Source organism: Paenibacillus tyrphae, assembly GCF_024158745.1.
Classification (GTDB): domain Bacteria; phylum Bacillota; class Bacilli; order Paenibacillales; family NBRC-103111; genus Paenibacillus_G; species Paenibacillus_G tyrfis_A.
Genome location: NZ_JAMZAW010000011.1, coordinates 115,343 through 172,249 on the forward strand (window position 1 = coordinate 115,343; position 56,907 = coordinate 172,249).

General features: G+C 54.3%; 60 protein-coding genes and 1 other RNA gene (2 of these 61 only partly in view). 54 read left to right on the forward strand and 7 right to left on the reverse strand.

Annotated features, from left to right (window positions below):
- A protein-coding gene (locus tag NI000_RS17735) for a stalk domain-containing protein (protein WP_253412814.1) crosses the window boundary here: on the forward strand, positions 1-218 show its 3' end. The gene continues 1,954 nt to the left of window position 1, outside the view; 218 of the gene's 2,172 nt are visible here — the last part of the coding sequence; its start codon lies beyond the left edge, outside the window; its stop codon occupies positions 216-218.
- A gap of 86 nt (positions 219-304) precedes the next feature.
- On the opposite strand, the gene NI000_RS17740 is transcribed toward NI000_RS17735, so the two are convergent.
- A complete protein-coding gene (locus tag NI000_RS17740; protein ID WP_253412815.1) occupies positions 305-2,215 on the reverse strand; it encodes an FAD-dependent oxidoreductase in 1,911 nt (636 codons plus the stop codon).
- Between the two features lie 344 nt (positions 2,216-2,559).
- Here NI000_RS17740 and NI000_RS17745 point away from each other — a divergent pair, with 344 nt between their 5' ends.
- From NI000_RS17745 to rnpB, 24 genes are all read left to right on the forward strand, one after another.
- Entirely contained in the window at positions 2,560-2,904 is a 345-nt protein-coding gene (locus tag NI000_RS17745; protein ID WP_054975963.1) for a histidine triad nucleotide-binding protein, read from the forward strand.
- A 129-nt stretch (positions 2,905-3,033) separates the two neighbouring features.
- Positions 3,034-3,207: a 30S ribosomal protein S21 gene (gene rpsU, locus NI000_RS17750; RefSeq protein WP_010491812.1), complete on the forward strand. Its 174-nt coding sequence runs from the start codon at positions 3,034-3,036 to the stop codon at positions 3,205-3,207.
- Positions 3,208-3,219: 12 nt separating this feature from the next.
- Positions 3,220-3,663, forward strand: coding sequence for a GatB/YqeY domain-containing protein (locus NI000_RS17755; RefSeq protein WP_010491814.1), 444 nt, complete (start codon positions 3,220-3,222; stop codon positions 3,661-3,663).
- A 129-nt stretch (positions 3,664-3,792) separates the two neighbouring features.
- Positions 3,793-5,190 (forward strand): NfeD family protein, encoded by a 1,398-nt coding sequence (locus NI000_RS17760; protein ID WP_253412816.1) that lies wholly within the window; start codon positions 3,793-3,795, stop codon positions 5,188-5,190.
- Between the two features lie 57 nt (positions 5,191-5,247).
- Positions 5,248-6,240, forward strand: a complete 993-nt coding sequence (floA, locus tag NI000_RS17765; RefSeq protein WP_253412817.1) for a flotillin-like protein FloA — start codon at positions 5,248-5,250, stop codon at positions 6,238-6,240.
- Between the two features lie 34 nt (positions 6,241-6,274).
- Complete coding sequence (locus NI000_RS17770) at positions 6,275-6,778, forward strand: hypothetical protein (RefSeq protein ID WP_253412818.1); 504 nt, start codon at positions 6,275-6,277, stop codon at positions 6,776-6,778.
- Between the two features lie 172 nt (positions 6,779-6,950).
- Positions 6,951-7,229, forward strand: a complete 279-nt coding sequence (gene yqfC / locus NI000_RS17775) for a sporulation protein YqfC (RefSeq protein WP_025853488.1) — start codon at positions 6,951-6,953, stop codon at positions 7,227-7,229.
- Between the two features lie 21 nt (positions 7,230-7,250).
- Positions 7,251-8,432, forward strand: coding sequence for a sporulation protein YqfD (yqfD, locus tag NI000_RS17780; protein ID WP_253412819.1), 1,182 nt, complete (start codon positions 7,251-7,253; stop codon positions 8,430-8,432).
- Positions 8,433-8,693: 261 nt separating this feature from the next.
- Positions 8,694-9,656 (forward strand): PhoH family protein, encoded by a 963-nt coding sequence (locus NI000_RS17785; protein WP_253412820.1) that lies wholly within the window; start codon positions 8,694-8,696, stop codon positions 9,654-9,656.
- A 20-nt stretch (positions 9,657-9,676) separates the two neighbouring features.
- The gene (locus tag NI000_RS17790) at positions 9,677-11,962 is read left to right on the forward strand and encodes an HD family phosphohydrolase (protein ID WP_253412821.1); all 2,286 of its coding nucleotides are present in this window, start codon (positions 9,677-9,679) and stop codon (positions 11,960-11,962) included.
- Positions 11,959-12,516, forward strand: a complete 558-nt coding sequence (gene ybeY, locus NI000_RS17795; RefSeq protein ID WP_253412822.1) for an rRNA maturation RNase YbeY — start codon at positions 11,959-11,961, stop codon at positions 12,514-12,516. Before NI000_RS17790 ends, ybeY begins: the two co-directional genes overlap by 4 nt.
- Positions 12,513-13,211, forward strand: a complete 699-nt coding sequence (locus NI000_RS17800) for a diacylglycerol kinase family protein (RefSeq protein WP_253412823.1) — start codon at positions 12,513-12,515, stop codon at positions 13,209-13,211. The genes ybeY and NI000_RS17800 overlap by 4 nt, the downstream gene beginning before the upstream one ends.
- A gap of 21 nt (positions 13,212-13,232) precedes the next feature.
- The gene (locus tag NI000_RS17805) at positions 13,233-13,649 is read left to right on the forward strand and encodes a cytidine deaminase (protein ID WP_054977231.1); all 417 of its coding nucleotides are present in this window, start codon (positions 13,233-13,235) and stop codon (positions 13,647-13,649) included.
- The gene (gene era / locus NI000_RS17810; RefSeq protein ID WP_253412824.1) at positions 13,649-14,563 is read left to right on the forward strand and encodes a GTPase Era; all 915 of its coding nucleotides are present in this window, start codon (positions 13,649-13,651) and stop codon (positions 14,561-14,563) included. Before NI000_RS17805 ends, era begins: the two co-directional genes overlap by 1 nt.
- 161 nt (positions 14,564-14,724) lie before the next feature.
- Positions 14,725-14,868 carry a YqzL family protein gene (locus NI000_RS17815; RefSeq protein ID WP_082420751.1) on the forward strand — a complete coding sequence of 48 codons (144 nt, stop codon included), beginning with the start codon at positions 14,725-14,727 and terminating at the stop codon, positions 14,866-14,868.
- Between the two features lie 52 nt (positions 14,869-14,920).
- Entirely contained in the window at positions 14,921-15,667 is a 747-nt protein-coding gene (gene recO, locus NI000_RS17820) for a DNA repair protein RecO (RefSeq protein WP_036677193.1), read from the forward strand.
- A 393-nt stretch (positions 15,668-16,060) separates the two neighbouring features.
- Entirely contained in the window at positions 16,061-16,873 is an 813-nt protein-coding gene (locus NI000_RS17825; RefSeq protein ID WP_088832940.1) for a pyruvate, water dikinase regulatory protein, read from the forward strand.
- Positions 16,874-16,973: 100 nt separating this feature from the next.
- Positions 16,974-17,435, forward strand: coding sequence for a YaiI/YqxD family protein (locus NI000_RS17830; RefSeq protein ID WP_253412825.1), 462 nt, complete (start codon positions 16,974-16,976; stop codon positions 17,433-17,435).
- 40 nt (positions 17,436-17,475) lie between these two features.
- A complete protein-coding gene (dnaG, locus tag NI000_RS17835; protein ID WP_253412826.1) occupies positions 17,476-19,311 on the forward strand; it encodes a DNA primase in 1,836 nt (611 codons plus the stop codon).
- Positions 19,312-19,362: 51 nt separating this feature from the next.
- Positions 19,363-20,481 carry an RNA polymerase sigma factor RpoD gene (gene rpoD / locus NI000_RS17840; RefSeq protein WP_253412827.1) on the forward strand — a complete coding sequence of 373 codons (1,119 nt, stop codon included), beginning with the start codon at positions 19,363-19,365 and terminating at the stop codon, positions 20,479-20,481.
- Positions 20,482-20,621: 140 nt separating this feature from the next.
- Positions 20,622-21,458 carry a hypothetical protein gene (locus NI000_RS17845; RefSeq protein ID WP_253412828.1) on the forward strand — a complete coding sequence of 279 codons (837 nt, stop codon included), beginning with the start codon at positions 20,622-20,624 and terminating at the stop codon, positions 21,456-21,458.
- Between the two features lies 1 nt (position 21,459).
- Positions 21,460-22,224 carry a tRNA (adenine(22)-N(1))-methyltransferase gene (locus NI000_RS17850; protein ID WP_253412829.1) on the forward strand — a complete coding sequence of 255 codons (765 nt, stop codon included), beginning with the start codon at positions 21,460-21,462 and terminating at the stop codon, positions 22,222-22,224.
- Complete coding sequence (locus NI000_RS17855; RefSeq protein ID WP_253412830.1) at positions 22,200-23,315, forward strand: Nif3-like dinuclear metal center hexameric protein; 1,116 nt, start codon at positions 22,200-22,202, stop codon at positions 23,313-23,315. Before NI000_RS17850 ends, NI000_RS17855 begins: the two co-directional genes overlap by 25 nt.
- Positions 23,316-23,385: 70 nt before the next feature.
- Positions 23,386-23,805: RNase P RNA component class A (rnpB, locus tag NI000_RS17860), an RNA gene on the forward strand.
- 70 nt (positions 23,806-23,875) lie between these two features.
- Here rnpB and NI000_RS17865 read toward each other — a convergent pair.
- Positions 23,876-25,744 carry a S8 family peptidase gene (locus NI000_RS17865; protein ID WP_253412831.1) on the reverse strand — a complete coding sequence of 623 codons (1,869 nt, stop codon included), beginning with the start codon at positions 25,742-25,744 and terminating at the stop codon, positions 23,876-23,878.
- A 219-nt stretch (positions 25,745-25,963) separates the two neighbouring features.
- Here NI000_RS17865 and NI000_RS17870 point away from each other — a divergent pair, with 219 nt between their 5' ends.
- The 13 genes from NI000_RS17870 (at position 25,964) to NI000_RS17930 (ending at position 36,286) form a co-directional block, all read left to right on the forward strand.
- Positions 25,964-26,464 carry a YpuI family protein gene (locus NI000_RS17870; RefSeq protein WP_253412832.1) on the forward strand — a complete coding sequence of 167 codons (501 nt, stop codon included), beginning with the start codon at positions 25,964-25,966 and terminating at the stop codon, positions 26,462-26,464.
- A 101-nt stretch (positions 26,465-26,565) separates the two neighbouring features.
- Positions 26,566-27,696, forward strand: a complete 1,131-nt coding sequence (locus NI000_RS17875; RefSeq protein WP_253412833.1) for a glycoside hydrolase family 15 protein — start codon at positions 26,566-26,568, stop codon at positions 27,694-27,696.
- A gap of 48 nt (positions 27,697-27,744) precedes the next feature.
- Positions 27,745-27,954, forward strand: a complete 210-nt coding sequence (locus NI000_RS17880) for a DUF1540 domain-containing protein (protein ID WP_253412834.1) — start codon at positions 27,745-27,747, stop codon at positions 27,952-27,954.
- A 59-nt stretch (positions 27,955-28,013) separates the two neighbouring features.
- A complete protein-coding gene (locus NI000_RS17885) occupies positions 28,014-28,433 on the forward strand; it encodes a hypothetical protein (RefSeq protein WP_253412835.1) in 420 nt (139 codons plus the stop codon).
- A gap of 121 nt (positions 28,434-28,554) precedes the next feature.
- The gene (locus tag NI000_RS17890; RefSeq protein WP_253412836.1) at positions 28,555-29,280 is read left to right on the forward strand and encodes a lytic transglycosylase domain-containing protein; all 726 of its coding nucleotides are present in this window, start codon (positions 28,555-28,557) and stop codon (positions 29,278-29,280) included.
- 101 nt (positions 29,281-29,381) lie between these two features.
- Entirely contained in the window at positions 29,382-30,548 is a 1,167-nt protein-coding gene (locus NI000_RS17895; RefSeq protein WP_253412837.1) for a cysteine desulfurase family protein, read from the forward strand.
- 3 nt (positions 30,549-30,551) lie between these two features.
- A complete protein-coding gene (gene thiI, locus NI000_RS17900) occupies positions 30,552-31,766 on the forward strand; it encodes a tRNA uracil 4-sulfurtransferase ThiI (RefSeq protein WP_253412838.1) in 1,215 nt (404 codons plus the stop codon).
- Positions 31,767-31,830: 64 nt separating this feature from the next.
- On the forward strand, positions 31,831-32,499 hold the full coding sequence (locus NI000_RS17905) for a TerC family protein (RefSeq protein WP_253412839.1): 669 nt from the start codon (positions 31,831-31,833) through the stop codon (positions 32,497-32,499).
- A gap of 225 nt (positions 32,500-32,724) precedes the next feature.
- Positions 32,725-34,566 carry a translational GTPase TypA gene (typA, locus tag NI000_RS17910; protein ID WP_054971868.1) on the forward strand — a complete coding sequence of 614 codons (1,842 nt, stop codon included), beginning with the start codon at positions 32,725-32,727 and terminating at the stop codon, positions 34,564-34,566.
- 78 nt (positions 34,567-34,644) lie between these two features.
- A complete protein-coding gene (locus NI000_RS17915; protein ID WP_036677256.1) occupies positions 34,645-34,917 on the forward strand; it encodes a YlaH-like family protein in 273 nt (90 codons plus the stop codon).
- A 29-nt stretch (positions 34,918-34,946) separates the two neighbouring features.
- Positions 34,947-35,411, forward strand: coding sequence for a hypothetical protein (locus tag NI000_RS17920; protein WP_253412840.1), 465 nt, complete (start codon positions 34,947-34,949; stop codon positions 35,409-35,411).
- A 6-nt stretch (positions 35,412-35,417) separates the two neighbouring features.
- Entirely contained in the window at positions 35,418-35,693 is a 276-nt protein-coding gene (locus NI000_RS17925; RefSeq protein ID WP_253412841.1) for a hypothetical protein, read from the forward strand.
- Positions 35,694-35,833: 140 nt separating this feature from the next.
- Complete coding sequence (locus tag NI000_RS17930; protein ID WP_253412842.1) at positions 35,834-36,286, forward strand: pyridoxamine 5'-phosphate oxidase family protein; 453 nt, start codon at positions 35,834-35,836, stop codon at positions 36,284-36,286.
- Between the two features lie 71 nt (positions 36,287-36,357).
- Here the strand turns inward: NI000_RS17930 and NI000_RS17935 are convergent, their stop codons facing one another.
- Positions 36,358-36,885 (reverse strand): YhcN/YlaJ family sporulation lipoprotein, encoded by a 528-nt coding sequence (locus tag NI000_RS17935; protein WP_253412843.1) that lies wholly within the window; start codon positions 36,883-36,885, stop codon positions 36,358-36,360.
- A gap of 106 nt (positions 36,886-36,991) precedes the next feature.
- Between NI000_RS17935 and NI000_RS17940 the strand changes: the two genes are divergently transcribed.
- Positions 36,992-38,326: a PhoH family protein gene (locus tag NI000_RS17940; RefSeq protein ID WP_253412844.1), complete on the forward strand. Its 1,335-nt coding sequence runs from the start codon at positions 36,992-36,994 to the stop codon at positions 38,324-38,326.
- Positions 38,327-38,402: 76 nt separating this feature from the next.
- Here NI000_RS17940 and NI000_RS17945 read toward each other — a convergent pair whose 3' ends face one another.
- The 3 genes from NI000_RS17945 to NI000_RS17955 form a co-directional block, all read right to left on the reverse strand.
- Positions 38,403-38,957 carry a hypothetical protein gene (locus NI000_RS17945; RefSeq protein WP_253412845.1) on the reverse strand — a complete coding sequence of 185 codons (555 nt, stop codon included), beginning with the start codon at positions 38,955-38,957 and terminating at the stop codon, positions 38,403-38,405.
- A gap of 42 nt (positions 38,958-38,999) precedes the next feature.
- Positions 39,000-40,115, reverse strand: a complete 1,116-nt coding sequence (locus NI000_RS17950) for a hypothetical protein (RefSeq protein ID WP_253412846.1) — start codon at positions 40,113-40,115, stop codon at positions 39,000-39,002.
- A gap of 97 nt (positions 40,116-40,212) precedes the next feature.
- Positions 40,213-41,157: a hypothetical protein gene (locus NI000_RS17955; protein WP_253412847.1), complete on the reverse strand. Its 945-nt coding sequence runs from the start codon at positions 41,155-41,157 to the stop codon at positions 40,213-40,215.
- A gap of 89 nt (positions 41,158-41,246) precedes the next feature.
- Between NI000_RS17955 and NI000_RS17960 the strand changes: the two genes are divergently transcribed.
- Positions 41,247-42,374 (forward strand): class I SAM-dependent methyltransferase, encoded by a 1,128-nt coding sequence (locus NI000_RS17960; protein ID WP_253412848.1) that lies wholly within the window; start codon positions 41,247-41,249, stop codon positions 42,372-42,374.
- 59 nt (positions 42,375-42,433) lie between these two features.
- Here NI000_RS17960 and NI000_RS17965 read toward each other — a convergent pair whose 3' ends face one another.
- Positions 42,434-42,664, reverse strand: a complete 231-nt coding sequence (locus NI000_RS17965; protein ID WP_010491888.1) for a DUF2626 domain-containing protein — start codon at positions 42,662-42,664, stop codon at positions 42,434-42,436.
- Between the two features lie 300 nt (positions 42,665-42,964).
- Here NI000_RS17965 and NI000_RS17970 point away from each other — a divergent pair, with 300 nt between their 5' ends.
- The 14 genes from NI000_RS17970 to rsmH form a co-directional block, all read left to right on the forward strand.
- Positions 42,965-43,615, forward strand: coding sequence for an RsfA family transcriptional regulator (locus NI000_RS17970; protein ID WP_253412849.1), 651 nt, complete (start codon positions 42,965-42,967; stop codon positions 43,613-43,615).
- Between the two features lie 135 nt (positions 43,616-43,750).
- Entirely contained in the window at positions 43,751-44,734 is a 984-nt protein-coding gene (locus NI000_RS17975) for a ketopantoate reductase family protein (protein ID WP_253412850.1), read from the forward strand.
- Positions 44,735-44,761: 27 nt separating this feature from the next.
- A complete protein-coding gene (locus NI000_RS17980; protein ID WP_253412851.1) occupies positions 44,762-45,166 on the forward strand; it encodes a DUF3397 domain-containing protein in 405 nt (134 codons plus the stop codon).
- A gap of 13 nt (positions 45,167-45,179) precedes the next feature.
- On the forward strand, positions 45,180-45,353 hold the full coding sequence (locus NI000_RS17985) for a hypothetical protein (RefSeq protein ID WP_253412852.1): 174 nt from the start codon (positions 45,180-45,182) through the stop codon (positions 45,351-45,353).
- Between the two features lie 293 nt (positions 45,354-45,646).
- Positions 45,647-47,311, forward strand: a complete 1,665-nt coding sequence (locus NI000_RS17990) for a peptide ABC transporter substrate-binding protein (protein ID WP_253412853.1) — start codon at positions 45,647-45,649, stop codon at positions 47,309-47,311.
- 247 nt (positions 47,312-47,558) lie between these two features.
- Entirely contained in the window at positions 47,559-48,494 is a 936-nt protein-coding gene (locus NI000_RS17995) for an ABC transporter permease (protein WP_253412854.1), read from the forward strand.
- Positions 48,494-49,408 (forward strand): ABC transporter permease, encoded by a 915-nt coding sequence (locus NI000_RS18000; RefSeq protein WP_253412855.1) that lies wholly within the window; start codon positions 48,494-48,496, stop codon positions 49,406-49,408. The genes NI000_RS17995 and NI000_RS18000 overlap by 1 nt, the downstream gene beginning before the upstream one ends.
- A gap of 16 nt (positions 49,409-49,424) precedes the next feature.
- Positions 49,425-50,450, forward strand: coding sequence for an ABC transporter ATP-binding protein (locus tag NI000_RS18005; RefSeq protein WP_253412856.1), 1,026 nt, complete (start codon positions 49,425-49,427; stop codon positions 50,448-50,450).
- Positions 50,447-51,403 carry an ABC transporter ATP-binding protein gene (locus NI000_RS18010; protein ID WP_253412857.1) on the forward strand — a complete coding sequence of 319 codons (957 nt, stop codon included), beginning with the start codon at positions 50,447-50,449 and terminating at the stop codon, positions 51,401-51,403. The genes NI000_RS18005 and NI000_RS18010 overlap by 4 nt, the downstream gene beginning before the upstream one ends.
- A 167-nt stretch (positions 51,404-51,570) precedes the next feature.
- Positions 51,571-53,208 (forward strand): bacillithiol biosynthesis cysteine-adding enzyme BshC, encoded by a 1,638-nt coding sequence (gene bshC, locus NI000_RS18015; protein WP_253412858.1) that lies wholly within the window; start codon positions 51,571-51,573, stop codon positions 53,206-53,208.
- 37 nt (positions 53,209-53,245) lie between these two features.
- Positions 53,246-54,511 (forward strand): adenosylhomocysteinase, encoded by a 1,266-nt coding sequence (locus tag NI000_RS18020; RefSeq protein WP_253412859.1) that lies wholly within the window; start codon positions 53,246-53,248, stop codon positions 54,509-54,511.
- Between the two features lie 161 nt (positions 54,512-54,672).
- Entirely contained in the window at positions 54,673-55,776 is a 1,104-nt protein-coding gene (locus NI000_RS18025) for a DUF4349 domain-containing protein (RefSeq protein WP_253412860.1), read from the forward strand.
- Between the two features lie 117 nt (positions 55,777-55,893).
- Positions 55,894-56,331: a division/cell wall cluster transcriptional repressor MraZ gene (gene mraZ, locus NI000_RS18030; RefSeq protein WP_010491914.1), complete on the forward strand. Its 438-nt coding sequence runs from the start codon at positions 55,894-55,896 to the stop codon at positions 56,329-56,331.
- Between the two features lie 35 nt (positions 56,332-56,366).
- A protein-coding gene (gene rsmH, locus NI000_RS18035) for a 16S rRNA (cytosine(1402)-N(4))-methyltransferase RsmH (protein WP_253412861.1) crosses the window boundary here: on the forward strand, positions 56,367-56,907 show its 5' portion. It continues 416 nt past the right edge of the window; the window shows 541 of its 957 coding nt (coding positions 1-541); the start codon lies at positions 56,367-56,369; its stop codon lies off the right edge, out of view.

Below are 56,907 nucleotides of genomic sequence, written 5' to 3' on the forward strand. Positions count from 1 at the left end.
CGGTGCGAATCGGCACCGGATCGGGGACAGAGAGCGGAACGGCATTGCGGGAGCTTCCGGTCTCGCTTACCGCGGTGAAGTCCTCGTCCACCGTCACTGCGCTCTCAGCGGAGCGTAAGTCGCCGTCCGACACCAAACCCGGGCCGCTTCAGGCGGTCGGCGCATGGTTTGGCTGGGTGGGGCAACAGCTAAGCAAACTTTGGAATGATCTGATATGAAAATAAAAAAAAGCTCGAACGGTCGGTTCCGCCTTTCACGGAACCGAGCCCATTCGAGCTTTTTTATTTTCACGCCTATAACCCGATTATGCTCGTTGAAGCTGCGGACTTTCCTCCAAGATCGCCTTGGCTGCCAGCCGCGCGCTGGAGAAGGCGCGTTCCGCAAGCTCGCCTTTGCCTTGACAGCCGTCGCCGCAGAAGTAAAACGGCACGTTCTCGATCCGGTTCGGCAGTAGCCGGTTGCTTGCGATATTTTTGACGCTCGACACCATTGCTTTTTTCGAAACGCGCTTCACTTCCGTCGCTTCGCGCCAGCCCGGATAATGCTGATCGAACAACGCTTCCATCTGTTCGGTCTTTTTGTCTAAATATGCCTTGCGCTCGTCCTCGCCCTCGAAGTTGTCGTTCAGGTACGCGATGCCCTGCAGCAGCTGCCCGCCTTCCGGAACGAGCGTATGGTCTGTCGCCGAGACGTCGCTGATGAACAGCTTGTTGTCCATGTCGCTGATGTAGCTGAACGGGCGGGCCACAACACGGTTCATGCCGATGTCGTACACCATGACCTCCGTCGCCGTATTGTCCTCGTAAGGGGCCATGAACGGCTCCCACGGCGTGTCCTTGAGCAGCTTACAGACCTGCTGTACCGGCATGGCGAAAATAACGCGGTCGAATTCGAGCTCGCGGGTTTTCGTCTGCAGCCAAAACTTGCGGTCCGCGTAACGAATGCCGTCTACGCCTTCGCGCAGCGCAATTTCCCAGCGGGAGGTCAGGTCGATTTTTTGCTTGAGCTGGTTCGTAATGACGGCCCAGCTGCCGAGCACGTAGTTAACCGGGCGGCCCGACAAAAAGAGGTTGTGATAATAGTCGCTGATCACCGCGCCGGACACCTTCCGCGCCTCTTCCGGCGTGATGAAGAAGTTCGAACAGACGAGATGCTCCCACAGCTCTTTCACGTCTTCGTCCGCGTCCGACTGTGCCAAGTAATCGCCCAGCGTATCGTAATTGCGCACGTTGTGAATGTTGGCGATGATCGCCGTAATTTCCCCGACGAAGCGCACCTTTTGGAGCGGATTCAGCAGCTCCGTCCGCATCAGGTTGACGAAATCGAGCGGAGCCGGCGTCAGTTGTTCGTTTTTGTAATACATGACCCTCCGTTTGTCCACCTGCTTCGAGCTGAACGATAGTCCCAGCTCGCGCTCCATATCGCCGATGGTATGGCGGTCGATGCCGTAAATCGCGTGCGCGCCGTAATTCAGCGTAAAGCCCGCTTTTTCATAAGTAAACGCACGTCCGCCCAATTGCGGACTGCGCTCGAACAGGACGCCTTCGATTCCTTGTTGCTCCGATAAATAAGCGGCTGCGGTCAGTCCCGCAAGCCCTCCTCCGATGATAGCAACCTTCATGTTGTGTTCTCCTTTCCGTTCTGCTTCCAGTAGAATCGGTTCCGCTTCCTTGTTATGGCGAAGCCCTGTCCAAACCCAAGCGAGCTGCTCCCGCATCCGCTCGGTCAAATTTGTCTCTTCCTCAATCGCGCACCACAGCATGACCGTGCCGAAATAAGCGGTGGTCAGCATTTTGGCTTTGCCCGGCTCGGGCAGCCAGCGCAGCAAGCTTTCATATAGCGTTCGTTTCAGCTCTTCCATAGCCGCCTTCAGGCCTTCGTTTTGCATCGACAGGGCGATCCAGCTGCGGATCAGCCGACGGTAAGCGCCCAGCGCTTCGGCCAAATCCAGCATCAGCCGGTTGACGTGGCTTTCGAGCGACCGTACCTGCGAAGGCGTGCGGCTGCACCAAGCTCGAATGAGCTCCGTTTGTTTTCTTGGGATTTCCCGAAGAATTTCGTCTTTACCCTCAAAATAATGGTAGAACGTTCCTTTGGACGTCCGGGTCGCCGCGATGATGTCGTCCACCGACACATGCTCGTACCCGCGTTCCACAAACAGCTTCAGGGCGACATCCATCAGGTAGTCGCGTTTTTTTCGCGTCGACGCTCTCATGAAGCGGTCCACCCTAAACCCCCCTTGGTTTAGTACCGTTTGCCATGCATTGAATCGTTCCGTTTAGTATTATAGATAATATTAGACCGATAGTCTATAAATGAATCCCTGTTTTCGGGCATAAATCGATGCTTATTTTCGTTAAAATAGATCACATTTTGAGAACGATCAGGTCACAATGGACGGAGCCGCGCAAAAAAAGAACGTTTTATTGTGAAAACAAGCCGAATGATGCCAAAAATCGGGTCCTTGTCTTTTTGCCGCGGCCAGTTTTCTTTTTGCCAAGTTTTCGGGTATAGTGGAAGGAGACAAGCTTGAACCTGATATGGGAAGGAGGCGAGAACGTGGACTGCATTTTTTGCAAAATCGTCGAAGGGTCGATTCCTTCGAAAAAAGTGTTCGAGAACGAGCATGTCGTTGCCTTTCACGACATTCATCCGGCCGCTCCCGTACATATTTTAATCATTCCCAAAAAACATATCGCGTCGATGAACGACGTCGGAGCGGACGACTGGCATCTGCTTGGAGAAATCCACAGCGCGGCGCAGCAAATCGCCAAAGAACAGGGCGTTGCCGAATCTGGCTACCGTCTGATCAACAACTGCGGCAAGCACAGCGGGCAGGAGGTATTCCATATTCATTATCACCTGCTTGGCGGAGAAAAACTGGGGCCGCTCAACGCCCGCTAAACCCGGTGCGGCTCATTTTTGAAGTTTTGTTCCGGATAGGTTGACACCCAGTTTCCTTATCACCTATAATGAAGTTTGATGAATGTCTTTTTTCGTCTTGGACGGTCTGTTCGGAGGGAGGGAAAACTGGTGTCAGAAACTCGAGTTCGCAAGAACGAAACTATAGATGCTGCACTTCGTCGCTTTAAGCGTTCCATCGCCAAAGATGGCGTTTTGGCGGAGGTCAAAAAACGCAAGCATTATGAGAAGCCAAGCGTGAAACGCAAGAAGAAGTCAGAGGCTGCTCGCAAGAGAAAGTTCTAGGAGGCTTAATCGATGAGCTTAAGCGACAGACTAAACGATGACATGAAGCTTGCGATGAAGAGTCAAGACAAGTTTAAACTCTCCGTAATCCGTATGGTTCGTGCAGCTATCAAGAATCTTGAGATAGATCAGCGTAAAACCTTAGATGAACAAGAAGTACTTGACGTCTTGAATCGCGAGATCAAACAGCGCAAAGATTCCCTCCAAGAATTTGAAAAGGCCGGTCGTGACGATTTGGCGGAAAACCTGAAGGCCGAGGTCGCCATACTGATGGAGTACATGCCGCAGCAATTCACCGATGAAGAAGTAAAAGCCATTGTACAGCAGACCATCCAAGAAGTGGGGGCTTCTTCCAAAGCGGACATGGGCAAAGTCATGGGCGCATTAATGCCAAAGGTTAAAGGACGAGCAGACGGCAAGGTCGTCAATCAGTTCGTCCAACAGTTATTGTCTTAACAACAGCGGGAAACACTCCTACTTATTGGAGTGTTTTTCTTTTTGTTTGCAGTTTTGTGAATCAAACTCGCCGCTCTTGCGTAGTACCTCTTGGAAGCATTGCAAATCGCGCGAAAAGGAGGTCATCTTGTGCATTCACTCGAGAATAAGCGCTTAGCGCTGCTTTTTCGGCTTCCGCTTGTCTTTTTTCTCGCAGCGGCGCTTCTGCTGTCCGCTCTAGCCGGATTTCTGCCTGCGGAACCCGCGAACGCCGAATCGACGTCCTCGCCGCCAAAAGCTGCCCCGGTCGTCGTGATTCCGGTGCATCAGACGGTGGAGAATGGGCTGCAGACCTTTTTGCAGCGGGCGCTGCAGGAGGCGCAATCAATGGGCGCCTATTATGTCGTGCTGGACGTCGATACGCTTGGCGGCCGCGTCGATTCGGCGCAGGAAATCGGTCAATTGATCAAAAACAGCCCGGTTCCGACGATTGCTTACGTGCACGGCAAAGCCATCTCGGCAGGCAGCTACATTGCGCTTAATGCCGGCAAAATCGCCATGGAGCCGGGAAGCTCGCTTGGCGCGGCAGCTGTGGTGGACGGGGCCGGGAATGAAATCGAAAGCGTCAAAGTGGTATCGTACTGGTCCGGCCAGATGAAGGCCGCCGCGGAGCTGCGCGGACGGAAGACGCAAATCGCCGAAGCGATGGTCGACAAAAACGTTGGCGTATCCATGCCGGAGATCGGCCGAACGGTGCCTAAGGGCGAAATTTTGACGCTCACGGCGGAGGAAGCGCTTAAAGTCGGTTATGCGGAGAAAATGGCCGGAAGCCTGCAGGAGGTCGTACAGTTCATCGGCGGAGAGGAGCATCCGCTGGTCACGCTGGAGCCCAGCCTGGCGGAATCGTTCGCCCGGTACGTGACCCAGCCTTGGGTATCGACGCTGCTGCTTATCATCGGGATTGCCGGTATCGCGATCGAGCTGTTCGTCCCCGGCTTCGGGCTGCCGGGAATCGTCGGCGTACTCGGCTTCGGACTATACTTTTTCGGACACTATATTGCCGGATTCGCGGGGTTCGAGGAGATCGCTCTGTTTATCGCGGGCATTTTGCTGCTGTTGATCGAGGTGTTTGTGTCCAGCTTCGGGATTTTAGGCTTTCTGGGCGCTGCCTGCTTGATCAGCGGCGTCGTGCTTGCCGCCTACAACACGAAAGCGGCCGCGATGAACCTGGGTATTGCTTTCGTCATTGCGGTCGTCGTCGTCGCCGTTGTCGTGAAATATTTTAAGCATCGCGGCGTCTGGAACCGGTTTGTATTGCGGGAAAAGCTCACCGAAGACAAAGGCTACGTTTCCGCGTCGTCCCGCAGCGATCTGCTTGGCCGGTCAGGCAAGGCGGTTACGCCGCTCAGGCCGGCCGGGACCGCGCTGTTTGGCGACGAGCGCGTCGATGTCGTGACGGTGGGGGATTTTGTCGAATCAGGCCGAACCGTCAAGGTCACGCATGTCGAAGGCGTCCGGGTCGTCGTGCAGGAGGTCAAGGAAGCCTAGGCTGAACGAGCTTTGCCGTTACGTCGATGGACTTACAACAAAGGAGGAGTTTGTACAATGGATACATCCCTTATTTCAATTTTCTTGCTGGCGGCGGTCGTGATCATCGCGCTGTCCGTATTTTTCACATTTGTCCCGGTCATGCTGTGGATTTCCGCGCTGGCGTCCGGGGTACGGATCGGTATCATTACGCTTGTGGCGATGCGGTTGCGCCGGGTCATTCCGAGCCGGATCGTCAATCCGATGATCAAGGCGACCAAAGCCGGATTGGATTTAACCATTAACCAACTGGAGAGCCACTTCTTGGCGGGCGGTAACGTCGACCGCGTAGTCAATGCGTTGATCGCGGCACACCGCGCCAACATTCACTTGGAATTCGAGCGTGCGGCGGCGATCGATCTGGCCGGCCGCGACGTGCTTCAGGCCGTGCAGATGAGCGTCAACCCGCGAGTGATCGAGACGCCGGTCGTCTCCGCCGTGGCCAAAGACGGGATCGAAGTGAAGGTTATTGCACGGGTGACGGTACGCACCAACCTCGACCGGCTGGTCGGGGGCGCGGGAGAAGAAACGATCATCGCCCGTGTCGGCGAAGGGATCGTCACCACGGTAGGTTCCAGCGGCTCGCACAAGGACGTGCTTGAAAACCCGGATATGATTTCTCGCACGGTACTGGGCAAAGGGCTTGATGCCGGTACGGCGTTTGAGATTTTGTCCATCGATATTGCGGATGTGGACGTAGGCAAAAACATCGGGGCGCACCTGCAAACGGAGCAAGCGGAAGCCGACAAGCGGATTGCGCAGGCGAAAGCGGAGGAGCGCCGCGCGATGGCCGTCGCCCAAGAGCAGGAGATGAAGGCGAAGGTCGTAGAGATGAAAGCGAAGGTTGTCGAAGCCGAATCCGAAGTGCCGCTCGCGATGGCGGAAGCGCTGCGCGAGGGCAAGCTCGGCGTCATGGATTACATGAACCTCAAGAACATCGACGCGGATACCCAAATGCGCTCCACCCTCGGCAAAATGAACGATCCGGGCAAAGACGGGGACAATGCCTGATAGCCTTCAGCCGGGCAGAAAGGCGGGATAACCGATGCGCACCATAGTGGATCTGATATTGAGCAACTGGTTTGTTGTGGTTATTTTGTATATCGTGCTAAGCGGTATCGTGAGAAAATTAAGGACCGGCGGCAAGAGCGGACGAGGCGTACCGCAGCCGCAGGGGAGAGCGCCGAAAGGCGGCATGCCGCCCTTCGGCGGCGACGGTTCCGGCTGGCCCGGCTCGGCGAAGCCGATGCCCAAGGCGCAGCCGGTTCAAGCGCGACCGGCAGCTTTGGGCGGCGACCGGCCGCAGCCTGCCGAAATGGACCGCCGCAGGTCGCAGCCGGCGCCCCTGCCCGACGCTAATGCTGCTGCTGCACCGGCGCCTGAGCAGCCATCTACGGCCGCTGCAGCGCTTCCTTCTGCCGATCCGCGGGGATCGGGCGAAAGCGTAGCCTCCGCGTTCGGCAGCCTGACCCCGCAGGATGCGGCGCGCGGTGTGTTGTGGGCCGAGATTCTCGGCCCTCCGCGGGCCAAACGCCCCTTCCGGCGTTAATCGTTCATACGAAGCGTCTTCCTTTCGATCCCGGTTTCCGGGATTCGCGGGAAGGCGCTTTTTGCTTTGCCGCACGAGAGGAGCAGGTTGCGTTCCGGGGCATATTTTCCAATTCCCGGCATAAGGTGTAAATAGCCGTGTTATGCTTTTTGGACTGCGGAGGAGGTTGCCTATGCGAAAGCTGACCCGCCGATTCAATCAATTTACCGCTAAATTACTCGACCTGCCGCAGGATGTCGTGATGGACTTGCCCCGTATGACAATGATCGGGAACCGGCAGCTTTATATCGAAAATCACCGCGGCGTGTTGCATTTTTCCAACGAAGTGCTCAAGCTGGCGCTGACCGCAGGGCGGGTGGAGGTATACGGCTCGGAGCTTGTTATCCGCGCCATCTTGACGGAAGAAGTGTTCATCGAAGGCATGATCCGCGATATCAAATATATTCCGTAGCCCGGAAAGGAGAAGTCGATCGTGAAATCTTCGTATATCCACCGCCTGCGCGGCTTTGTTCGGATTGAAGTGAAAGGCGGGCAGATCGAGAAGCTGCTGAACCGTATGACGGAGAGGAAGATGGCCGTCTGGGATATCCGTTATACGGCGGAAAACAAAGCCGAGCTGTCGATCACGATCCGTGACTTTTTCCGGCTTCGCCCGCTTTTGAAGGAGACAGGCTCACGCACCCGGATTCGCCAGAAACAGGGACTTCCTTTTTGGATAGACAAGCTGGAGAAACGCAAATTTTTTGCTCTGGGCGTGCTTGCTTTTGTTATCGGAATCTATGTGCTGTCCTCGCTCGTGTGGCAGGTTCGCGTCGAAGGCAACGAGAAACTCGGCAAGGAGCAGATCCTGCAAGCCGCGAAACAGCAAGGCATTTACAAGCTGCAGTGGAAATTCCGCTTGAAAGACCCGGCCGAGCTGTCCAGGGCGCTGCAGCGGGAGCTGCCGGGCACCGCTTGGGTCGGTGTGGAGGTAAGCGGGACGCACGTTGTTATCAAGGTCGTCGAATCGACCGTGCCCGACAAACCGCCGCTGCTTAGCCCAAGGCATCTGGTTGCTTCCAAGAGCGCAATGGTCACCGAAATTTTCGCCGAAAAGGGAAGGCCGCTCGTTAAGCCGAATACATATGTGCGCAAAGGGGACATATTGATATCGGGAATCATCGGCGTCGAGACGAACCAGCAAACCGTTGTCGCCGCGGGGAAGGTTAAGGGAATAGTGTGGTACAAGCCGACCGTCGAAGTACCGCTTACGCTCCAGTACAAAACCTATACCGGCGAAACGAAAAACCGCTCGTACCTCGTCCTGGGGAGCCGCGGCCTCCAGCTAAGCGGCTACGGGAAAATTCCGTTCGAGCAGTATGAAACCGTCCCCGAACGGAAAACGCTCGGCTGGCGTGGCTACACGCTCCCGATCGGCTGGCTCAGCGAAAAGCTGCTGGAGGTACAAATCATAGAGCAGGCCGTTGACCCGAAGGAAGCTTCGGAGCTCGGCATCGAGCAGGCCAAAGCGCAAATTTTGTCGGCGGCGGGCAGCGAATCACGTGTCGTTTCGGAAAAAATTTTGCATGAAAAGGCGGAGAATGGTAAAGTTTATATGGAAGTACTTTTGGAAGTGGAAGAACCGATCGCAATCGAACAACCGATCGTCCCATAAAAGACTACTGACGGAGCGGTTTACGGCCGGAAGGTTTTTTTAGCAGTCGTGTCTTGGCCTTGGGCGGAGAGCGATATAACTGCCGGAGAGTTTACGTGCCGCCTTTGAATTCGGATTCTACCCGATCATCTATTATTCATAGAATCCGAGTTCAACAGCGGCCGCAGGCAGTTATAGTCGACTCGGAGCCCAAGGCCCGCACACATAGGATGCTAAACCGCCTTCCCGCCGAAAACCCGGAGGAGAGATTAAGCCCTGTACATGGATCAACAGACCACTGTAAAAGTCACACTCAAAAATACGGCCGAAGCCCTCGCGCTCTTCGGGCCGCAGGACAAATTCCTGCACCTGATCGAGCAGCATACGCAGGCCGCCATCTTTACCCGGGAGGAAGAGATCGTCATCCAGGGACAGGCGGCCGATACGGCGCGCCTCGAGCAGCTGTTCACCGTGCTGCTGGAGCTGGTTCGCAACCAATACGTGCTGACGGAGCGGGATATTCATTACGCGATCGACCTGGCCAAAGACATGAAGGCCGATCAATTGCTCGATCTGTTCAAAGGCGAAATCGCCCTTACCCACAAAGGCAAGCCGATTCGCATCAAGACAATCGGGCAGAAGCAGTACGTTAACGAGATCAAGAAGAAAGATATCGTCTTCGGGATCGGACCGGCCGGTACGGGCAAAACGTACATCGCCGTCGTGCTTGCCGTCTCCGCGCTCAAGGAAGGCAAAGTGAAGCGGATCGTATTGACGAGACCCGCGGTCGAAGCGGGCGAGAGCCTCGGCTTTCTGCCCGGCGACCTGCAGGAAAAGGTTGACCCCTATTTGCGTCCATTGTATGATGCTCTTAACGACGTGCTCGGGCCGGAGCAGGTGCTCAAATCGCTGGAGCGCGGCCTCATCGAGATCGCTCCGCTCGCCTATATGCGCGGCCGGACGCTCGACGATTCGTTCATTATTTTGGACGAAGCGCAAAATACGACGCCGGAGCAGATGAAGATGTTTTTGACGCGTCTCGGATTCGGATCGAAGATGGTCATTACCGGCGACGTGACGCAGATCGACCTCCCGCGGGGCAAATCGTCGGGGCTGGTGGAGGCGCAGCGCATCCTGGGAAACATTGAAGAGCTCGGATTTATCCGGTTTGCCGAACAGGACGTTGTCAGACATTCATTGGTGCAAAAAATCATCATGGCCTATAATGAGGACAAAGAAGGCTGAGGAAGGGCTGACCTTTCGTCATGAACAACCGCGTTTCCATTCAAGGCAAATTTCAATACCGGCTTGCCGGCTGGAGATACAGCGCCATCGTGCGCTTTCTTCTGTTTTTAGCGCTTGCTGCCGTGTTTTACGTCGCTATGCTGCACCGGATTGTGCCGCAGACGTATGACATCCAGTTGGGAAGCGTTACGGAAAAAGATATTCTAGCCCCCAGGGCGATTGCGAACGAAGTAGCGACGGAAAAAGCGAAGGAAGAAGCGGCCGCACGGGTGCAGCCGGTCTATAAGATCGCCCCGCTGCGCAACGAAGTGGCGGTCGAAGCGATTTTTGAAAAGCTGCAGCAGATCAACAGCGATGCGGAGGTTTCCGTCGCCGACAAAGTCAATATTTACAAAACGGTTATTCCGACGATCATTCAGGACCATTTGGACCGTCAGACCAAGAGCCTTGTGGACGGCGGTCAATACAACGACCTGCTGCTGGCGGAAATGCGCAAAAGCATCCGCGAGCAGCAGTACCGGATTCCGGAGGAATCGTTTTACAAAATACCGCGGCTCACCAAAGAAGATTTGACCGCGATGGAGCCCGTTGCCAGAGAAATCGTCATCAAACTGATGAGCGACCAGATTACAGATGCGCAAACGGCCAGAGTCAAGGTGCCGGAACTGGTGAATTCTTCGACGCTGACCAAGAACAACGCGCGCGAGCTGGTTCAGGAGCTCGTACGTGCGGCGCTTTCGCCGAATAAATTTTACGATCAAAAAGGAACCGAGGAAGCAAAGGGACACGCGCGTGACAACGTCAAGCAAGTGATGATCAACAAAAACGAAGTGCTGGTTCCCAAGGGCGAAAAAGTAACGGAAGAACTGTATCAACGTTTAGCTTCGCTCGATTTGCTGAAAGACGAGGCCAGCTATTGGCCAAATCTCGGACTCTTTTTATTTATCGTCCTATGCTGCCTGTTTTTGTATATGTATGTCAGACAAAGCTCGCTCCCGATCAATCAGAATAACGCTCAGCTGTTTATGTACGTGCTGATTGTCGTCTTGACGATTGCCGGGATGAAGCTGTTCTCGTTGCTGCAAAATCTGGATTATCCGTATATCGGCTACTTGGCCCCGACGGCGATGGCAGCCATGATGGTGACGATTTTACTCAACTCGCATCTTGCGTTTGTGACCGCGGTCGTTTTGAGCGTCATTTCCAGCGTCATTTTTAACTCGGATCACCTGCAGTCGTTCGAATTCAAATACGGCTTGCTGACACTGACCAGCTCATTTGCGGCAATCTTCTCGATCCAGCGGGCAAGCCAGCGCTCCTCGATCCTGAAAGCGGGAATAATGGTCTCGCTCTTCGCTCTGGCGCTCGTATCTGCACTGCTGCTGCTCGAAGATCACGAAACGAGAACGAACGCGCTGTTTGCCGCTTCTTTTGCCTTAGGAAGTGGGCTGCTAACCGTTGTGTTCGTTATGGGCCTACTGCCGTTTTTCGAAGTCGCCTTCGGCATTTTGTCGCCGCTCAAGCTGGTCGAGCTTTCTAACCCGAACCATCCGCTGCTGCGCAAGCTGCTGACCGAGACGCCCGGCACTTACCATCACAGCGTCATGGTCGGCAACCTGTCGGAAGCCGCGGCCGGCGCGATCGGCGCCGACGGGCTGCTCTGCCGGGTCGGAGCTTATTATCACGATATCGGGAAGACGAAGCGGCCGAGTTATTTTATCGAGAATCAGTCGCATACGGAAAACCCGCACGACAAAATCGAACCGGCGCTGAGCAAATCGATCATCGTAGCCCATGCGCGCGACGGCGTCGAGATGCTGAAGGATCATAACATTCCGAAGCCGATCCGCGATATTGCGGAGCAGCACCATGGCACGACCTTGCTGCAATATTTTTATCATAAAGCGAAAAAGCTCGCCGAAGAGCGTCAGGAGAAGCCGCCGGAGGAGTCGGAGTACCGATATCCCGGTCCGAAAGCCCAGACGAAGGAAGCGGCGATCGTCGGTATCGCCGATTGCGTCGAGGCGGCCGTCCGCTCCCTGCGCAATCCGACCGTCGAACAGATCGATTCGATGGTGCGCAAAATTATTAAAAACCGGCTGGACGACGGTCAGTTTAACGAATGCGATCTGACCATCAAGGAACTGGATCAGATCGTTAAGATTTTGAAAGAAACGCTGCTTGGCATTTTCCACTCGCGAATCGAATATCCCGCGGATATGCCGGAGCAGAAGACGGCGGCGAAGCAGGAAAAGACGAAGTCCGAAGCGAAGATGTCGGAAACGAAGAAAGAGGTGAAGCCATGAGCCTGAAGCTTTCATGGAACAGCGAACAAACCGCTTACGAGATTACGCCGGCTCTCATCGAGAAGCTGGAAACGTTGCTTTGCCTTGCCGGCAAGCAGGAAGAGGTGCCGGATGGCGAAGTGGCGTTGACGTTCGTCGACGACGAGGCCATTCAAGAGCTTAACAAGCAGTACCGGGGACTGGATAAGCCGACGGACGTGCTATCATTCGCCATGCGGGAAATGGGCGAAGACGAGATCGAGATCATTTATGGCGACGACGGCTTCGAGGAAGTGGAGTACGCGGACGAGACGGGTGAAGAGTCCGGGACGGCGGAGGACGATGATGGCGAGGACGACGGCTATGAAGAGCCTCTCGGCGATATTATCATTTCGGTGCCGCGGGCGATCGCCCAAGCGGACGAATACGGCCATTCCGTGGAGCGGGAGCTCGGATTTCTGTTCGTTCACGGCTTCCTGCATTTGATCGGTTACGATCATCAGGACGAAGAAGAAGAGAAGGAAATGTTCGGCAAGCAGGAGCAAATTTTGCAGCAGGCGGGATTGACGCGGTGAAGCAGCCGGTCAAATGGCAGCGCAGCTTTCGGTACGCTTACGAAGGCGTCAAATACGCTCTTGCGACCCAGCGGAACATGAAATTTCATTTTTTCGCCGCGTTGGCCATCCTGGCGCTTGCTTTGTTCTTCGGCCTGCCGAAGACGGATATTTTATTTATTTTACTCGCCGTGACGCTCATGATCGTGACGGAATTGATCAACACCGCCGTGGAAAAAACGGTCGATCTGGCGATGCCGGACCTGCATCCATTGGCGAAAATCGCCAAGGACGTGGCCGCCGCTTCCGTATTGGTCACGGCAGCTTTTGCCGCCGTAACGGGAATGATCGTATTTTACGATCCGATCGAACGGCTCATTCAAACCGGCAGGGCGGGAGGTCATCCCGTCACCGCGGGAACGGTATGGATTTTGCTTAGCTTGGTCATCCTGACAGTGATTGCGGTGCAGACTCGCTTTTCCTCCAAAGGGAATGGGGTGAAGCCGAGTCTGCTGACGGCCGTCGCGTTTGCGGTCGCCGCCTTGATCGCTTGCCGGGTTCAAGATACGCTTGTCGCTTTGCTGGGCTTTTTATTGGCCATGGTGTTGCTGTTGGCACTTCACGACAAACGCAAGCGGCCTTTCGGCTCGCTGCTGCTCGGTGCGCTGCTTGGCGGATTCATTACGGTACTTGCCTATTATTTATATTCCATGTAGGTTGTGAAAGGGGCGCTTCTCTTGGAAAAAACGGAATTGATCGCATTGGCCAAAACGGCGAGAGAGCAAGCATATACACCTTATTCCCATTTTAAAGTCGGCAGCGCTTTGCTTGATTCCAAAGGGCGGGTTCATCTGGGCTGCAACGTGGAAAACGCGGCCTACGGGCCGACGAACTGCGCCGAACGCACGGCGTTATTCCGCGCGATCGCGGACGGCGAACAGGCGAAGTCGTTCCGGGCCATGGCGATTATCGGGGATACGCTTCAGCCGATTTCCCCATGCGGCGTATGCCGGCAGGTGCTGGTCGAGCTGTGTCCGCCGGATATGCCGGTATATCTGGCTAATCTGAAAGGGGATATCAGCGAGACGACCGTAGCCGAGCTGCTTCCCGGCGCATTCACATCTTTAGATTTGGACGGAGGAACGATTGATTAATGTCTTCTAACAGCAAGGCTGACTCTAAATTCAAATCCGGTTTTGTGGCGATTATCGGACGGCCGAACGTCGGTAAATCGACGCTGATGAACCAGGTGATCGGCCAAAAGATTGCCATCATGTCCGATAAGCCGCAGACGACCCGGAACAAAATTCACGGCGTCTATACGACCGATCAGGCGCAGATCGTCTTTTTGGATACGCCCGGCATTCATAAACCGCAATCGAAGCTCGGCGACTATATGATCAAAGCGGCTGAAGGCGCGCTTAGCGAAGTCGACGCGATCCTGTTTTTGATCGACGTGGTCGAAGGCTTGGGCGGCGGGGACCGGTACATTATCGAGACGCTGAAAAAGGTGAAAACGCCGGTCATTCTGGTGATGAACAAAATCGACCAGATCCACCCGGAAGCGCTCCTGTCGGTCATTACGACCTACAAGGATTTGTACCCTTTTGCCGAAATTGTGCCGATCTCGGCGATGCACGGCAATAACGTCAATACGCTTTTGGAGCAGGTCATCAAATTTTTGCCGGAAGGACCGCAGTATTATCCGGCGGATCAAGTGACGGACCATCCGGAGCAGTTCGTGTGCGCGGAGCTGATCCGGGAGAAAATCCTGCATCTGACACGGGAGGAAATTCCTCACTCGATCGCGGTTTCCATCGAAGACATGCGGGTGGAAGCCAACGGCGTCGTTCATATTTCGGCGGTCATTTACGTCGAGCGCGATTCGCAGAAGGGCATCATTATCGGTAAAAAGGGTGCGCTGCTGAAAGAAGTCGGGCAAAAAGCGCGGGCCGATATCGAAGCGCTTCTCGGTTCAAAGACGTTCCTGGAGCTGTGGGTCAAAGTGAAGAAGGACTGGCGCAATCAGGACCGGGTCCTGCGGGATCTTGGCTTCCGGCATGAGTAAACCGGCGTTCCGGCCTGTTTCAATCAGGCTCCGCCGAGTTTAATCCATCATAACCATGCAAACAATACATGGCAGTTTTTGCAGAGCATACTTCGCATCGGAACGATCCATCCTAATCCTAGAAACAGGTTGTAGTCATGTCATCAAGGGGAGGATGTACCATGAGAGACTTTTCGTGGAAATACTTTTCAATGACCGGAGATGTGGATGCTTACCTGCTATACAAAGAAGTGAATACCCGGGACGGCGACGAGGCGGAGCCGGAAGAAGAGGACGCCTTGGACGCTTCCGATTGGGTACAGTAAGTTTCGCCCAATATCAAGTTACCGGCGCGGTAACGCAGGGAGAGGCTGTAAGGTGCAGTACAGAGTTCAAGGAATCGTTATCCGAAGCATGGACTATGGGGAAGGCAACAAAATTATTACGCTGTTTACCCGGGAGCACGGAAAGCTGAGCGTCGTGGCCCGGGGTGCCAAAAAAGTGAAGAGCCGTTACGGCTCCTCCGCCCAGCTGTTTACGTGCGGTGACTACTTGTTTTTCAAATCCGGGCAGCTCGGCACGCTGAATCATGCGGAAATTATCGAACCTTTTCATAAAATAAGGGAAGATCTGCACAAGGCTGCCCATGCTTCCTATCTGTCGGAGCTGACCGACCGGATGCTGGGAGATCAAGAGGGACAGCCTTTTCTATACGATCAGCTGAAAGCCAGCTTGCAGGCGATTCAGGAAGACAAGGATCTGCAAATTATCGACCATTTGTACGAAATGAAAATGTTCGTCCTGGCCGGATATACGCCCGAGCTGGAGCAATGCGTCGTTTGCCGCGAAAATGCGGAGCCGTTTGCCATAAGCGTCGGCATGGGCGGAATGCTGTGCGAGCGCTGCAAGCTGCGTGATCCGCAAGCTATCCCGCTGACGCCTGGCGTCTACAAGCTCCTTCGGCTGTTCATTCAAATGGATGTGCGCCGGCTCGGTCAAATCGACGTGAAGCCGCAGACGAAACAGCTGCTCAAGACGATTTTACGGGCCTACTTTGATACGCATGTCGGACTGAAGCTGAAATCGCGAGATTTTTTGGATCAAATGGACAAATACGGCGTATAGCTAAATAATTGACATGTTTTTGCCCGTTTGCTATTATAATATGATACATCCATTAGAAAACCTCTTGTTACGAAGTCTAAGCCATGACTTTGTCAGCGGGGTTTTTTGCTGTCCGAAAAGAGAAGCTCTTTTCTGGTGCAAAGCGATTAACCGAAGTCTTGAAACATTTTTTGCCACTGTAACGTAGTAGTAATAGACAGGCCGATCTTCCCCTAATGATCGGCCTTTGTTGCAGCCTGACAAGAGGGACTTCGGCCAAAATCTGATGCGCCGAGGACTGCTACGGTCGCAAATTTACACGAAGCTGCGAAATTTGTGCGCATATTGCACTGAAACCAGGGAACAGCACATAGCTTATCTCTGTAAAAAAGACAGGACGAAAGGCGGGTTCGCATGGAACGGGCGGTTAAGCCGGTAGTGTTTGTAGCATCGGATTCGGCGGGGGAAACGGGAGAAGCGGTAGTTCGGGCGGCGGCCGTGCAGTTTCATCCCCAGCAGGTGGATATTCGCCGGGTGCCTTTCCTGATCGATACCTCGGATATCGACCGGATGATCCGGACGGTGATTGAGCGCAGCGGCGCGATCGTTTTTACGCTCGTTATTCCCGAGCTGCGGGATTATTTGATCGAACAGGCGGAGCGCTACAGAATTCCTTACATCGATCTGCTCGGTCCGATCATACGGACGCTGGAGCAAACGCTGGATCAGGAGGCAAGGCATCAGCCGGGCATGATCCACAAGCTGGACGAAGATTATTTCAAGAAAGTGGAAGCTGTCGAGTTTGCCGTCAAGTATGACGACGGACGGGATTTCAACGGGATTTTGCAGGCGGACATCGTGCTTGTCGGGGTATCCCGTACGTCAAAGACCCCGCTGTCCATGTATCTTGCACACAAGAAATTCAAGGTGGCCAACGTACCGCTTGTTCCGGAGATTCATCCGCCCGAGCAGCTGTTTACGGTGTCCGGGAAGAAGATTGTCGGGTTGCGGATCGATCCGGTCAAATTGAATGTCATCCGCACGGAACGGCTTAAGACGCTGGGCTTGCCAGGCAATGCGACCTATGCAAATACCGAACGGATTCACGCGGAATTGGAGTACGCGGATAAGATTATGAAAAAAATCGGCTGCACGGTGATCGACGTTTCGAACAAGGCGGTCGAAGAAACGGCCAGCATCATCATCGATATGTACCGTTCGCGGTAACGGCCTATTTTGAGGGAAGGAAGCAGGATTTTTTATCCTTTCATCGTATATAATATTACGGTAATGCTTTAGTCTTGAATTTTACAGTCGGCGGGGACCTATGACGTATAAAATTGTAGTGGATGCCGACGCATGCCCGGTGAAGGCGGAAATCGCGCAGACGGCCTTACGTTTCGGAATCCCGGTGCTGATGGTCGCCTCGTTCGATCATCGGCTGCAGCCGATGGACGGCGTCGATATCGTTCAAGTGGACCGGTCGGACCAGTCGGTAGACCTGTATATTGTCAATTGCATCGCGCCTGGAGATGTGCTGGTCACGCAGGATTTCGGGCTGGCTGCTTTGGCGCTTGGCAAAAAAGCGCTGGCGCTGTCGAATCGCGGCCAAACGTACAATGAACGGACGATTGATTTTTTGCTGGAACGAAGACACGAGCAGGCGAAACAGCGCCGCGGAGGCAAGCATACGAAAGGTCCTAAAGCGTTCACCGACGAGGACCGCCAAGCCTTTCTACAAACTTTGACAAAAGTTTTGTCGGGCTTGCAGGAGAATCGGGCAAAGTAGCGAATACCTATACGTGTTAATTTGAATGAAGGTGGATAGGATGAGTAACGGACGCATTCCCGAGCAAGTCATCGACGCGGTCTTGAAAGCCCACGATATTGTCGAAGTCGTCGGAAGACACGTTCATTTGACGAAGCAGGGGCATTACCTTAAAGGTCTTTGTCCTTTTCATTCAGAGAAGACACCTTCCTTTACCGTCACGCCCGAAAAGCAGATTTATCACTGCTTCGGCTGCGGAGCGGGCGGGAACGCCATCCGGTTCGTTTCGGAAGTCGAAGGGCTGTCTTTCGGCCAGGCGCTCCGGAAATTAGCCGATGAAGCGAAGCTCGACATCGGACTCGGGCCGCAGCAAGGCCAAGCCGAAACGAAGGAGCACGCGGACCGTGCGAAACTGATCGAAGCTCATGAGCTTGCCGGCAAGTTGTACGAATATCTTCTGCACAACACCGAGCAGGGCAAAGAAGCGAAGCAGTATTTGCACGCCCGGGGAATGACCGATAAGCTGATCGAAACGTTCGGCATCGGCTACGCGCCATCGCGCTGGGATACGCTGACGAATCTGCTGGATAAGAAGCAGTTTCCGCTGCCCCTGGTGGAGCAAGGAGGGCTGATCTCGGCGAAGCAGGACGGAAGCGGGTATGTCGACAAATTTCGAGACCGCGTCATGTTTCCGATTCGCGATTGGAAAGGGCATATCATCGCCTTCGGAGGAAGAGCGATGGGCGACGTACAGCCCAAATATTTGAACAGTCCGGAATCGATGCTTTTCCATAAGAGCCGTACGCTGTACAATCTGCATGCCGCCAGACCCCAAATCCGCAAAAGCCAGGAACTCGTTTTGTTCGAGGGCTATATGGATGTCATTCGCGCTTGGGAGACCGGAGTGCATAACGGCGTGGCAACCATGGGAACGGCGCTGACACCGGAGCATGCGGAAGCGATTCGGCGTCTTGCGGAACGGGTGGTCGTCGCTTACGACGGGGACAATGCCGGACAATCCGCAGCTTATAAGAGCATTCCGTTGCTGGAAAATGCAGGATGCAATGTAAGAATTGCTATGCTGCCGAACGGGTTGGACCCGGACGAATATATTTCCGCTCACGGTTCTGAACGATTCGTACGTGAGGTTATCGAACCCGCCGTACCGTCGATCAAATATAAACTTTTTTATTATCGTAAAAATTATAAGCTGCAGGAGGATGGAGAAAAGCTTCGCTACATTCAACAAGCGCTCCGCTTGATCGCAGGACTGACTTCACCCATTGAGAGAGAGCATTATGTGAGAGAGCTTTGTTCCGAATTTCACCTAACGTTCGAATCCGCGATGCAAAATCTGAACGAGATCAGGCTCCAAGCCGAAAAAAAGGACCGTTCCGGGGATAATAAAGACAATTCGTGGAATAATGTTATGAATGACGGAAGGCTTCGCGCGCAACCCCCTTCGATGGTCCCTGCCTATCAGAATGCAGAGCGTCAACTGCTTGCCGTCATGATGCTGGACCGGGACATATCCGGTTATGTCGAGCGTCAGCTGGGAGACGGTTTCAATATGGAAGCTCACGCGGCGCTTGCCGCTTACTTGTACGCCTACTACGCACAAGGATTCGAGCCCAACGCCAGCACGTTCATCGGCATGCTGCAGGATGACAAGCTTGAGAGCTTGGCTAGCTCCTTAACCTTAATAGACAATCGCAGCGGTATTAACGATACCGTGATCGACGATTACATCAGGCAAATTAAAAAGTTCCCGCTCTTGCAGACATTGGAACGAAAACGAGAAGAAATCAAGCAAGCAGAACGTTTGGGTGATATTCCCAAAGCCCTGCAATTAGGCAGTGAGATTATATCCTTGGAAAAGCAGTTGAAATCATCCTGATTCGTCTCGATACGGTACCGGGGTGTATTCCAGGGAGGAGGGAGTTGGATTATGGCGAACGATCAACGTACGGAACTAGAGACAGAGTTGACGCTCGAACAAGTAAAAGAACAGTTGATCGAACAAGGCAAGAAACGTTCGGCAATTACGTACAAAGAAATTATGGAGAAGCTCGCGCCGTTCGATCAAGACCCGGAGCAAATCGATGAATTTTTTGAGCAAATTCAAGAGATGGGGATCGATGTCGGGAACGAATCGGACGAGGACAATGAGCTGACTCCGATGGAGCATGAGCACGACGAGTTTCATTTTGACGACGATTTGTCCTTGCCGCCTGGCATTAAGATCAATGATCCGGTACGGATGTATTTGAAGGAGATCGGCCGGGTTCCGCTGCTTTCCGCAGAGGACGAGATCGGTTTGGCGAAACGGATCGAACAGGGCGATGAAGAAGCGAAACGCCGTTTGGCGGAAGCGAACCTGCGGCTGGTCGTCAGTATCGCCAAGCGCTATGTCGGCCGGGGGATGCTATTCCTCGACTTGATTCAGGAAGGCAATATGGGCTTGATCAAAGCGGTTGAGAAGTTCGACCATATCAAGGGCTTCAAATTCAGTACGTATGCCACGTGGTGGATTCGTCAAGCCATTACGCGCGCGATTGCCGACCAAGCGCGTACGATCCGGATTCCGGTACATATGGTGGAGACGATCAACAAACTGATCCGGGTATCCCGTCAACTGCTGCAGGAACTGGGGCGCGAACCTACGCCGGAGGAAATTGCGAAGGAAATGGATCTCAGTACGGATAAAGTGCGTGAGATTATGAAAATCGCGCAAGAACCCGTATCGCTCGAAACGCCGATCGGCGAGGAAGACGATTCGCACCTCGGAGATTTTATCGAAGATCAGGAAGCGCTGGCTCCGGCGGATGCCGCGGCTTACGAGCTGCTCAAGGAGCAGCTGGAGGATGTCCTCGATACCTTAACCGAGCGTGAGGAAAACGTGCTTCGGCTGCGCTTCGGACTCGATGACGGCCGGACACGGACGTTGGAGGAAGTCGGCAAAGTATTCGGGGTTACCCGGGAACGGATTCGCCAGATCGAAGCCAAGGCGCTGCGCAAGCTTCGCCATCCGAGCCGCAGCAAACGGTTGAAAGATTTTCTTGAATAATTAGCTTGTCACTACGACCTTTCCGCCGACTGCGGGAAGGTCTAATTTTTTACTGGCTCCAAGCCGATGAATGAATTATATAACCATGTATCCCATATATGTATTAAGCGACGACGGGCTTCCGGAGGATCATTAGAGCTATGGATGATAAAAAGAAAACGATTATCCACGAAATCGAGCACTGGCGGCGAAGCAAGCTGCTGCCCGAGCAGTACTGCGACTTTTTGCTGAATATTTACTTGGAAGACAATCAAGAAAAACCAGGAAACTCCGGTGGATTGTTCGGAATTACGGCGTCTAAAATAAGCGACAGCAATTGGAAAATATGGGTTCTTGTTTTGGTTGCCGCATGCGCCTTTTCTTTTACTGTTCTTCATTTTAACGCTTTTCAATTACCAATGCAAATAGGGGTCTCGCTTTTATTTCTCGCTTGCTGTTACGGGTATGGAGGGTACAAGCGGGAAAAGGACCCGATGGGCTCGCAAATTTTGATCGGCATGGCTTCGTTGTTTTTGCTCTTTATCGGGGTTTATCTTATGAAGCTCCACGGGATACAGTCGTCCGTTTTTGTCGTTACCTACGTGTTTCTATGCAGCTTGGTATGGATTGTCACGGGCTTGCTCGCAAGACACGTACCGTTCCATCTCGGCGGTTGGGTGAGCCTGGTGTTCTGCTACGGCTGGCTGCTGCATTATCAGCTTGATTCGATCAGTTGGGTTACGCTGGAACTGAGCTGGGTGCCGCTCAGCATTCTTTTCTGCTGGATGGGGTGGATGGTTCACGAGAAGAGCCGTCATATGGGACTCGTATTCTTTTTGCTCAGCTTGATCGTTTGGTATATGCCTGAATTATATGGTATGCTGTATGCCGAGCAGTACGGCGAAATGACGCTGCAATGGATGCTGTTGGTTAAGATTGTGACCGAGGCTTCCTTGCTGTTTGTATGGAGAAAAAAATGGACAGAATGGGTTGTCTGAGATGATACGATTATCAAAACGATTGGGTAGAATTGCACAGGAGGTTCCCGCGGGCAGCCGTCTGGCGGATATCGGCTCGGACCATGCGCTGCTCCCCGCTTATTTGGCAAAGCAAGGCACGATCGTGCGAGGGATTGCGGGCGAGGTAAATCCGGGTCCGTACGATGCAGCCGTGAAGCAGGTGCGCGCAGCGGGGCTGGAGAAGATCATCGACGTCAGGCAGGGTGACGGTCTGGCCGTCATCGCGCCGGGCGAGGTCGATGTCATTACGGTTGCGGGGATGGGCGGAGTGCTGATCGCTTCGATTCTGGAAGCGGGTAAGGCGAAGCTGGAAGGCGTGCGCCGCTTGGTGCTTCAGCCGAATGTCGGTGAAGCGGCGGTTCGGGAATGGCTGCTGAGTAACGGCTGGTTGTTGATCGGAGAGCACATTTTGGAGGAAGACGGAAAAATCTATGAAATTTTGACGGCCGTTTCCGCCTCGGAGTCCGGGGTAGATCCGGAATCGCTGTATGAACCGCTGACCATGGCGAACGGAATGACCGCAGATCGTGCGGTTCTGCTGAGCATGGGGCCGTATTTGCTGCGGGAGGCTTCCGCCGTCTGGGCTAAGAAATGGACTTATGAATTGGATAAGCTCCGTAAAATATGCGATAATCTGGCCGGGTCCGAAACGGAAGCGTCCCGCAGCAAGGAAGCGGAATTTCGCGCCGAGATGAAACGAATCGAGGAGGTATTAGCCGCATGTACGCCAAAGGCCAGGCCGTAATTCAATTGATGGAAGAGCTCGCGCCCAAATCGTACGCCGTGGAGAACGATAAAATAGGGCTGCAAATCGGCACGTTGCAAAAGGAAATCCGCAAGGTGCTTGTCGCGCTTGACGTGACGGAAGAAGTAGTGGACGAGGCGATTCGCGAGCAAGCCGATCTGATTATTGCACATCACGCGATTATTTACCGTCCGCTGCCTCATATTCAGACGGATACGCCGGCAGGCCGGCTTTACGAACGGCTGATCAAGCATGACATCGCCGTCTATATCGCCCATACGAATCTGGATGTGGCCGACGGGGGAATCAACGACATGATGGCGGAAGCGATCGGTCTGACCGATACGCAGCCGCTCGACGAAGTACATACCGACAAGCTGAAAAAGCTCGTCGTCTTCGTTCCGACGACTCACGCCGACGCGGTTCGCCAGGCGATGTTCGAAGCAGGAGCAGGAGGCATCGGCCGTTACAGCCACTGCAGCTTCAATATCGAAGGCGTCGGAACGTTCAAGCCGGAAGAAGGTACGAACCCGTTCATCGGCCAGCCTGGAAAGCTGGAGACGGCGCAGGAAATACGCGTCGAAACGATCGTCCCTCAGAGCGTGGAACGCAGAGTCGTGCAGGCGATGCTGAAGGCACATCCGTATGAGGAAGTCGCTTACGATCTGTATTCGCTCGATTTGAAGACGCGCACGTTCGGGCTCGGCCGCGCCGGAAAACTTCCGCAGCCGGTAACGCTGCAGGAGCTGTGCGAGAAGGTCAAGCAGGTATTCGACGTGCCGATGCTGCGCGTTGTCGGCGATCTCTCGCGGACCGTACGCAAAGCGGCCGTGCTCGGGGGATCGGGCAGCCGCTACGTGAAGCATGCGCAATTCGCCGGAGCGGACGTGCTGATCACCGGCGATATCGATTATCATACGGCGCATGACGCCTTGGCGGCCGGTATCGCGCTGATTGATCCGGGGCACAATGTGGAGAAAGTCATGAAGCGCGGTGTCGCTGACCACTTGCGGCGAAAGCTGGAGGAGCGAAAGTGGGCTACGGCGGTCATCGCTTCGGAAATCGATACGGAACCGTTCCGATTCGTGTAATTTGCCGGAATCCGGCAGTTGAGTTTTCAGCCGATTCCTTGTATACTAGCAGATGCATCTATTGCAAAGGAAAGTTTGACAGACAATCGCTGGTGGCGTTCGCCACGAGAGGAAAGTCCGGGCTCCATAGGGCAGGATGCTGGATAACGTCCAGTCAGCGCGAGCTGAAGGCTAGTGCCACAGAAACGGACCGCCGATGGCCGTGCATGCGATCTTTGATCGCCGCCGGCACAGGTAAGGGTGGAACCGTGGTGTAAGAGACCACGAGGAGCTATGGTGACATAGTTCCTGGTAAACCCCATTTGGAGCAAGACCTAGAGGAACGCATGTCCCGCAAGGGACAGTCTTTGCCCGAGACGCGTTCGGGTTGGTCGCTTGAGCCGTTCAGCAATGGACGGCCTAGATAGATGATTGTCGCTTCAATGGTGGCAGGGTGGCACCCGCTACGACCACCGGAAGCACAGAACCCGGCTTACGGCAAACTTTCTTTCAGCCGCTTACGCAATAGAGCTTCATGCAAAAAACCGCCTCAGGAGGCGGTTTTTTTCTGTTTTTATTCTCTATTCCCGTCTAAACCAGCGCTGCATCCAGGCCGGCCATCCCGGCTGCGGAGCCGTCTCGGTTGGGGCGCCGGCCGCTTGGCCGGAAGTCCTCGGTTCCGCCGCCTTGAGCGCAGCGGCCACGTCGATCAGGCCGTGACCGAAATATTTGTCTTTCCCGGATGGCCCCACATCCATCGCCGTTTCCTTGATGATCCGGACCACTTCCGTATTTTTCAGCTTCGGATTGACCGAACGGATTAACGCCGCAAGCGCCGTCACGTGCGGACTGGCCATCGAAGTCCCGGACAGTGCCGCATACTGGTTGTTCGTATACGTGCTGGCGATGTTGACGCCCGGGGCTGCTACACCGATATAGTTGCCGTAGTTGGAGAAGGCTGCCTTCTGCTTTTTGGCATCCACTGCAGCCACGCCGAGCACTTCAGGATAGGCTGCCGGGTAACCCGGACGTTCCGTGTTATCGTTGCCGCTTGCGGCAATCAGGACGACGTCGCGGTCGTAGGCATACTTGATGGCGTCGTGCAGGAACTGGGCGTCGGCATAGTTGCCCAGGCTCATGTTGATGACTTTGGCTCCGTGATCCGTAGCCCAAATAATGCCCTGCGCGACGGCATAAGTGCTGCCTGCACCGCTGGAATCGAGCACCTTTACCGGCAAGACGCGGTTATACCAGCTCATGCCGGCCACGCCAAGGTTGTTGTTCACGATGGCCCCGATGACTCCGGCCACATGTGTGCCGTGTCCGACGTCGTCGACCGGCCGGGCCCCGGGCTGGATCGCATTGTAGCCGCTCATCAGATGGTCTTTCAGGTCCGAGTGATTCAGATCGACCCCGGTATCGACAACTCCGACGATGACGTCCGTCGAGCCTTTGGAGAAGTTCCAGCCGGCCTCCGTTTCGATTTGCGGCAAATTCCATTGGTACCGCCGGTACAGCGAGTCGTTCGGCGTAATGACCGCTGCCGAATTCGGGGGTTGAACGGGTGCAATGTCGTTCGTTAAATATAGAAAATGCGGCTCGGCGTAATCGATGTTCCATTTCCCGAAATATCCCATGAGCTGCTTGGCTTCCATGCTCGGCGATTCGAAGACGTAAGTATAGCCGAGTTTGTTGACATGGCCTCCGCCAATTTCTTGACGGATACGGGTAAGGTCGTTCTCGGAAGGCTGCTGCTTGAATTTGACGACGACTTGATTCGTGTGATAATGGCTCGTTCCCTGGTTGTCTTCAGGGTGACGAACCTGCACGTTCTGAAGCGATTTCGAATCGACCGATTCGATCTTGTAGCGTCCTTCCGCCGGGTACGGCTCGATTCTCAAATTTTTCTTCTGGTGATCGGCCACCTGAGCGAGAATTTGCTGGCGTACGGCGCCGACGATCCCGGATGCGCCATCCGACGCAGGAACGCCAAGAACGAAATACGTGCTGCCGTCCGCTTGAAACGGCGGAGATTGATACGTCTTACCGGCATCGACCTCCCGTTTCGCTTCTTCCATATAAGGCCGCGAAGCTTTTGCCGCCGCGTCGTTCAGCGTACCTGCCGCGATGCCTTGGTCCAAGGTTTGATCTCGTTTAGTGCGCACTAGGCGTTCCATTTGCGGATGAGCCGTTTGGGTCGCTTGCAGCGTTTCCCGCGCTTTTTCGTCCGTCTGCGCCTGCGTGTCCTGAACGATCCGATGCAATTCCAGGCTGCACTGATTGCGGCAAAGCTCATCCGTGCGGGCCACATCCTGATTCAGCATCGTTTGCTTCATTTTCAATTCGGCGGCAGGCGTAACCGTCTCGGGTTTGGGGGCCTGATCGCCGCGGGGGAAGAAAAGCGCTACCCCGGCAATGACTAGAGCGATCGATAAAGCGTATTTCCACATGGGCCGTTGCCTCCTGATCAGAACAGTGTGTACGTCAATTAGAATCCCCTTCGGGAGCAGTTTAAAAAGCAGCAAAGTTATCCAAAAAGGAGCAGTCCGAAACAAAGGACTCATGGATGTTTTTCATATTACTTTTACATGCGTTTTGTGGTACGATGGTATGGAGAGGTCGTTTTGCCCATATCGTTCTGTTTTTAAGTTGAGGAGGTCTTTTAAGCGATGGCAGTATTTCATGTAAAAACACTTTGTGAAACGACAAGGACCAAGCTGAGCGAGGCAATCGCCAAAATGGAACAATTCCTGAACGGACATTCTTTGCAGCAGCTGAATACCGATAATGACGAAGCGATGGAAGAATTTTATAAAGGTTATTTGACCGATACGAGACATTTGCTGGTATTCTCCGAGGTAGCGTACGAGAAGCTCGGAGTGGCGTTGCGCCGTCCGAATTTTAACGTGGATTATGCCGAAAAAGTGCTCTACGACGTTTATCATAGCTCCGTGAACAGCTTTTTTTATCCGAAAAACGAATGCTATTCCGAAGACGGCCGTTATGCTTATACCGGTCAGGATGCCATCCGCTTCCGTAAAAAGCCTGTACGGGACGTACGCGACTTGACGATCGAGCTTTCCAAAATTTTTGAAACGCTGCGCGAAGATTTAGCTTATTACGAAACCGACTATATTACGCAAAAACGGATGCAGGGCGAGAAAGTATAATTCGTCCGATCCGAGACATATTGTGAAGAGATGCTTCGATTCGGGCATCTCTTTTTGTTTAATTTTAAGCTAAAGGAAGGGGTTCTCTGATGCGGCCAAAGATGAATGAGGAAGTGCTGGTGCAAGCGTCCATCCGGCTGATCCGGTTAAACCAGCACCCGGAAGGGGGATACGTGGCCTGTCCACTTTTTGCGCATTATGCCTACGGCTGGTTAAGGGACGGCAGCTTCGTCGCATACGCCATGGATACGGCGGGAGAGCACGACAGCGCGGCTTTATTTTATGACTGGGCCAACCGGATTATCGCTTCCAAGCAAGGTCATATCCAATATTTGATGTACAAGCAAGCCCGAGGGGAGCACGTGGCGCTTCACGAATTTTTACATACCCGCTATCATTTGGATGGCAGAGACGATACGAGCTCGGAATGGGGGCATTTCCAACTGGACGGCTACGGAGCGTGGCTGTGGGGGCTGACGGAGCACCTTCGCGCGATCGGTTCGGATCGGATTCCGGACTCGTACCGAATTAGCGTTGATGCGGCGGTCGATTATTTGCGCGCGTTCTGGCGGTATCCGAACTTCGATTGTTGGGAGGAATACGGCGAGCACGTGCATCCTTCGACGCTGGCCTGCATTTACGGCGGGCTGGAGGGAGTTGCCCGGCTGGACGGCAATGCGGAGCTGCATCATGTATGCTCGGAAATAAAAGAATTCCTGTTGCAGCATGGCGTACATTCCGAAAACGGCCATTTTGTCAAGAACATCACGCCCGTTCCCCGAGGGGATTCCACAGCTTACGTAACGGGCTATGCCGGAGTGGACGCGAGCCTGCTGTGGCTGGCTGAGCCGTTCCGCGTATTCGATCCGCAGCATCCAATTATGCAGAAAACGATCGAAGCGATCAAAAATGAGCTGCGCTCGGAGAGCGGAGGCGTCCGCCGTTACGCAAGCGATACCTACTATGGCGGGGGAGAGTGGCTGCTGCTGGCGGCTTGGTACGGATGGGTTCAACTGAGGATGGGAAACCGCGAGGAAGCCGGGCGTTCGCTGGAGTGGATTGCAGGGCAGGCGGACGAATTGGGCCGGTTTCCGGAGCAGGTGAAGCGTCCGGATGGGAGCGAGGAAACCTATGACGATTGGGTTCGCCGCTGGGGGCCTCCGGCAACGCCGCTGCTGTGGTCGCATGCGATGTTCATGGTGCTATATTACAAGCTGCGGGCCAAGGCCTAGAGTATATCCCCTTTTCGATGCGGGAAAGCTGAGATAGGGGTGATTACGATGCCAGATGTCAAATGCAGCGTTGCCAACTGTGAATATTGGGCGCAGGGAAACAATTGCAACGCCAACACGATTATGATCGAGATCGACAAACATGCGGACGTCAAGTATGATGCCGAGTTCGGAGCCGAGTTCGAAGATCATCAAGACCGGGCTGCGAGCTCGCAGAACACCTGTTGTCACACCTTCGAGCCGAGAAAATCGAAATAAGCATCGTTTTTTTCGGAAGTGTCAAGCGTTCATTTCTCTCGAGAAGGGAAGGGGACCGAATGAAACGGAAGCTCGGAAGACATCCCGGTTCGGTTCGGGATGACAGGTCGCTGCGGAAGTTCAAGCACGAGCAGCTGCGAAGGGAATCCGGCCGCAAAACGCGCGAGGAATTCGCTTCGGAGATCGCTTATCACGGCGGCGGTTCGCGGGAGGCGAGATCCCGCATTATGCAGCCTGTGGCCGTAACGGAAAACGGTACGGAGGAAAAGGCGGAAACGTCTTACCGCTGGCTCGGATATACGGCGCTCGTGCTGTCTATTCTGGCGTGGTTTCTTTATCCGGCGCTGCTCGGCTCGACGTCAGCCCTGTTAGGGCTGTTTGCTTATATGCTGGGCGAGCGTTCGCTGGGCACTTGGTCGATCATCATCGGTTTGATCGCGCTGGCCGGTTATTTCATTTTGGTTCCTCTATACGCTTGAGGCGGAGAAGGCAGGCCGGCAACCGGTCTGCCGTTTTTCTTATAAATTTTATAGTGGCTGAGTCGCCCAAAAAAGTGTACAATGGGAAAAGAATCCCGGTACAAGGAGACATCCGCAACCGATGAACTTATCGACAAAAGCTATCGATCCCTATACGATTAAAGAGCTGCTGCAGCTTCAGGTGATGAACCAATTAAGTTTGCTGACCTCCGGCAGAAATTCCGTTACCGAGCAAAGCGATAATACGGACTTTGCCTCCATATTGAACGGGCTGCTGGCCGGCATGGATTCGGCTTCTCCCCAGAGTGCGGCCGGCATGTCCGCTGGAGCCGGGCTCGTCCCGGGACAATCTTGGGGTCCGGCTATGCTAAGCGGGTTGTCCGCCGCTTCCGCAGGCGCGCTCACGAAGAAGTTCGCCTCCGCTGCGAAGCCGTCGGCTTACGAGCCGCTGATTCAGGAAGCCAGCCGCCGGTTCGGCGTTGAGCCCAGCGTAGTGAAAGCGGTCATCCATGCAGAATCGTCGTTTAATGCCAACGCCGTATCCGGTGCGGGAGCCAAGGGCTTGATGCAATTGATGGACGCAACCGGTCAAGGGCTGGGAGTGGACAATCCGTTCGACCCGGCGCAAAATATCCACGGCGGGACCCGTTATTTATCCAACCTGCTCTCCAAATACGGCGGCAGTTTGGGCACCGCGCTTGCCGCTTACAATGCAGGACCTACAAGGCTGGACCGGCTCGGCATTCGAAACGATCAGGACCTAGCCGAAAAGCTGCATCTGCTGCCTGCCGAAACACAGCAGTACGTACGTAAAGTATTGACGTTGAAAGAGCACTACGAGGCATGAAATGAGCGAGACCAATCGTAGGCACTCCGTTTGCGGGAGCCGACCATTGGTCTTATTTTCTTCTTGGACCAAGGATAGACTACGAAAAAGGGGAATGACAAATGCTGTATATGGATTACGCGGCTACCGCGCCTATGTATGACGAAGTCATCGGCGTCATGACCGAAGTGATGAAATCGCACTTCGGCAATCCGTCGTCCTTGCATAAGCTGGGTTTGGAAGCCGAGCAGCTCGTAAGCCGTTCGCGGGAAACGATTGCGAACACTCTTCGCTGCGACCCGAATGAGATCCGGTTTACGTCCGGCGGAACGGAGAGCAACAACCTGGCCATCCGCGGAGCGGCCTACCGATACCGGTCCCGGGGCAATCATTTGATCACTTCATCCATCGAGCATGCATCAGTTTACGAAACCTTTCGTAAACTGGAAGAAGAGGGCTTTCAAGTGACCTATTTGCCGGTGGACGCTACAGGTCAAATAAAACTGACAGACCTTGAGCAAGCATTGACCAACGAAACGATTCTGGTCAGCGTGATGCATGTAAACAATGAGATGGGCCGGATTCAACCGATTGAAGCGATCGGCGCCCTGCTGCGCAGCCGCCCCAAGACATTGTTTCACGTCGATGCCGTACAAGCTATCGGGAAGCTCCCAGTCGACCCGAAGGGGCATGGAATCGATCTGATGTCCTGTGCCGCCCATAAGCTTCGCGGCCCGAAAGGTATCGGGTTTTTATACTGCCGGCGCGGGGTCGAATTACAGCCGCTGCTGTTCGGAGGCGGGCAGGAGGAAGGGCTTCGTTCGGGGACGGAAAATGTCCCGGCTGTGGTGGGGATGGCCAAGGCGGTGAGGATGGCCGTTCAGGAGCAGCCTGCATTTGCGGCGCATACGGCCAGACTGCGTGCCCGTTTGACCGAGGCAATCCGCCAAATTCCGGAGCTTGTATTGAACGGCTCGGAACGGCCGGAGGATATGGCGCCGCACATTGTCCATTTTTCGTTTCCCGGAATGAAGTCCGAAGTGCTCGTGCATGCTTTGGAGCAGCACGGCATTTATGTGTCGACCCGTTCGGCCTGCTCTTCGGGAGCGGAGAAGCCCAGCCGCGTACTGTCGGCCATGGGTACGGATCCGGCGGTCGCGGTCAGCGGCATCCGGCTCAGCTACTCGCTTCAGCAGACCGAGGCCGATGCGGACCGCTTTTACCGCGTGCTTAAACAGATTGTAGAAGAGTTAAAACCGGCCATGGCCGGCAAGAACGAACGGAGGTAACTTATGACACCGCAACAGGTCGTCCTCCGTTTGGGGGAATTGACGCTTAAAGGACGCAACCGCCACCGGTTCGAGCAAGCGGTTTTGCAGCAGCTGAAACGGGTATTGCGTCCTTGGGGAGCCATCAAGTATGAAAAAGAATTCGGGCGGATCACGCTGCATTTGAACGGTACGCCTTACGAAACGGTGCGCGAGCCGCTGAAGACGGTATTCGGCGTTACGTCGTTCAGTCCTGTGCTTACGACTGAACTGGAGCTTGCGCGCGTGCAGGAAACGGCGCTCTTGGCGATGCAGGCCATGGACCCGCCGCCGCAGACGTTCAAAGTCAGCGTGCGCCGCGTGAACAAAAGCTTCCCGCACGATTCGCAAGAGATGAACCGGCTTGTCGGAGGCTATGTCTTAAGGGCGATGCCCGACCTGAAAGTGGACGTGCACCGGCCGGAAGCGGAGCTGAAAGTCGAGCTTCGCGAACGGCAAGCGCTCGTGTACAGCCAAGTGGACCGGGGCGCCGGCGGGTTCCCGCTCGGTACGAACGGCAAAGCGGTGCTTATGCTGTCTGGAGGCATCGATAGTCCGGTAGCGGGATATTTGGCCATGCGCCAAGGGCTGGCGGTTGAAGCTGTCCATTTTCACAGCTATCCTTATACCAGCGAAAGATCGCAAGAGAAAGTGAAGGAATTGGTCCGGAAGCTGGCCGTATATGCCGGGCCGATCAAGCTGCACATGGTGCCATTCACCGGCGTGCAGACCAAGATTCACGAAGCGTACCGGGAAAATCTGCTGATTACGGTACTGCGCAGAGCCATGATGCGGATCGCAGAGAAGCTTGCCGAGGCGAACGGGGCGGGTGCGATCGTGACCGGGGAAAGCTTGGGACAAGTGGCCAGCCAAACGCTGGCCAGCATGAATGCCATCGGCCGGGCCGTGCACCTTCCGCTGATCCGTCCGCTCGTTTGTATGGAAAAACAGGAAATTATCCGCCTCGCCGAGGCGATCGATTCATACGAAGTGTCCATTTTGCCTTATGAGGATTGCTGCACGTTGTTTTTGCCGCCAAGTCCGAGCACCAACCCGAACTTGAAGGTTGTCGAAAGCATCGAAGCGGGAATGCCCTGGCTGCAGGAAGAAATGGATGAAGCGGTGCGTAATACGGAAACCCTATGGATAGATACGGACCGTCGGACGGAACAAGAAGATCGATTCTCCTCTTTTTTCTAAGCTTATCCTATGCCATCGTTCGCCGGACTCCAGATCGAATTGAATGAGATGGAGGGTAACGACAATGCTGGATTGGTTCATTTTGTTTCTCCAAATTATGCTGATCAATATCGTGCTGAGCGGCGACAATGCGGTCGTCATTGCTTTGGCGAGTAAAAATTTGCCTTCGCATCAGCGAAAGCAGGCGATTTGGTGGGGGGCTTTCGGGGCGATCGCCCTTCGGGTCGTGCTGACTGTCATTGCCGTCTATGTCTTGAAGGTGCCGTTCATTCAAGCCCTTGGCTCGGTGCTGCTGCTGTGGATTGCCATCAAGCTGCTGATCGATGAAGAGGATCATTCCAACGTGAAGCAGGCGGCTACCCTAGGCAAAGCGGTAAGCACGATTATTTTGGCCGATTTCGTCATGAGCCTCGATAACGTATTGGCCATTGCGGCCAAAGCGAAGGGAGAGGTCGGGGTAATCATTCTCGGGATCGGGCTTAGCATTCCGATTATCGTCTGGGGAAGCACCCTGGTCGTCAATTTGCTGAAGCGGTACCCCATTTTCGTTTATTTGGGAGCGGGCATTCTTGGCTATACCGCAGGGGAAATGTTTATCGCCGACGAAAAGCTGGCAACCCGACTGCTTGGGGATATTTCGCATTATGTGCTGCCGATCGTCACGACCTTGATCGTACTTGCGTCCGGCGTGCTTAAGAAATGGGTGTTCCGGCCGCGGCAGCGGCATACCTAGAAGGCTGGCAGGCTATCGGAACGCCGCTTTTCAGCCATGAAAAGGCATTGTAAATAATCGGTTAATCCCGCAATCTATCTTGCGTTTTGCGGCATCTGCACGTATAATAAAGTGTGAATTGTAGCGTCGGCGCTTACGTCCGACGCTACTTTTGTGAACGGGCTGCGCTCCGGCAACAAGGAGCACGACATTGAGCCAAATTCAAAGAGAGGATTTTGAGACTACATGCATTCGAGAGACAAAATTCGTAATATCGCCATCATCGCCCACGTCGACCACGGCAAAACAACGCTGGTGGATAAGCTGCTTCAGCAATCCGGAACGTTCCGGGAGAACGAGGCGGTGCAGGAACGCGCCATGGACTCGAACGATATCGAACGGGAACGCGGCATTACCATTTTGGCGAAAAATACGGCCATCCAATACAAAGACTTCTTGATCAATATCGTCGATACTCCGGGCCACGCCGACTTCGGCGGCGAAGTGGAACGGATTATGAAAATGGTCGACGGTGTATTGCTTGTCGTCGACGCCTTCGAAGGAACGATGCCGCAGACGAAGTTTGTGCTGCGCAAAGCGCTGGAACAGCATTTAACGCCGATCGTCGTCGTCAATAAAATCGACCGTCCGAACGCCAGACCGGCCGAAGTGGTCGATGAAGTGCTCGATTTGTTCATTGAGCTGGGAGCGGACGACAATCAGCTTGACTTCCCGGTCGTTTACGCATCGGGTCTTATGGGAATGTCCAGCTTGGATCCGGAAAAGCTGGGCGAAAACATGCAGGCGCTCTACGATACGATCGTCAGCCACATTCCGGCGCCGACCGAGAACGTCGAGGAGCCTTTGCAATTCCTTGTCACGCTGATGGATTATAACGAGTACTTGGGCCGGATCGCCATCGGCCGCGTAAACCGCGGAACGGTGCGACAAGGTCAGCCGATTGCGGTCATCAACCGCGAAGGGCAAGTGAAGCAGGCGCGCGTCGAGAAGCTTTTCGGCTTCCAGGGCTTGAAGCGCATCGAGATCGAAGAGGCAGGTGCGGGAGATATCATCGCGATCTCCGGAATCAAGGACATCAACATCGGAGAAACGCTGGCCGATCCGGCGAACCCGGAAGCTCTGCCGGTGCTCAAGATCGACGAGCCGACACTGCAGATGACGTTCCTCGTCAATAACAGCCCATTTGCAGGCCGTGAAGGAAAATGGGTAACGAGCCGCAAGCTGCGCGAGCGTCTGTTCAAAGAGCTGGAAACCGACGTCAGCCTTCGTGTCGACGAAACGGACAGCCCCGACGCGTTTATCGTATCCGGCCGCGGCGAGCTGCATCTCGGCATTTTGATCGAAAATATGCGCCGCGAAGGATTCGAGCTGCAAGTATCGAAGCCGGAAGTCATCATTCGCGTGATCGACGGCCAAAAAATGGAGCCGATCGAGCGTCTTATTATCGATTTGCCGGAAGACAGCATGGGCTCCGTTATGGAAAGCCTCGGTACGCGTAAAGCCGAGATGGTCAATATGATCAACAATGGCTCCGGCAACGTTCGTCTGGAGTTTCTCATTCCGGCCCGCGGCTTGATCGGGTACCGGACCTACTTCCTGACGCTAACCCGCGGCTACGGCGTTATGAACCATGCGTTCGACAGCTACGGTCCGTATGCGGGCAGCGGCGTGGGCGGACGTCATGAAGGTGTGCTGATCTCAAGCGAGACAGGTACTTCCACGTTCTATGGTATGCTATCGGTCGAAGACCGCGGTACGCTGTTCCTGGAACCAGGCACGGAGGTCTACGAAGGCATGATCGTTGGCGAGCACAACCGCGATAACGACATCATCGTAAACATTTGCAAAGAAAAACAGTTGACGAACGTCCGTTCGGCAACGAAAGAAGATACGGTCAAAATGAAAACGCCGCGGCTCTATTCGATGGAGCAGGCGCTCGAATATTTGAATGACGACGAATATTGCGAAATTACGCCGAAATCGATTCGCCTTCGCAAAAAAATATTGAACAAAGGCGAGCGCGAACGTTTCGAAAAGCAGCGTAAAATGGCGGAAGCCAACGCTTAATTTAACTTAATAAAGAAGACGCGGGAAAGCTCTGAGCAATCGGAGCTTTCTTTGCAAGTCTACATAAGGAGGATTCCGATGCTCGAATGGTTGAGGGCGCATCCGTTTGTGACATGGATCATCATCTTCGTGCTGATTACTTACGTGTACAATAAAGTATTCAAGACGCGGAAGCTGCCGATTCTGAAAGACGCTATCATTTACTTAATGCTGGCTCTCGGATCGGGGATGCTGCTGTTCTTTCAACTGGCGGGGCTGCCGATCGTGCTCAGCCTGACTGTAGCGGTCGTCCTGATGCTCATGGTTCGGATTCGTTACTACGTTCAGGACCGGGAAAACCGCAAATCGTAAGGGCTTGGCCCGATGGAGGTGCTTGGCTGATGTCGGACTTCTGGTTAGTCCCCTTGTCGTGGGACGGGGAAACGGCTCTGCTCGGCGGAGACAGGCTTCTACTTGAGCCTGAGAACCTCAGGATGCGTTTTCTGGAAGCGATGGGACGAATCCACCCGCGGCTGCTGATGATGTTCAAAGCGCATTTGCTGCCGGAGGATGAGTCGGGCGAGGTTTGTGGGGCGGAGGAGCTGCCGTTTGCACTCGTGCAATCCGGCGACATTCGATTGTCCGTCGTTGCAGAGCCTTCGGAGACTATGGCTGTTGCGGATGCGCTGCCGACTTGGCGTCTGTCCCATTGTGCCGAAGCGTATTTGAACCGGATGCTGACGGCGCGGGAAGCGGCTGAGCTGCTCCGGCAAGCCGAAGCCGAACCGGAAGCGGGGCAATGGCTGAATGCCATGCGGACATGGACGGCAGACGGCCGTCAAGTGATTTTGCTGAGAGAGGACTGAGGGCTTGTGAATTTACAGGATGCGGTGTTCAATTGGCTGCAGATCAGCATTGTGGCGGAGGCCCGGCCGGACGACGCGGCAGCATCGGAAACGAGAGATTTTTTCGAAACGATCCTGCGGGAGGACCATCATCTCGAACGGTTCGTCTGTACGGCTGACGAAGAGACCTATACCGTAGAGTACGAAGAAGCGGGGGGTGCGCGCCATACGAAAAGGTTCGACCGAGAGCTCGCCGAACAGCTTTTAACGGACATTAACTCGAATCCGAAATACAATGATTGACATATAACCCCGGACGGCGAGATACAATAAAGTATCATTGTCCGAAGGGAGTGTCCGTGATAACTGCTGGTAGCTGTTACCTAACCCGTATGCTATAATGGTCTTAGAATCGGAGACAAACCTTTACAGGAGGGGAACCTATGGCCGAAACGATCACAGCCTTATCGGAACAGCTCTTCGATCTACTCCAAAAAGATTCGTTTGCTCTCTTAAGCACGATCGATCATGAAACCGGTTCGCCTGCGACAAACGCCATTTCGTGGCTATTCGCTAAAGACCAGACGACGGTTCGTTTTGCGGTCGACCAGCGTTCGCGCATTTTGACGAACATCAAGCAGCGTGCGCATGTGAATTTGACGGTTATCGGCGCCGGCTCCGTCTTCGTGATTTACGGAAGCGCGCGTCAGGTTGCCGAAGCTCTTGACGGGGTTCCGTTCAAGCTGGCTTGCTATGATATTGACATTGCCTCGGTGCGCGATGCGATGTTCTACGGAGCGCGCATTTCCGTTGCGCCTGAATATGAAAAAACGTACGACAAGCGTGCCGCTGAGAAGCTGGACACGCAGGTGTTCGACGCAATGCAAAAAGCCTAAGACCGTTTGCCGTCCTAGGCTTTTTTTCCACCTCAAAAGACCGTTACAGTTTGCTGCCTGGAACTTGCGGATTACCTTTGACCGGGTGGCTGCGATTGCAGCGGATTCACGTCACGCGGCATCTGCGGAACGATTCTGCCGATAATGGCCGCCATTTCCTCGGCGAAGCCGTTGATCGGCCTGCCGTTCATCGCTTGCTGCCTGATGTTCCACAAGCGCTGGTTTAAATCCATATCCGCGGTTACAAGCGCATCCACTCCGTACGGATCTTTTTTGAGCGCCTCCGCGACAGACAGCTTGATCGTTCCGACTTTCGCGCGATCCATTGCAGGCGGGACGTTGATTCCCACGACGGCCGTATTGCCGAAGACGACGCAATTGGCGCTCTCCACATTCGGCACGCTGACGGCGATTTGCTCCAGCCTGTTGGCCACGGAGCGGGGGTCCTGAATTTCTTTTTTCTGCGGTGCCGTTTGCTTCACTTGTACTTGCCGGTTCGAATCGGCGCTCTGCGAGGGGGCAGCTCCATTTTTTGGTGCTTGGTTACATCCTGACACGACAGCGGACAACATCAAGAGGGTCGCGACAAACAATTTCATCAGCAATCGTCCTTTCTTTTCGTCATCGGCTTTGGCTAGTTTGTCCTGACGGGAAAATTCCTATGTATTGAGCCGAACCAAACACCGAACCTGGGAGGGACTCATGATGAAAAAAATTTATGTGCTGGACACCAATGTGCTGTTGCAGGATCCGAACGCGATCTATGCTTTTGAAGATAACGATATTATTATTCCGGCGGTCGTATTGGAGGAAATCGACTCCAAGAAACGCAACGCCGACGAATTGGGGCGCAATGCGCGCCAAATCTCCCGGATGCTCGACGGGCTCCGCAGCGACGGCCGGCTGTTTGAAGGTATCGGGCTTCCCGGCGGCGGCAGCTTGAAGGTGGAGCTGAACCATCGGAGCTTCACGAAGCTGCAGGAAGTGTTCGCCGAAGTGACAAATGATAACCGCATTTTGGCGGTGGCACTTAATTATTTGCTCGAAGAGAAGGAAAAATCCGACCCGAAGCCGGTTATTCTGGTCAGCAAGGACGTGCTCGTCCGGATCAAAGCCGACGTCCTGGGCATTACGGCGCAAGATTATTTGACGGACCGGGTCGTTAACGTGGCCGGAGATATTTACACCGGGCTTTTGACCCTGCTGGTGCACCCTTCGGTCATCGACGAGTTTTACACGTACCGCTATTTAAGCATCAATTCGCTGCAGCTCGGCTATACGCTTCATCCGCACGAATTCGTCATCCTGAAAGACGAGATGGGCACCAGCAAGTCGGCGCTGCTTAAAGTGAATGCCGACGGGAAGAAACTGGAGCCGCTTTACCTCAGCAACGATCCGATCTGGGGAATCGCGGCGCGGAATGCCCAGCAGCGGATGGCGCTGGAGCTGCTGCTTAACGACGATATTCCGCTGGTCACGCTGACGGGCAAAGCAGGTACGGGGAAAACGCTGCTGACGCTTGCCGCAGGCTTATTGAAGGTCGAGGACGAAAGAAAGTATAAGAAGCTGCTGATTGCCCGTCCCGTCGTTCCGATGGGCAAGGACATCGGTTACTTGCCGGGAGAAAAAGAAGAAAAGCTGCGGCCGTGGATGCAGCCGATTTACGATAATTTGGAATATTTGTTCGATACGAAAAAGCCGGGCGATATCGATAAAATATTGGCGGGGCTCGGCAGCATTCAAGTCGAGGCGCTGACCTACATCCGCGGGCGGTCCATTCCCGGCCAGTTCATCATCATCGACGAAGCGCAGAACTTGTCCAAGCACGAGGTGAAAACGATCGTTTCCCGCGTCGGCGAGGGCAGTAAAATTGTCCTGCTGGGCGATCCGGAGCAGATCGATCATCCGTATCTAGACGCCTCAAGCAACGGCCTTACGTACGTTGTAGAGCGCTTTAAGGAGCAAGCGATCAGCGGGCACATCATGCTGGAGCGCGGGGAGCGCTCGCATCTGGCGCAGCTTGCCGCCGATCTGCTGTAGGTAGCCTTAGTAAAAAAACGGTGATGCCAACGATACGAAATCTATCGCGGCACCACCGTTTTTTCGTGGAAATGAACTACTCCAGCATCTCCTGTGCTTTACTGTTCCGGCGAATAAATCCATTCCACAACCCCGCCGTAGGCGCGGGCAATGCCTTCCGCAAGCTCGGCCAGCTGGGCTTCGATGGCGAAGGCAGAGCCGTCTCCCGGCTCGGGCCAGGCTGCAAGCAAATGCTCCTCAAGCTGCGCTTCCGCCTGCTGCGGCTCGAAGGCCGCCCGAGCGTACCGTTCGTATCCGTTGCAGGCCTGAGTCGGAATACGGCGACGAGCTCCGCATACAGATAAACGTTCTCCAGGCGGCTGACAAAGCCGTAATCGCCGAAGGCCGGATACGTCGTGACCGGAGCCGGAAGCAGCAGCACGTTTAGCTCCTCGGACGGAATGACGTATTGCTCCAAAATAGGCATAAGCCGCTCCAGCTCTTCCGGGGACGAAAAAATCATCAGCTCCTTGTCGCGGTCGAACAAGGCGGTCTTTCCGGCCAGCGCTTTGACAATCTGGGCATAATAGCCGGCCCGCTTGCCTTCGGGTAGATCCAGGGCTGCCGCATATTTGAGAACGGGCTCCGTCAACGTCTTCACGCTCCTCTTCTTCCGGGGCGGCTCAGCTTAAAGTTATAAGGCCAGTTTCAGCATGATGCTTAACTTTCCTTCCTCCAGCCGGACGCCAGTCACTTGCAAAAACGAGGCGATATTTTGGGGGTAGATCCCCAGATCAAAGCTTTTTTCGAATTCCTCCACTGTGGTGGAGGGCAGGGAAAAGCCGTTGAACTGCATTTCCAGAATCCGAAACCGGATAAACGGTTTGCTTGTTCCGTCGTCCATCGCGGCCATTTCGTAGCTTCCCCGGATCATGACCGCAATATCGCCGTCCTGCCCGGAGGCCGATACTTGATCGGGATAGAAGTGAAACGTCAGATTGCGGAACCGCTCGTTTTTTTTACGCAAAAAGTCATTCAGCTCGCTGTCCGTCATCTGAAACGTATAATTTACCCCGTTCATGACCAGATTGCCGTTCTTGTTCTTGCCACCGCCGGACGTCACCAGCTCGGGAAGCTGCTGCATCGCGCCCGCAAGCGCTTGGAAGTACGTCTTGAACAGCGGGATGCCTTTGTCCTCCCACAGCTTGTTGAGCTCGAGCATCTGCTGCTGAAGCAGCGCCGCCTGCTCCTTGCTATCGGCGAGTTGATCGTTCACTTCTTTCTGGAGCGCGGCAAGCCGTTCCCGCTGCTGCAAGTAACGCTCTTTCGTCCGCTGCAGGGAGGTATGGGCTTCAGCCAGCTCTTTTTTGACCGAGGTCAGCCGCTGCCATGCATCCGTATGACGCTGCAGCGCTTGTTTATCGTTGCGCAGAATCATTTGCAGGTAGTCGAGCACCGAAACCGCATCGGAGAATGAACCTACCGAGAACAGCAGCGCCCAGAGTGAATCGCGGTCGCCCATGTAATAAGAACGGACGACTTTGGCGGCGTGTATTTTCGCCTCGCTTGTGGAATGCTCCGCTTCGCGAATTTGCTGCTCTGCGCTTTGCATCTGTACCTGGAGCTTGATTTCCTGGTCGGTAATGCGGCTTAGCTCTTGATCGATCTCATAGATGGTAAGGCCTTTCTGCAGCAAGCTTCTATCCGCTTGTCCGCTTTCCGCATATGCGGAATAGGGCCACAAGGCGGATAAACATCCGTATACCGAGAAAAGCGCAAGGATAGCCCATTGGCGTATATGCACACGCATGTCCCTCCCGTCCTTTCAACTAAAGATTATCATAGGAATGGGAAAAACATGACAAAAAAATTCCACGGCGCTATGCCATGGAAGGGCTTCCGTCACATTACTTTTTGCCCGCTTGAGGCTTGGGGAGCAATCGTAAAATGTCTTCCGCACGTTTTACCTGCTTCGGCGTTTCTTTCGTAAAGGCAGGCGTCTGATTGATCTCTTGCACCTTGTACGTCCATTCCACGCTGTTTTTCGCATCGTTGCCGCCTTCGACCGAAAAATAAAGCTTTCCGGTTTGCTCGCGGATAAAACCTTGATTGTCGATCAGGATACTTAGCGTCGTAGGAGCTTCGATCTTGATCCGCTCCAGCGAAGTTTTCCACTCTCCGGTTTGTCCCGTTCCGCTCAGTCCGCTGGTCATCAGCTCGTTAAGCACGGACGGCAGGGCGGTGGTGAAATATTTTGCCGCTTCCTGTTTGTTCTTGTCCGTCACCGTAAGCGTAATGCGCTTCGCCGGTTCCCCGTCGGCAAGCTTCTCGTCCTTGCTGCCGGGCTCCAGCCAGTTCGGGTTGACACCTTCCAGCAGCTTGCCGGTCAGGGAAGCGCTCAGCCTTCCGGTGTTTTTGAGCTTGTCCGCTTGCTTGTCCAGCGGCAGCATCAAATATTCGTCCGCCTTTGTAATGGCTGGCATCTGCAGATACATTTTGTTATCTTTAAGAAGAAACGGCAGTTCGATGGGCGAAGCCGCGCCTTTCGGCGTTAGTTTGACCGAGGCTTCCATTCGGACCGGATCTGCCAGCGAAACGAGTCCGCTGTAGTCGAATTTGCTTTCTTTGACCAGGCCTAGCAAAGCGGCAGTTACCGGTTGCGAGCCCGAAAATAAAGAAGCGTCCAGCTTCAGCTCCGCTTCCCCGGCATATCGGTAGCTTTGGATTTGCTCCTGCTTGGCGACCGCTTGCATCAAATCCTGCTTCACCTGCTGATGATCGGTGCAGGCGGACGTGAGCAAAACGGTGCAGCTTATAAGCGCCGCGCAGAAGATGGTTCGTGGTTTCAACAAGGCTCTGCTTCCTCTCCTATTTTTCTCATCCTATTATAGCGAGTAGGGGAAGTTTTGTCTTTAGTAATTTGGCGAGAGGCGGTAGGCGCATGAAAACGGAGCAGGCGAACGATTCCCCGCTGCTGCAAGCGATTCGGGAACAGATTGAAATGCAGCCGGACCGGGCGATTTCGTTCCGGGACTATATGGATTTGTGCTTGTATCATCCGAGCCTGGGCTATTATATGAATTCGAATCGCAAAATCGGCCGGGCGGGCGACTTTTATACGAGCTCTTCGGTCGGCAGCGTGCTAGGCGACATGCTGGCCTCCTACGTTCGGAGCTTTGCGGAAACGCGGAGCGGCGATATTTGCTTAACGGAGTGGGGAGGGGGCGACGGAGCTTTAGCGAGACAAATGCTTGACGCCATCCGAAGCGGCTCTCCCGCGCTGTATGCGCGGCTGCGCTTCATCAGCGTCGAAAAGAGCCCCGTCCACCGGAGCCTTCAATCGGAGGCTCTAGCGCCTCATACGGGGCTTGTGAGCTATGTCACGGCCGAGGAATGGCACGCGGCGGGCCCTTGGCTCAACACGCTGGTATTGTCCAACGAGCTGCCGGACGCCTTTCCGGTGTACCGGATCGTTAGCCGCGAAGCCGGATGGCGCGAAATTCGGGTTGGTTGGGATGACGAACGAAACTGCCTGACGGAGGTGGAAAGCCCGTTATCGGGCGGCGAGCTTGAGGTCTTTATCTGCAAGGAAGCGATTCCGTCGAGAACGGGTCAGCAATTCGAAGTCAATTTGGACGCGCTGCGCTGGCTTCGGGCGGTTGCCGGCAGCTTGGGGAACGGAAGTGTGCTGCTGACGATCGACTACGGGCACGTCAGGGAAGAGCTGTACGCTCCGCATCGGATGAACGGAACGCTGCTGTGTTACCGGAAGCACCAGGCTTCCGATACGCCGCTGCAGTTCCCGGGCGAACAGGATATGACCGCCCATGTCAATTTCAGCGCATTGATCGATGCGGGGAAGGAAGCGGGGCTAGAGCCTTCGGGCCTGCTAAGCCAGAAGCAATTTTTGCTGGAGCAGGGATTGCTTGACGAGCTGAGCGATCATGACGCCCGGGACCCGTTTTCGCCGCAAGCCCGGCGCAATCGGGCCATTCGGCAATTGCTCCTCAGCGACCGGATGAGCGAGCTGTTTAAGGTTTTGATTCAAAAGAAAGGCGAACCGCACTGAAGCTTGCGGTTCGCCTTTCTTGTCTTCGTATTCGCTTACTTTTTTCCGGACTGGCAGGTTTAGATGGACATTTTGAAAAATGACCAGTAGGTAAACCCTGTAAACGAAACAATCATGTACCCCCAAAAAATCAATATGTAGGCACGTTCGGACAATTTCATGTATCCTAACAGCGTGAAAATCGCCGTCTGGGCGAAAAAGATGAGCGCCATCGGAATGAAGTCGCCGGCTAACGCCATGAGCCCGATTACAAGCGTCCAGAAGCCGAGAACGCGAAACATGCGATCCATCCTGTATCCCCCTCTCTTTGGTCACGATCGATATACGTACTATCCAACATTATAGCGAAAGCCTTCCTGCGTGTAAACGCCCAATCCGTGACGAAATTTAGTCAATTTTTTTGCCCTTCGCATAATATCGTTGCCCAAATCCGCCTAAACGATGTATGACTGCCTTGAAAATTGGCAATACAAATTACTAGAAAAGTATTCTATGAACTCTACCATGGGCATAGAGATAAAGTAACGCAGCACTTTATGCATCACGAACATAGATGCGGATGAACCTATAGGGGTTAGGAGGACGGCTTGATGACGGCAATCAGACAAGACGCTTGGAGCGAGGAAGACGATTTGATATTGGCGGAGGTGACGTTAAGACATATTCGCGAAGGCAGCACGCAGCTGTCCGCTTTTGAGGAAGTGGGCGAAAAAATAGGTAGAACTGCGGCCGCTTGCGGTTTCCGCTGGAACAGCTTCGTCCGCAAGAAATACGAGGCGGCGATTCAGATCGCCAAAGCGCAGCGCCAAAAAAGGAATCAGCACCGCAAGCATGCGAGCGCGTTCGCATCCGTTGCGGGCAGCGGCATGGGCGGCCCTTTGGTCTCGGAAGGCGCAGTGCGCAGCGACGGGATCGTGGAAGAATTGTCGATCGACGCCGTTATCCGCTTCCTGCGGCAGTGGAAAGGAAGCTATCAGGAAATGGTGCGGCACGTAAGGCAGCTTGAGAAGGAACTGAACGACAAGCAGGATGAGCTTGAGCGGCTTCGCACTCTTAACGACGAACTTAGTCGGCAGGTTAGCGACGTTTCGACCGATTATCGCGTCGTGAACGACGATTACAAAGCGCTTATCCAGATTATGGACCGGGCCCGCAAGCTTGCTTTTCTGGCAGAGGAAGAAGAGGAAAGCAAAACCCGCTTTAAAATGGATGAAAACGGGAATCTGGAACGGATCGAATAACCGGAACCGTCTCATAAAAAGGGAGAAACCCCCGAATCGGGCTGCCATGAGCACCCGTTCCGGGGTTTTGTGCGTGTCCCGCCATTTTTTGCTATGATAGACTGAACAAACTTTTACACGCACGGGGGAGAGACAATGGGCCGTTTTACGGTGATTGGCGCAGGGGCGCTCGGAACGTTGTTCGCGGTCAGACTATCCGAAGCGGGGTACGAGGTAGAGGTCGTCGTCCGCCGTACCGAGCGGCAAGCTGAAATCGAAGCTGCCGGACTGCGCTTGATCGATGCCGTTTCCGGATCGAAAGATCAAAGCGCTCGGGCAGTGATTACGGCTTTTCCCCGCGTTCGTCTGTGGGGGGGAAAGGAAACGTTCGGGGGAAAGGACGGGAGCGGGCCGCATTTTATCCTGCTAGCCTTAAAACAGTCTGCCATAACCCGGGAGCTCGGGCTCGAACTAGGTCGGCGCATGGACCCCTCGACATGGATCGTCTGCTTGCAGAACGGCATCGGGCATCTGGAGACGCTGGCGGCGCATGTACCGGCGGAACGGCTGCTTTCGGCCGTGACGACGGAAGGCGCGATGATCTCCGCCGCCGGGGAAGCCGTTCATACGGGGCGCGGCATGACCTGGATAGGCGCAGTTGGAGGGGAAGGGGCCGAAGTCTCGGAAATCGCGCAAAAAAATCTGGTTTATTGGCTGGAATTGGCAGGATTTAGCGCATCCATGTCGAAAAACATCTCTAGCCGCATTTGGCAAAAGCTTCTTATCAATGCCGTCATCAATCCGCTGACCGCCTTGCTGGGGGTACCGAACGGCGAGCTTCTGACTTTGCCGGGAACCGGAGAGCTGATGCGTGCTTTGTACGAGGAAGGCGTTGCTCTGGCGCGTGCGCTTGACATCCGGCTGGAGCCGGATCTGTGGGAGCAGCTGCTGGAGGTATGCCGGCGGACCGCAAACAACCGGTCCTCCATGCTTCAGGACATTACGGCTGGCCGTCTTACGGAAATCGACGCCATTACGGGAGGATTGCTGCGGGAGGCGGATCGTGGCGGAATAGCGCTTCCGACGCATCTTACCGTATACCGGCTGATCAAGGCGGCGGAAGCCGGGCGCCGGCTCTGACGGCCGAACATTATTGATTGAAATCGGGTGATACGCTTGAGTGCACTGTTTGGATGGCTGCAGCAGCTTTATACGTTTCTTGCAATCGTTCCGTTCGTAGCTTTTTTCATCGTATGGGTTGCCGTTTACTATTATACGAAAGACAAGCGCAAAGCCACGCATCTCAGCATGGATATCACCACGTTGTTTCTTATCGGCTCCGTTGCGTCTATGAGCCGGAATTTATTCGATTCGGGAATGCTGCTGTGGACGATCGTGCTGCTGTTTCTCGTTGCCGCCGGCTTGCTTGGAAATATGCAAAACCGGGTTAAGGGAAAGATCGATTTGATCAAAATCGCCAGAACGCTGGGACGGCTTGGCTTTGTGCTGCTGACGGCCTGCTATGTTCTCCTGCTGTTCATCGGCATCGGCAAATATATGATCAACTCGTAAAAGAGATGAAGAAATGCGCGTACATCATTTGATGGAAGACATCGTGCGGGGCTGCCTGAAAGAATTGATGCAGGGCCGTAAGCATCTGGCCGATCTGTCAGAGACACGCAAAGCGACAAGACGGCTGCTGCCTTGGACCGGATTCCGCCCAAGTACGTCTCGACGAATAAAATGCTGCCATTTTTGAGAGTCTAACCCAAAAGGCTCTTTATTTTTTTGTGATTAAACTACGAAAAGTGATATAATAATACTAAATACTACAAAAAATGGTCGAAAACAAAAAATAACACTAGATTTTATTAACCCCTGGTTGTATAATTTCTATTTGGTAACGGTTACATCCAAGAGGGTCTTTACTTTTCCGCTGGAATCTTATATCATCAAAGGGTGTCATGTTAGGTGTGAATTCTATGTCATGTTATATAACACGACAGGAATTAACATATATTTACATAAATTAAAAAGGAGGAAGTCAATCTTATGAAGTATAACAAGCTTCTCGTCCTGGCATCGGTTACCGCTATGCTTGGCACAACCGTTGCGGGTTGCTCGGGCAACACGGATAACAAACAACAAGCGGGGGGCACAGACAATAAAAAAGCTCCGGCTCAAGAAATTAGAATCAACCTTGCGGCAGAACCGCCAGCAATCGACAGCTCCGTCGCTACGACGAACCCTTCCTTTACGATTCTTAACGCGGTGAACGAAGGTCTGTACCGTCTGGATGCGGAAGGCAAGCCGCAACCGGGTCTTGCGAAAGAGCTTCCGAAAATTTCCCCGGATGGCCTCGTATATACCATCACGCTTCGCGACGGTTTGACATGGGCTGACGGCTCGCCACTGAAAGCAAGCGATTTTGTATGGGCTTTCCAACGTACGTTGGACCCGGCTACAAAAGCAAAATACGCTACTATGCTTTCCTGGATCAAAGGCGGCGTTGCATTAAATAAAGCGAAGCCGGAAGAAGTGGAAGCGAAGAAAGCCGAGCTCGGCGTAAAAGCAAAAGACGACAAGACGCTTGAAATTACGCTGGAAAGACCGGTTGCCTTCTTCACCGACCAATTGGCTATGCCGCTCTTCTTCCCGCAAAAGCCGGATTTTGTCAAAGCGCAAGGCGACAAAAACGGCGCCGACGCCGACAAAATTATCGGTGCGGGTCCGTTCAAAATGGAAAAATGGGATCACGAGCAGCAAATCGTACTCGTTAAAAACGACAAGTACTGGGATGCTGCAAACGTGAAACTGAACAAAGTAACCGTCAACGTGGTGAAAGACGCCAACACGGCTCTTAACATGTACGAAACGGACCAAGTCGACCTGACAGAGCTTCGCGGCGAGCAGGCTAAAGCTTACCAAGGCAAGCCGGACTTGACGCTGAAGAAAGAATTCGTAACAGGCTACCTGATGTTCCACAACTCCAAATTCCCGGCGTTTGCCAATGTGAAAATTCGTCAGGCTCTCGGCATGGCGATTGACCGCAAAGCTTACAACGAAGTTGTCAACGGCGGAATGTCCATCCCTTCGACAGGTCTGGTTCCGGTAACCGTTCTTGATGGCAACAAGCAGGAATTCCGCAAAGCGGCCGGCGATACTCAAGCTCCGTTCGATGTGGCGAAAGCGAAGCAGCTTTTGGCTGAGGGCTTGAAAGAGCTGAATATGACTTCTCTGCCGAAGTTCAAGCTGACGGCTGACGATACCGAAGGCGCGAAAAAGACGATTGAGTTCATCCAAGCTCAATGGAAGCAGAACCTCGGGGTTGACGTCGACGGCGAGCCGCTGCCATTCGCACTGCGCGTGAAAAACATGCAGGAAAACAACTTTGACGCGCTGTTCGCACTGTGGGGCGCCGACTACAACGATCCGATGACATTCCTTGACATGTGGTTGTCCGACAACAAATCCTTCAACTATGTAGCATACAACAGCAAAGCGTATGACGATCTGGTCAAAGGCGCAGACAAAGAAGTCGACTTGGTGAAACGTTCGAAAATGCTGGTCGATGCCGAGAAGCAACTGATGGCCGATCTTCCGATTTCTCCGCTCTACTTCCGTACGAGACCTTACGCGAAGAAACCGAACGTAGAAGGCCTGATTTTGCCGCCTATGTCCAAAGAGTGGGAACTTAAATGGGTTTCCATTAAGTAATCCGTTTCTCCCGATGAACCATAGTAAGTAGTGGCTGATTCGTCAACGAGGGGGCCGTTCTGATCTTTGGAACGGCTCCGATTTTTTCTGTACGAAATTGCCCTCTGTTCGGAGGAAGCGGAGCTGCTTCGCAAACATAGTCTTGTCTTGGATCGGTCTATGCTTGCGAAGCAGTTCGGCTGTTTCCAATCGAGCCTTTTCGAGCCTTGCTGCTTGTCCTTGTTTGAATTAGTTCAGGAGGTGTACCATGCTTCGCTATTTGCTGCGTCGTTTGGGTTATATGGTAATTACCTTGTGGTTGGTTGTTACCTTCACATTTGTGTTGATGAAAAACTTGCCAGGGGACCCGTTCGGGGAAGATTCGCAAAAATTGACGATTGAGCAAAGAAAACTGCTCTATGCTCAATACGGTTTGGATCAACCGATTTGGAAGCAGTACCTGAAATACATGAATAACGTGATCCACGGCGATTTGGGCGTGTCCTTCCAGTTCCCGACGCGCAAAGTCACGGACATTATTCACCAAGCGTTTCCGGCTTCGCTGGAGCTCGGCTTGTGGGCGCTCGCGATTGCCATTACGGTAGGATTGGTTCTTGGCATTATTGCAGCTCTGAATCATAACAAAGGCCTTGATGTCACGGCGATGTTCACGGCAATTGTCGGTATCTCGATTCCATCCTTCGTTCTTGGGCCTTTGCTGTCTTATTTTGTCGGGGTGAAGCTGGGCTGGCTGCCTCCGGGGATGTGGACAGGGGCGTCATCCAGGATACTGCCTTCCATCGCCTTATCGTTCGGTACGATTGCCATCCTTGCCCGGCTCATGCGGACGTCTATGCTGGACGTGCTGAATCAGGACTACATCAAAACGGCGAAGGCCAAAGGCCTGTCCCAGCCGGCCATCGTTCTTAAGCATACGATCCGCAATGCGATCCTTCCGGTTGTTACGGTTCTGGGTCCCGTATTTGTCGGTCTGATCACCGGTACGCTGATTGTAGAGCAAATTTTCGTCGTACCGGGATTAGGTAAGCACTTTGTTCAATCCATTTATTCCAACGACTACACCATGATTACAGGATTGACCATTTTCTATGCGTTTATTCTTGTCATCGTGCTCTTTATTACCGATGTTGTTTACGGTTTGATTGACCCGCGCATTCGTTTGGTTAAGGGAGGTAGCAAGTAATGCAGATGTCCAAAGACCTGTTCCAGCCGGTTGTCCGAGAGCAAGTCGGCCGGGAAGCTGTCGTCCGCCCTTCCATGAACTATTGGCAGGATGCGTGGAGAAGGCTCAAGAAAAACAAGCTGGCCATGTTCGGCATGACAACGCTTGTCATCTTGATTTTGCTCGCTACGTTCGGACCGATTTTTTCGAGTTACGACTACGCGACGCAAAACTACGATATCAAAAACTTGCCGCCTTCCGGAGAGCACTGGTTCGGAACCGACGATTTCGGCCGCGACCTGTGGGTGCGCGTATGGTGGGGAACACGGATTTCACTCGCAATCGGGATTATTGCTGCGCTGCTAGACCTCGTATTCGGAGTTATTTACGGGGGCGTTTCGGCCTACTACGGAGGCCGGGTGGACGATATCATGCAGCGTATTATCGAAATCATTCACTCCATCCCGTTTCTGTTGATCTCGATCTTGCTGATCATCGTTATCGGACCTGGTTTCATGACGATCATCATCGCTTATGCCATTACCGGTTGGGTGCCAATGGCGCGGCTGGTCCGCGGTCAAGTTCTGACTTTGAAGGAGCAAGAGTACGTGCTGGCGGCCAGAACGCTGGGCGCAGGAGGCGCGCGCATTATTTTCCGCCATTTGGTACCGAATGCGCTTAGCTTGATTATCGTACAAATTACGTTTATCGTGCCTTCGGCCATTTTCGTCGAAGCGTTCCTGAGCTTTATCGGTCTCGGAATCCGCGTACCGCTTGCTTCGCTCGGTTCGCTGTTGTCTGACGGTGCCAACTCGATTCGTTATTTCCCGCATCGGGTTATTTTCCCGACGATTGTTTTCAGCTTGATCCTGATGAGCTTCAACCTGCTCGGTGACGGCCTTCGCGATGCGCTCGATCCGAAGATGAGGAAGTAAGGAGGGTGCCCAAATCATGAGCAAAAATATATTGGAGGTTCGCGACCTCAAAGTATCGTTTCGCACCTATGCCGGTGAAGTGCAAGCCGTTCGCGGCGTTTCCTTCGACCTCAAAAAAGGGGAAGTGCTCGCTATTGTAGGCGAATCCGGCTGCGGCAAATCGGTTACGGCCCAAACGATTATGCGGCTCATTCCGACGCCTCCGAGCATAATCAAGAGCGGATCGATCAAATTCGACGGCAAAACGGAAATTACCAAAATTTCAAATAAAGAAATGGAAAAAATCCGCGGTTCCGAAATGGGGATGATTTTCCAGGACCCGATGACTTCGCTTAACCCGACGATGACGATCGGGAAACAGATCGCCGAAGGGCTCATTAAGCATCAGGGTTTAAGCGCAAGCGACGCACGGAAGCGTGCAGTCGAGATTTTGAAAATGGTCGGCATTTCCAATCCGGAAGGCCGGATCAGCCAATATCCTCACGAATTTTCCGGTGGGATGCGCCAGCGTGTCATGATTGCCATCGCTCTTGCCTGCAATCCGAAACTGCTTATTGCGGACGAGCCGACAACGGCGCTTGACGTGACGATCCAGGCGCAAATTATCGAACTGATGAAGAAGTTGTCCGAGCAGACGCACGCCTCGATTATCGTGATTACGCATGACCTCGGGGTCGTTGCGGAGATGGCGCAGCGCGTCATCGTCATGTACGCCGGCAAAGTCGTGGAGCAGGGCACCGTAGACGAGCTGTTTTACGATTCGAAACATCCGTATACATGGGGCTTGCTTCGTTCCGTTCCACGTCTGGACCAGGACAAGGACGGCGAATTGGTGCCGATTCCGGGAACGCCGCCGGACTTGTTCGCCCCGCCGAAAGGCTGCGCTTTTGCAGCGCGTTGTCCTTACGCCATGAAAGCCTGTCTGGAAGTCGATCCTGAGCATACGAAGCTTTCCGAGACGCATTCGGCGGCCTGCTGGCTCCTGCATCCCGATGCGCCTAAAGTTGAGCGACCTGTAGAAGCTGGAGGTGCGGCACGATGAAGGGCAATCCGATTTTGGAAGTACGCGATTTGCAAAAACACTTTCACTTGGGCGGCGGCAAGACGTTAAAAGCCGTCGACAAGCTTAATATTTCGATCGCCCGGGGCGAAACGTTCGGCCTGGTAGGCGAGTCCGGCTGCGGCAAGTCGACAGCCGGACGGACAATCATCCGCCTTTATGAAGCGACGAGCGGCGAAGTGCTGTTCAATGGCGAGAATGTGCATAAGCTGCGCGGAAACAAGCTGCAAGAGTTCCGCCGTCATATGCAGATGGTATTCCAAGATCCGTACGCTTCCTTGAACCCGCGGATGACGGTTGGCAACATTATTGCCGAAGGACTCGACATTCATGGTCTTGCTGACGGCAAACAGCGCAAGCAGCGCGTTAGCGAGCTGCTTGATGCGGTGGGCCTGAACGAGGAGCATGCGAGCCGCTTCCCGCACGAATTTTCGGGCGGACAGCGTCAGCGGATCGGCATTGCCCGGGCGCTGGCGATCGAGCCTCAGTTCATCATTGCGGACGAGCCGATCTCCGCGCTGGACGTATCCGTTCAGGCGCAGGTCGTCAACCTGTTCAAGAAGCTGCAAAAAGAGCGCGGTCTGACCTACTTATTCATCGCGCACGATCTTGCGATGGTGAAGCATATTTCCGACCGTATCGGCGTTATGTATCTCGGCAAGCTGGTCGAGGTAACGACTTCCGAGGAGCTGTATGCGAATCCGCTGCATCCTTACACGCAATCGCTGTTGTCCGCAATCCCGATTCCGGACCCGGAGGTAGAGCGTACTCGCGAGAGGATCATTTTGGAAGGCGAAATTCCAAGCCCGCTGAACCCGCCGAGCGGTTGTCCGTTCCGTACACGTTGCCCGAAGGCGATGCCGGAATGCGCGGCCAGCATGCCGGAGTTCAAAGAAGTCCAACCCGGTCATTTTACGGCCTGCCATTTATATTAACCTTGAAAGCCTCTGCATGTGCAGGGGCTTTTTAAGTATAACGAAACGATCCGTATCAGTTTCCCCCACCTTTTGACGATTTCCCGGATCACGTGTAAAATAGTAATGCTCATGTTATTTACAAACCGGAAGCGACTTACATTTTAAAAGGAAGGGTGGCGGGCGGATTGCAGGTAGAAATAATGCAGTGGGATTCCGGCCAACCTTTGGCAGGCGATTATTCGGACCGTTTCGAAAAAGTAAGCGCGTTTTTCGATTACAATCCTTCGGATGCCGACTGTTGGGAGGCGCGTGCGGCTTGGATCGACCGCGAGCGGATTCATGGAGCTGATCGCCAGCGGCTTGCGGAAACGCTGTACCGGTTCAACGAACGGGCGGGGGCTTCGCCGGAAGCGCTTCGTTCGATCGAGCTGCTTAAGGATTCCCGAACACTGTGTATCGTAGGAGGCCAGCAGGCCAGTTTGTTTACCGGACCGCTGCTCGTTATATACAAGGCGATTACGCTGATTAGGGCGGCCCGCGAAGCTTCGGAGAAGCTGGGTCGGCCGGTGGTGCCGGTATTTTGGATTGCCGGGGAAGATCATGATTTTGATGAAGTAAACCATGTGGCGGTTCTGACGGCGGATCAGCAGCTCCAGAAGATCAAGCTGCAGCATCCGACCGGCTTGCGCACCTCCGTCAGCCGGACGCCAATCTCGCCGGAGCAGTGGGGCGAGGCGTTGGCTGCCTTTGAACAGACGCTTATGCCTACGGAGTTCAAAGAGGGGTTGATGGAAGCGCTGCGCTCGTCGATCGACGGGGCCGTCTCCCTGACGGACAGCTTTGCGCGCCTCCTCTCCGCTTGGTTCGGACGGGACGGGCTTGTGCTGGTCGATTCGGACGCCCCGGAGCTGCGGCGGCTCGAAAGCCCGATGTTCCGCCGATTGACGGAGCAAAGCGGTTCGATTAACGAAGCGCTGCTGCAGGGGCAAGAAAAGCTGCAGGCAGTGGGATATGTACCGCAGGCGGACGTTGCTGGCAACGGCGCGAACTTATTCGTCTTCGACGAACAGGGCGAACGCATCCTGCTTTACGCGGACGCAGAAGGCGGCTACACGGACCGCAAGGGGGAACGCCGCTTCGGCCGGGAGCAGCTTTTGCAGTGGGCGGAGGAGGCCCCGGAGCGGCTGAGCAACAACGTGATGACGCGACCGCTGATGCAGGACTATTTATTCCCCGTACTCGGAACCGTATTGGGACCTTCGGAGATCGCTTATTGGGCGCTGACGCGCGAAGCGTTTCATACGGTGGGCATGCGGATGCCGATCGTTCTTCCTCGTCTGGGCTTCACCCTTGTGGAAGGCACGATCCAGAAAAACATGCAGAAGTACGGGCTTGCCATCGACGATGCGCTGTACCGCTTGGATGAGAAGCAGCAGGCGTGGCTTCGGGAGCAAGACCAGCTTCAACTCGAAGCTCGCTTTGCCGAGGTGAAAGAGCAATTTCGCGCCAGCTACGAGCCGTTGATCGGAGCGATAGCCGCCATCAATCCCGGATTGCAAAAATTAGGCGAAACGAATCTGGGGAAAATTATCGAGCAAATCGATTTCTTGCAGCACAAAGCGGATGACGGCCTTCGTGCGCAGTATGAGGCAGGGCTTCGGCAATTCGCCCGCATCGGGCTCTCCGTGCTGCCTGACGGCAAGCCGCAGGAGCGGGTGTATAATCCGCTCGCGTATTTGAACAAATACGGCGACGGCTGGATGAGGGAACTCGTGGAAGTGCCTTTGCCACTGGACGGGAAGCATCGTATATGTTACATGTAATACGTAGAGAATTCATGATCCAAGGAGGACGTTACCGATGGCAAGTACGATCGACCGCAGCATTATCCGCGACATTGCGCTCGCGCCGGAAGGACATTTGAAGATCGATTGGGTGAACGCTCACATGCCGGTGCTTAACCGCATCCGCGAGCAATTCGAGAAGGAACAGCCGTTTAAAGGGCTGAAAGTCGCCATATCGCTTCACTTGGAAGCCAAAACGGCCTATTTGGCCAAAGTGGTTCAAGCCGGCGGCGCCGAAGTAACCATTTGCGGCAGCAATCCGCTGTCCACGCAGGACGACGTATGCGCGGCGTTGGTAGAGGACGGCATCACGGTATTCGCGAAGTACAACCCGGAGCCAAAGGAATACAAGGAGCTGTTGATCAAGACGCTTGAAACCGAGCCGGATCTGATCATTGACGACGGCGGAGATTTGGTAACCATTCTCCACTCCGAGCGCAAAGATCTGCTGAAAAACGTGCGCGGGGGCGCGGAAGAAACGACGACGGGCATTCTTCGCCTGAAATCGCTGGAGAAGGACGGCCAGCTCCAATTCCCGATGGTTGCGGTCAACGACGCGTTCTGCAAATACTTGTTCGATAACCGTTACGGTACGGGCCAATCCGTTTGGGACGGCATCAACCGGACGACGAACCTCGTCGTTGCGGGGAAAACGGTCGTCGTCGTCGGCTACGGCTGGTGCGGCAAGGGCGTGGCAATGCGCGCCAAAGGGCTCGGCGCCAACGTCATCGTGACGGAAATCGACGCCATCAAAGCGGTTGAAGCTTACATGGACGGCTTTGCGGTCATGCCGATGAGCGAAGCGGCCAAGGTGGGCGATTTCTTCGTAACGGTAACGGGCAACCGGGACGTCATCCGCGGGGAGCATTACAAAGTCATGAAGGACGGAGCCATCCTGTCCAACGCCGGTCACTTCGACGTGGAAGTAAACAAGCCGGAGCTGGAGGCCATGGCCGTATCCGTACGGACGGTTCGCCGCAACATCGAAGAGTACACGCTTCAAGACGGACGCAAATTTTACATTTTGGCTGAAGGACGTCTTGTCAACCTGGCTGCAGGCGACGGGCATCCGGCGGAAATCATGGACATGACGTTCGCACTTCAGGCGATGTCTCTGAAGTACGTGAACGAGAACTACAAGCAAATCGGCCGCAAGGTCGTCAACGTGCCTTACGAGCTGGATGAGCAGGTGGCCCGCTTCAAGCTGGCTTCGCTCGGCATCGGCATCGACACGCTGACCGAAGAGCAAAAAGCATACTTGGACAGCTGGGCGGAGCATTAATCCGCATCCGGCTATCGAATCTCCCTTTGATGCAGCAGTGTCAAAGGGAGATTTTTTTGTTGAGAGTTGTCATAAAATTGAAACAATGGAAAACCTCTTCGCGTCTAGGGAATAACGCAGCGTTCAGCGGCTGTGGGTCAGACAAAGAAGGGGGAGGCAATATGCGAAAAGTAGGGGAAGGGACTGCGCCGAAGCAGCGCTTGCTGCGGCAGGTGCGTGGAGCCGGGGCGGTTCTGCTGCTGGCCGGATGGCTTGCAGGCTGCAATGCCGTTTCATCCGATTCGACGGCTTCGGAAAAGTTGCCTGTCGGCGATCAGAAAATGGCGCAAAATGGCGGCGCAGAATCGCGTGCAAGCAAAGAAAGTCCTGCTGGCTCACCAGGCCAGGCGGCCGATTCGAATGCAGCGAAGCCTGCCGCAGGCGCAAGTTTGACGGGAGAAACGGCGCCTGAGACATCCGAGGCGTTCAACCGCAAAATCATCTACAAAGCAAATTTGGTCATGCAGGTGGATAAGTATCAAGAGGCGCAAGCGAAAATACACGAGGCGGTCAAGCAGTCGGGCGGCTACATTTTGCAGTTCAACGAGAATGCTTCTACTTTGGAAAAAAGCGGTACATTCGTCATCAAGGTACCGGCGACCGGCTTCCAATCGCTGCTGGCGCTGCTTGAACAGATTCAGCCGACGATGCAGAAAAACTTGCAGGGTCAGGATGTGACGGAGGAGTATGTCGATCTCGCCGCGCGTTTGAAAGCAAAGCAGGTCGTAGAGAGCCGGCTGATCGCTTTTATGGAAAAGGCTGCGAAAACCGACGAGCTGCTTGCTTTCTCCAACGAGCTTGGCAAGGTTCAGGAAGAAATCGAGCGAATTAAAGGGCGTATGCGGTACTTGGAGCAAAACGTAGCCATGTCGACCATCGAGCTGAAGCTGACGCAAAAAACTAGCTCCGCCGAGGTTATTCAGGCGCGCGGTCAGGAGCCGCTAGGGCAGCGGGCGGCAGAAGCGTTGAGCGGAACTTTGGCGGTACTCGGCGTTTTGCTTCAGTGGTTGTTCGTGTTTATGGCGGGGGCGCTCCCGGTAATCCTGCTGTTGATGTTGATCGGCATTCCCGTCTGGCTCCTGCGCAAACGGCGCAAGGAGAAGCTGGTGGACATTCGTGCGCGGCTGGCCGGGGACCCGCCGCCTGAGGCGCGGCCGTTCGAGCGTTCGTCCCTTCCGGAGCAAGCCGGGGAGAATACGGAACCGCCCCGGGACAAAACAGAATAACCGAAAAAAATCCTGCGGTCGTCTATTGACGAAGCAGGATTTTTTGTTAACGTGACGAATCATTACTGTACAAGTGGTGGAAAGTGGGGTAAAGTGGAGGAAAGGGGGTGGCGAGTGGTGTTCATGGGGGAGTATCAACATACTGTTGACGAAAAAGGCCGGATGATCGTGCCGGCCAAATTTCGCGAAGCCCTGGGAACATCATTCATCGTCACTCGCGGTCTGGACCAATGTTTATTCGTTTATCCCATGAACGAGTGGGCGGTGCTGGAGCAGAAGCTCAAAGCGCTGCCGCTCATGAAGTCTGACGCTCGCGCCTTTACCCGGTTCTTTTTCTCCGGCGCCACCGAATGCGAGCTGGACAAGCAGGGCAGGGTCAACCTGCCGAACAATCTGATCGAGCACGCCAAGCTGGAGAAAGATTGTGTCGTTATCGGCGTTTCCAATCGGGTGGAGATTTGGAGCAAGTCGATCTGGGAAAACTACTTCCAGCAATCGGAGGAATCGTTTGCCGAAATTGCGGAGAAACTGGTCGATTTTAACTTTGATCTATAACCCCCGGGAAAAGCCGGCGTAGGAGGAGCAGCAGGATGTTTCATCATGTGACTGTACTTAAGCAAGAAGCAGTGGAAGGATTACATATAAAATCGGACGGCGTCTATGTCGATTGTACGCTTGGCGGAGCAGGACACAGCTACGAGATCGCTTCGCGACTCGGGCCGGAGGGCCTGCTTATCGCCTTCGATCAAGACGATGCGGCGCTAGCCAATGCCAGGGAACGGCTCGCTCCGGTCATGGACCGGGTGCAACTGATCCGCAGCAACTTTCGCCATTTGGAGCGGGAGCTTGCCCAAGTGCCGCGCGCTTTGCGAGACGGACGTCCGCAGGTGGACGGGATTTTGTTCGACTTGGGCGTGTCGTCTCCGCAGCTCGACGAGGCTGACCGCGGCTTCAGCTACAATCATGACGCCGAACTGGACATGCGCATGGATCGGACGGCTCCGCTGACGGCGAAAGACATCGTCAACGATTGGCCGGAGCAGGAGATTGCGCAAATTTTGTTCGAGTATGGGGAAGAAAAGTTCTCGCGCCGTATCGCGGCGACAATAGCGGCCGCTCGCGCCAAGGCTC

What these genes read in the sequence shown, in the direction of transcription:
- NI000_RS17965 (WP_010491888.1), bottom strand. Translation starts at nt 42,664, where the DNA reads ATGGATCGCATGTTTCGCGTTCTCGGCTTCTGGACGCTTGTAATCGGG.
- NI000_RS18020 (WP_253412859.1), top strand. Translation starts at nt 53,246, where the DNA reads ATGGCAAGTACGATCGACCGCAGCATTATCCGCGACATTGCGCTCGCG.
- NI000_RS17970 (WP_253412849.1), top strand. Translation starts at nt 42,965, where the DNA reads ATGACGGCAATCAGACAAGACGCTTGGAGCGAGGAAGACGATTTGATA.
- NI000_RS17975 (WP_253412850.1), top strand. Translation starts at nt 43,751, where the DNA reads ATGGGCCGTTTTACGGTGATTGGCGCAGGGGCGCTCGGAACGTTGTTC.
- dnaG (WP_253412826.1), top strand. Translation starts at nt 17,476, where the DNA reads ATGAGTAACGGACGCATTCCCGAGCAAGTCATCGACGCGGTCTTGAAA.
- NI000_RS17890 (WP_253412836.1), top strand. Translation starts at nt 28,555, where the DNA reads ATGAACTTATCGACAAAAGCTATCGATCCCTATACGATTAAAGAGCTG.
- NI000_RS17905 (WP_253412839.1), top strand. Translation starts at nt 31,831, where the DNA reads ATGCTGGATTGGTTCATTTTGTTTCTCCAAATTATGCTGATCAATATC.
- NI000_RS17940 (WP_253412844.1), top strand. Translation starts at nt 36,992, where the DNA reads ATGAAAAAAATTTATGTGCTGGACACCAATGTGCTGTTGCAGGATCCG.
- typA (WP_054971868.1), top strand. Translation starts at nt 32,725, where the DNA reads ATGCATTCGAGAGACAAAATTCGTAATATCGCCATCATCGCCCACGTC.
- NI000_RS17855 (WP_253412830.1), top strand. Translation starts at nt 22,200, where the DNA reads ATGTACGCCAAAGGCCAGGCCGTAATTCAATTGATGGAAGAGCTCGCG.
- rpoD (WP_253412827.1), top strand. Translation starts at nt 19,363, where the DNA reads ATGGCGAACGATCAACGTACGGAACTAGAGACAGAGTTGACGCTCGAA.
- NI000_RS17885 (WP_253412835.1), top strand. Translation starts at nt 28,014, where the DNA reads ATGAAACGGAAGCTCGGAAGACATCCCGGTTCGGTTCGGGATGACAGG.
- era (WP_253412824.1), top strand. Translation starts at nt 13,649, where the DNA reads ATGTCTTCTAACAGCAAGGCTGACTCTAAATTCAAATCCGGTTTTGTG.
- yqfC (WP_025853488.1), top strand. Translation starts at nt 6,951, where the DNA reads ATGCGAAAGCTGACCCGCCGATTCAATCAATTTACCGCTAAATTACTC.
- NI000_RS17770 (WP_253412818.1), top strand. Translation starts at nt 6,275, where the DNA reads ATGCGCACCATAGTGGATCTGATATTGAGCAACTGGTTTGTTGTGGTT.
- NI000_RS17935 (WP_253412843.1), bottom strand. Translation starts at nt 36,885, where the DNA reads ATGAAATTGTTTGTCGCGACCCTCTTGATGTTGTCCGCTGTCGTGTCA.
- ybeY (WP_253412822.1), top strand. Translation starts at nt 11,959, where the DNA reads ATGAGCCTGAAGCTTTCATGGAACAGCGAACAAACCGCTTACGAGATT.
- NI000_RS18025 (WP_253412860.1), top strand. Translation starts at nt 54,673, where the DNA reads ATGCGAAAAGTAGGGGAAGGGACTGCGCCGAAGCAGCGCTTGCTGCGG.
- NI000_RS17845 (WP_253412828.1), top strand. Translation starts at nt 20,622, where the DNA reads ATGGATGATAAAAAGAAAACGATTATCCACGAAATCGAGCACTGGCGG.
- NI000_RS17825 (WP_088832940.1), top strand. Translation starts at nt 16,061, where the DNA reads ATGGAACGGGCGGTTAAGCCGGTAGTGTTTGTAGCATCGGATTCGGCG.
- NI000_RS17815 (WP_082420751.1), top strand. Translation starts at nt 14,725, where the DNA reads ATGAGAGACTTTTCGTGGAAATACTTTTCAATGACCGGAGATGTGGAT.
- thiI (WP_253412838.1), top strand. Translation starts at nt 30,552, where the DNA reads ATGACACCGCAACAGGTCGTCCTCCGTTTGGGGGAATTGACGCTTAAA.
- NI000_RS17960 (WP_253412848.1), top strand. Translation starts at nt 41,247, where the DNA reads ATGAAAACGGAGCAGGCGAACGATTCCCCGCTGCTGCAAGCGATTCGG.
- NI000_RS17755 (WP_010491814.1), top strand. Translation starts at nt 3,220, where the DNA reads ATGAGCTTAAGCGACAGACTAAACGATGACATGAAGCTTGCGATGAAG.
- NI000_RS17990 (WP_253412853.1), top strand. Translation starts at nt 45,647, where the DNA reads ATGAAGTATAACAAGCTTCTCGTCCTGGCATCGGTTACCGCTATGCTT.
- NI000_RS17785 (WP_253412820.1), top strand. Translation starts at nt 8,694, where the DNA reads ATGGATCAACAGACCACTGTAAAAGTCACACTCAAAAATACGGCCGAA.
- NI000_RS17875 (WP_253412833.1), top strand. Translation starts at nt 26,566, where the DNA reads ATGAATGAGGAAGTGCTGGTGCAAGCGTCCATCCGGCTGATCCGGTTA.
- NI000_RS17790 (WP_253412821.1), top strand. Translation starts at nt 9,677, where the DNA reads ATGAACAACCGCGTTTCCATTCAAGGCAAATTTCAATACCGGCTTGCC.
- NI000_RS17915 (WP_036677256.1), top strand. Translation starts at nt 34,645, where the DNA reads ATGCTCGAATGGTTGAGGGCGCATCCGTTTGTGACATGGATCATCATC.
- NI000_RS17895 (WP_253412837.1), top strand. Translation starts at nt 29,382, where the DNA reads ATGCTGTATATGGATTACGCGGCTACCGCGCCTATGTATGACGAAGTC.
- NI000_RS18005 (WP_253412856.1), top strand. Translation starts at nt 49,425, where the DNA reads ATGAGCAAAAATATATTGGAGGTTCGCGACCTCAAAGTATCGTTTCGC.
- NI000_RS17850 (WP_253412829.1), top strand. Translation starts at nt 21,460, where the DNA reads ATGATACGATTATCAAAACGATTGGGTAGAATTGCACAGGAGGTTCCC.
- NI000_RS17920 (WP_253412840.1), top strand. Translation starts at nt 34,947, where the DNA reads ATGTCGGACTTCTGGTTAGTCCCCTTGTCGTGGGACGGGGAAACGGCT.
- NI000_RS17740 (WP_253412815.1), bottom strand. Translation starts at nt 2,215, where the DNA reads ATGAGAGCGTCGACGCGAAAAAAACGCGACTACCTGATGGATGTCGCC.
- floA (WP_253412817.1), top strand. Translation starts at nt 5,248, where the DNA reads ATGGATACATCCCTTATTTCAATTTTCTTGCTGGCGGCGGTCGTGATC.
- NI000_RS17880 (WP_253412834.1), top strand. Translation starts at nt 27,745, where the DNA reads ATGCCAGATGTCAAATGCAGCGTTGCCAACTGTGAATATTGGGCGCAG.
- NI000_RS18010 (WP_253412857.1), top strand. Translation starts at nt 50,447, where the DNA reads ATGAAGGGCAATCCGATTTTGGAAGTACGCGATTTGCAAAAACACTTT.
- NI000_RS17930 (WP_253412842.1), top strand. Translation starts at nt 35,834, where the DNA reads ATGGCCGAAACGATCACAGCCTTATCGGAACAGCTCTTCGATCTACTC.
- NI000_RS17985 (WP_253412852.1), top strand. Translation starts at nt 45,180, where the DNA reads ATGCGCGTACATCATTTGATGGAAGACATCGTGCGGGGCTGCCTGAAA.
- NI000_RS17950 (WP_253412846.1), bottom strand. Translation starts at nt 40,115, where the DNA reads ATGCGTGTGCATATACGCCAATGGGCTATCCTTGCGCTTTTCTCGGTA.
- NI000_RS17865 (WP_253412831.1), bottom strand. Translation starts at nt 25,744, where the DNA reads ATGTGGAAATACGCTTTATCGATCGCTCTAGTCATTGCCGGGGTAGCG.
- NI000_RS17830 (WP_253412825.1), top strand. Translation starts at nt 16,974, where the DNA reads ATGACGTATAAAATTGTAGTGGATGCCGACGCATGCCCGGTGAAGGCG.
- NI000_RS17870 (WP_253412832.1), top strand. Translation starts at nt 25,964, where the DNA reads ATGGCAGTATTTCATGTAAAAACACTTTGTGAAACGACAAGGACCAAG.
- NI000_RS18000 (WP_253412855.1), top strand. Translation starts at nt 48,494, where the DNA reads ATGCAGATGTCCAAAGACCTGTTCCAGCCGGTTGTCCGAGAGCAAGTC.
- NI000_RS17995 (WP_253412854.1), top strand. Translation starts at nt 47,559, where the DNA reads ATGCTTCGCTATTTGCTGCGTCGTTTGGGTTATATGGTAATTACCTTG.